Here is a 56,634-nt window from a genome sequence, read left to right on the forward strand (position 1 = left end):
GACGACCGCCCACGTCCATCAGAGGGCCGCTGCTCCAAAGCGGCCAATGGGCGTCGGCCAACAGGAGGAAATCCCGGCCCGGAGGTTTGACGGATATGCCGTCCGGTCCGGCTGCCTGCATGGTCAGCCGGGCTGCTGTCACGTGGGCGACGCGCGGAGCCGTTCCGCTGGCGTGCCTGCCCTTCCGGCCGTCTTTTGCGCGTGCAGGATGACCCTGTCGGGCGGGCTGCGCCCGGGGTCTGGCATCTGGGAGCAGGGAGGACACCCACCATGACGGTCGCTTTCGAGACGGCGGTCCAGCACGGGGGAAACACGATCATGGTCAGCGTCGTGGGTGAGCTGGACGCTGCCGCGGAACCTGCCCTTCGCGAGGCGCCGGGTGCGCTGCCGCCGGCGGCGACGGTCGCCTTGATCGACGTGCACCGGGTGACGTTCATGGACTCGGCCGGCCTGCTGCTCTTCCTCGACCTCCACCGACGCCTGGAGCGCAGCGGCCTTCGAGTCCTGGTCGTGGGCTGGCAGACCCAGCCACAGCGCCTCATGAGCCGTGTCGCCGGTCTCCCGGCAGACGACGGCGATCCGTATGCCGCCCGGCACAGTGCCCTGGTCGGCTTCCGGCGCATGATCCAGCAGCGGGCCGAAGATCAGCGGCGGGCAGCCACCGCCCAGGCGGGCGGGCAGAGGGCCCTGCCCCTCCGGTAGGCGGATCCCCGGATGCCGGCCCGTCATCCGGCGTCCGCGGGCCGGGCGGGTGAAGCCGGGGCCGGCGCGGGCGCGTGCGGCTGCCTGCGCTTGGTACGGCCCGCAGGATGGGCTGAAACAGTCGGCCTTTCCCCAGGAGTCCCCTGCAATGATCGAACGCAAGCAGCTCAAGGACCGCGCTCAGGTCACCTTCGTCCTGCCCGCCGATGTCCCGCCCGGTCCGGTCAGCGTTGTCGGTGACTTCAACGAATGGAAGCCCGGCGCACATACCCTCGAGCCCCGCAGCGACGGCACGCGCGCGGTCACCGTCGGCCTGCCGGCGAAGAGCGTGCACTCCTTCCGCTACCTGGCGGCGGGCGACTACTGGTTCGACGAGGACCACGCCGACGGCCACGACGGCGCCAACAGCATCCTGCACACCTGATCCGAGAACGATGCGGGGCGGACCACTCCGAGCGGTCCGCTCCGCCCCGACCCCGGCAGCCGGGGCGCGAAGCCGGAAGCCGAGAACCAGGGCGACCGTCTCGTACGCGCCGCTGATCCGCTGACGGGGTGCCATCGTGGACGTATGACGACAGGACTGGATGTGGCCGTGCTCGTCGGGCTCCAGGCAGCCGGGAAGTCGACCTTCTACGAGCAGGGTCTGTCCAGCCGGTACGAGCTGGTGAGCAAGGATCGGTTCCCGCGGGGCGCCCGCAACAAGCAGCAGCGGCAGATGCGGCTGGTGGAGGAGCACCTGGCCGCCGGTCGGCGGGTGGCGGTGGACAACACCAACCCGTCACCGCGGGAATGGGGCCCGCTGGTGGACCTGGCCCACGCCCGCGGTGCCACCGTGACGGCGTACTGGTTCCCGCCGGACCCGGCCGGCTCGCTGCGGCGCAACGCCGCCCGCGCAGGCCGCGAGCGGGTTCCGGACGTCGGCGTCCTGGCCACGCTGAAACAGCTGCGCAAGCCCTCGCCGGCGGACGGTTTCGACATGGTGCGCGAGGTGCGGTTCGACGGCCGCGGCGGCTTCGAGGTACGGCCGGAGCCACCGCATACCGCTGGGCCGCCGGGGTACGCGCCAGGCCACAGCGACGCCGACGAGGGCGGGCACTGAGCGCGATCCGCCAGGGCCGTACGGGTGTCGGTCATGGCACGGCTCCCTGGGTGTCGAGGCGGCGGGCCGCGCTCTCCACGGCTTCCGGGAGGGATTTGCGGTCTCGTAGTGCCCTCGGCAGGCGGCTCAGCAGCTCGCGCAGTGCGCGGCGTGCGTCGGGGTCGTGCCGGGCGTCGGCTGCGAGCGAACGGGTGTCACGCCAGGCGACGGCCAGCGGGCGGCGCAGCCACGCGGTCAGCGCGGCATTGCGGCGCTGGACGGCGCGTCGGCCAGGCCTCTCCCCGCCGGTGGGGCTGTGTACCGCGATCACGTCGGCGCAGTAGCAGACGCCCCATCCGCCTGCCGCGATGTCGTAGGCGAGGAGCGTCTCCTCGCCGCCCAGGAACAGGATGGGGTGGTAGCCGCCGGCGTCCAAGTAGGCCTCTCGCCGGGCGACCGCCCCGCACGCCAGAAAGCCCAGCGCCTGGGGACCCGGCAGGTCGTGCGCGTGCGCGAGCGGCGAGTTGGCGAGGGTGTGGCTGAGCGGGTCCCATCCGCCGTCGGCTCCGACCCGTACGCGTGCCGCCAGCAATCCGAGCCTGGGGTGTGCGTCCATCAGGTCGGCGGCGCGGGACAGTGACCGCTCCTCCCACCAGGAGTCGTCGTCACTGAAGGCGACGTAGGGCGTGGTGGCATGGCGCACGCCCAGGTTGCGACCCGGCGCGCCGAGGTTGCGTCCGGGGGTGAGCACCGTGACCTCGGAGTGGTGCGCGGCGACGGCTTCGCAGGTGCCGTCGGTGGACGCGTTGTCCACGACGATCACCGGGGGCCGCTCGGGCAGCGCGGCGAGCCGGTCCAGGGTGTGCAGCAACTGCTTGCGCCGGTTGTGGGTGATCACCACAACGGTGGTGCGCGGATCGTTCACGGTGCCAGGTCCCTCCCGGTCCTCGGGTCTCGGTGCCCGCCCTGCCGGCCATGGCGGCCGTTCACCGGCCGTCGTCGAAGACCGCCTTTCGACTCCTGCCTATCCCGGCTGCCCGGCCGGCGCGAGACGGGCCGGCCCGACGGAGTGAGCACATCAACGCCTGGAGCAAGGCCCTGAAGGCCCCCGGCACCTGACTCATCCCCCGACCGACCGGGGCAGCGGCACAGCGGCAGGCAATCCTCCGAACAGGTGAAGCGCCCTGTTCGAGCGAGTTTCAACACCGCAGCCCCAGAGCCGCCAAGCCCACCGACACGGACCGGAACATGCGTTCCCACATTGCCCCTGAAACGACCGTGACGACCTCGATCCGGCGCCGTTCTTGGAGCACCAGTACCAGCCCTGCACCCATCTGGAGCACGCCCTGCATCCCACACCCCTCTCCCGCGCAGCTCTTCCGGCATTCGAACATCACCGGCCTTCGCCCTGTCCCCATCCCTTCAGGCGGCGCCATATTGACGGGGTCTCCGGCAGCGGCCGCTCGCCCGTCCCCACCCGAAGGAGCCTGTGATGATCTCGTCTGACGAACCGAGTGGGACCGCCGCGCTGCTGGTCGACTCCCGCGGCCGGTACCTGCTGCACCTGCGCGACGCCAACAAGAACATCTGCGACCCGGGAACGTGGAGCATCCCGGGCGGCGGCCGGGAGGGTACGGAGTCCTCGCGGGAGGCGGTCGAGCGGGAACTCCGGGAGGAGACCGGCCTGGCCGTGCCGCTGGAGGAGTTCGCGGTCGTCGACTGCCTCGGCCCGGACGGGCGAACCGAGGGCCGGATCCGGGTCTACCTCGGCGCCTGGGACGGTGACGCCAACGAACTGCCCTGCCCTGAGGGCATCATGTTCCGCCACTTCGACACCGCCACCATCCCGTACTTGACGATGTGCCCGTGGACGAAGGAGGTCATCGACCTCCACCAGGCCCAGGCCCAGCCCCCCGTCCGGCCCCTCGCACCGGGGCCCGCTCGGCCGGGCGGTCGGGGACGGATGAACCTCGTCGGCGTACACCTCTACCTGGAGCAGGACGGCAAGGTACTGCTCGGTCTGCGGCACCCCGACTCCGCCTTCGCAGCCTCCACCCACCACTTTCTGGCAGGGCACTGCGAGCAGGAATCCGCCGTCGCCTGCCTCGTCCGCGAGGCAGCGGAGGAGGCAGGGCTCGCCATCGACCCTGCCGACGTGGAACTGGCCCACGTCGTACACGTGGTGGACCGCCCCGGCGGGCAGCCGCGCATGCAGCTGGTCTTCCGCGCCCGGCGGTGGACGGGCACACCGGAGGTGCGCGAGCCCGACCGGTGCGTGTCCTGGGGCTGGTGGCCGGCCGAGGGCCTCCCGGGGGCGATCGTCCCGTACACGCGGGCCGCCATCGAGGGCATCCGGGCCGGCCGCCTCTACACCGAACTCGGCTGGACCTGACCTGCCGGCGCCGACAGAGGACACCGGCCCTGACGCAGGTGTCCCTGCCGTCCGCAGGGCGATGCCCCGCCTGCGGGGACCGGCCCGTCGCCGTATACGTCCGGCACCCGGGACCTGATCCAGTACGCCGCGGGCGCCTCCGACCGTACGCGCCTCCTGCCCGGCCCCGCCCACGGGCGCGGTGGGTCTGCCGTACCGGCTGCGGGCGTTCGCCGAGCAGGCCGAAGGCCGTGTCACGGGGGCGGTGGAGGTCTCCTGGGGGCGGACCGTCACGGAAGATCGCGGTTAATCCGTCTCCCTCCTATAGCAGTCTGGAGATTTGCTAGAGGAGTGGAACTTGGGCAGGTCGTCGCGGAAAAAGAAGATCTGCCTTTGCTCTGCACCGCGGATTTCATCGGTGGCTTTCCTTGAAACAATCAGGCAGAATTTCTTGGTAAAAGAACTGCGATCCTCTGACCGGCTCAACTGAAGCGATCCCTCGTACTGGCCGGGTTGGAATGTCCAGTTGTCGGTCCAAAACACGAGTGTGGGCTGCTGAGGTTTGTCCTGGCTGACGATGAATGGGGCAGGATCGCTGGTCCAGTGATAGTTGACCTGATCCGAAGTGAAGTCGTATACATATGTTCCGGTTTCATGCCAGTAGAAGATTGGCTTCTTTGAAGACGAGATCGAGCCGACAGGAGTCAGTTGCAGGTGTGCATCACGAATCACCTCGACGTCCTGGGTCTTGAACCTGGTGGACACGGTCGGCTGGATCTGGAACGCTGTTCCGTTGCCGACCGGCCCAGTGCGCAACAGGTGAGGAAGTGTCACATCAATTCTGGGCTTTTGTTGGAGTTCAGTGAAATTGAAGATCGAGAAGGCAAGCGCAACAACAGCGGCTAGCGTGGCCGCCCACGTGTGCACACTGTCGAATCGCGATCTTCGAGGCTCCGCCGCCCTCTCATCCGTGCCGTTCACACGTCCACTCTCTGCAGAGATCGGAGTCGCCGGTCTGCTGGGTTGCTCCATTTGGCCAGCAGTCGACACCTGGACCGCCAGCGAGCCGCTCGCTCTCGCACTCGCTGCTGCCTGCAAGGATCCGACGTCCGCTCTCTGAAGGGACCCGCCCTGCGCGCCGCCAACCCTGCCTGGACGGCGGAGGAACTCACCGCGCGGGCGAGCCGGTACGTTCGCCGCCGGATCGCTCCGCGCAGTGCCGGCGCGGCCGTCGATCTCACCCTCGTCGACGCGGACGGCGCAGAGCTGGACATGGGCACGCGGATCAACGCCGGCCCGGAGGAGAGCGCGGGCGCGTGCCACACGCTCGCCGACGACACCCCACGCCGGGCCCGCCTGCACCGCGCCACCCTGAGCGCCGCCCTCACGTGCGCCAGCCTCGTGAACTACCGCTTGTGCAGCAACCTTCAGGCGGGATGGGTGTCGTCGTGGCGGAGGGCCGTGCGGACTCCGGTGATGACCACGGCGATCAGGCAGAGCGCGATGACGGTTTCGGCCCACAGGAAGGCGAACCAGTCCATCACGCAGCCGATCGGGGGTGTGCCGGGGGCGTTGTTGCGGAAGGCCGAGAGGGCGAACAGGGTGGCGGCCATCCAGCCCAGGGCGGCCCAGACCAGGCCCTCTCCGCGGGTCGTCAGGTACCAGGAACCGATGAGCACGGACGCCGCCAGCGCCCACATCACGGCCATCATGAAGACCACGAAGACGAGCAGGCTGCTTGATCGGGCCAACCCCAGCCCCAGCCCCGCGCCGACAGTCTCCTGCTCGGACGGAGCGGGTGTCGCGGAAATCGAGAAGAGTGTGTCGTTGTTGGAGAACAGCATCCGCACCGGCACCTGCTTGCCGTCCAGCTGTGCCCAGAACTCGATGTCGGTCTCGTAGGTGTCGAACGGGTAGTCGCTGATCGATCCATCCGTGATCGCGACCTGCACGTCCCTGGTCGTGAGCCGCTCGTGCGCCTTGAACTCCAGGTCGCCGAGGGTCTGCGCGGAGGTCTGGAGGCTGAGATCAGCCACCGGGGCGGTCCCCTCCTCCTCGCCGAGGGTCCCGCGCGCGATGACCCGGACCCGCAGTGCCAGCTCTCTGGCCGCCGCGTCGACGCGTTGGACGTTGGCCTCCACGTCCACCCGGTCGGCGGCTTGGGATCCGATCGTGTGGACCGTATCGAGCGCCTGTCGCTCGGTGAACTGCAGCCACGACCCCACGGCCACCGCCACGACGATCAGCACAGCGAGGGGAAGCAGGACCGGCAGGATCGAGGGCCCGGAGCGGCGTGGGTGACGTGGGTCCCAGGTTGGGGCCATGGTGACTCCGACGGGGTGGGAAGCGGCACGGACTCGCCCGGCCCGACCCGGGAGCGTCCTGGTCGCCGGTCGTGGCGACCAGGACGGTGGTCTCGAAGCGGACCACGAGCGGTTGTCAGGGAGCGATCTCGAACTCAGGCGGCTCGAGGCCCTTCAGGCATTCGGTCTTCGGCGCGGACGGCGTCTCGAAGAACGAGACGGCGATCTCCTGCGCGCACTCCGACGTGGCGAACACCACGTGCGGCTCGTAGGGGATCGTGACGACCTGGGCCTTGCTCAGCGTGCGGGCGACGTACGGCCCGTTGTCCGCGCCGGTCTGGGCGTCGAAGCTGCCCGACAGGGCAAGGGTGGGGATGTCACCGCGCGTGGCGTCCCGGATCGAGGGCGCGGCAGGGGGGACGTTCCAGACGTCGCAGTCCGGACGGAGGAAGGGGAGCAGGGGAGCCTGCGCCTGCACCGAGCGGGGGAAGTTCGGGAACTCCTTCCGTCCGCCCTGGAGCGCCGCGTCCTTGCTCTCGTACGGCGTCCACTCGCTGCAGAAGACGCCGTACACCAGGCCGTGCGACAGCCTTCCGATGGCTTGGGGGCTGTGCTTGCCGCCCGCCCACTGTTCGGCGATGCGCTGCGGCTTGCCGTGCGCCAGCTCGTCGAGGGCCGCGGGGACTTGCGTCGCCACGTGGGTGGCGGAGACCAGCCAGTTCACCAAGGTCCCGCCGTCCAGTACGACCTTCACCGGCTCGTCCTTGCCGTCGAGCTTGACGGTGGTCGTGACCGGCTTGGCTTCCAGGTCACGGACGAGTCTTCCGAAGCTGGCCGACAGGTTCGGGTAGCGCTTGTTGCACGCCGGCTGGTCCGCGCAGGCCTTGAAGAGGCCGTCGAAGCCCTGCCGGGCGCTGCTCCAGGTCGACGTCTCCCCGGACCTGGACGGCGGCAGTATGCCGTCGATGCCCACCGAGCGGAGTCCCTCGGGATGCAGGCGCATGTAAACCAGTGCCAGGTGGGTGCCGTAGGAGATGCCGTACAGGTTCCACAGCTTGATGCCCAGGGCGGTGCGCAGGTCGTCGTAGTCGGCCGCGCTCTCGGTGTCGTTGTAGGCGCTGAGGTCCGTCCCGCCGGCCGCCAGCTTGTCGCGGCATGCCTTGGTGGCCTCGACGTGCAGGCGCCCGGTGGACGGGGCGTCGTAGACGAGGCCGACCGCGCGTGCGTTGAACTCGTCGATGTTGGGGCAGAGGAGCGCCGGGTCGGCCGAGTACGTACCGCGCTGGGACATGAAGATCACGTCACGGTCGCGGTTCAGGCCGCCGTCGATCGCCATCTTCGCCTCCCCCACCGCGTCGTCTCCGGGTCCGCCCGCGAGCCACACGATGGGGTCGGGTTTCGGTGTGTCGGCCGCGGCGGGCACGATCGCGACACCGAGTTCGATCGTTTTGCTGCCGGCCTTGGCGCGGTTCTCGGGCACGGTGAGCGTTCCGCAGCGGGCCCCTTCGAGCGCCTCTACCGGGTCCGCTGTCCTCGGGCAGGGGCCCGGCTCGTAGCGGGCGTCGCCCACCGTCCGGGCGGTCGTGCCGATCGGCGCTCCGGTGCCGTCGTCGGCCTGGGGCTGGGCCTGAGCCGGCGCTGCGAGCAGGCCGGTGACGAGGAGACCGGCCGTCATGCCGGCCGACGCGGCCAGGAGCCGTCGTGCGGTGCGGCGGCGACGGGGCGCTTGATGGCGTGTCATCTGCCCTCCCGGTTACTTCGGGATGATCGTGAACGGTTGGGGCTCGAGATCGTCCACGCAGCTGGTGTCGGGCGCGGTCGGGCGAGCGAAGAAGGAGGCCAGCACGCGTTGCGCGCACGGCGACTGCGGGACCACCCAGTGGCCGATTCCGGGGACCTGTACAGCAGTCGATCCGGACAGGTTGCGGGCGACGTCCTTCGCCCAGCTCGCCCCGGTCTTCACGTCGAACGTGCCGGAGATGACGAGCGCCGGTACGGAGCTGACCGTGGGCACCCGCTGGACGGACGCGCGGTCCGGAACGTTCCAGATACCGCATGCCGGGTACTGGAAGGGAAGTTGCGGCACCTGGGCCAGGACCGTGTCCGGCCACCCGGGGTAGGTCTTGCGCCCCGCCTTCAGCACGTCGGCTTCCGAGTATCCCGGCGCCCACTCGCTGCACACGACCGAGTTCGTCAGGCCGTGGGCGAACTCGCCGACCTTTTGGACCGAGCCGGCCGCCCGTGCCTTCGCGTAGCGCTCCGGGTTCCCGTTGGCGAGTTCCTCGAGCGCCGCCGGGATGTCCTTGGGCCGGGGGTTGAAGGCGACGATCAGGTTCAGCAGCGCGCCCCCGTCGAGGACGACCTTGACCGGCTTTCCTCCGCTCGGCGGCGGGACGTTCAGCGTCAGGGGCTGTGCCTCGAGCTTGCGCACCTGCTCCGTCAGCGTGCGGGGGAGGTCCGGGTACCGGTCCTTGCAGGCGGGCTGCGCCGCGCACGCCTCGAAGATGTTGCGGATCCCCTCGGCGGTGCTGCCCCATGTCCACGGCAGAGTCACGACCTGGGGCGGGGTGATCGAGTCGATCGCGAACGCGCGGATTCCCTCGGGGTGCAGGCGCAGGTACGTGAGGGCCAGGTTGCTGCCGTAGGAGTAGCCGTAGACGTTCCACTGGGGGATGCCCAGCGCCGTGCGCAGGTCGGCGAAGTCGGCCGCGTTCTCCGTGGTGTTGTAGGCACTGAGGTCTGTGCCGCCGGCCGTCAGGCGGTCCCGGCAGTCCTTCACCGCTTTCAGGAAGAGCTGTTGTGCCTCCGGTGCGTCGTAGCCCAGGCCGACGGCCTGCCCGTTGAACCGGTCGACCTCCGGGCAGGCGAGGTTCGGCTGGTCGTAGAGGTTGCCGCGCTGGGCCATGATGATCAGCTCGCGGTCCTTGTTCAGACCGGAGTCGACGAGGAACGGAATGTCGTCGAACGTGTCGGCACCGGGGCCGCCCGCCATGAACACCACGGGGGCCTGCGCGGGCTCCGCCGGGGTGACGGCCGGAATGACGGCCACGGCCAGCTTGATGGTCCGGCCTCCGGGACGGGAACGGTTCTCGGGGACCTCGAGGAACCCGCACCGCGCCTCGCTCAGCGCTTCGATGGGCTCGGGCGGCTTCGGACAGGAGCCGGGCACGAACCGGGACGAGCCTGCCGGGGTGGGCTGTGCGGGTGCTGACGCGGCGCCGCTGGGTGTGGGGCCGAATGCCGCCAGGCAGACCAGAGCTGCCCCGGCAGTCACCGCGGGGATGCTGTGCTTTGGCATGTGTTCTCGTTCCTCTGCCGACATCGGCGGCGGCCCCTGGGCCAGGCCGCAACGGTTTGGGCGGAACGCGCCTCTTCGACGCTACCGGGTGGCGCGTACGCCCGCCACGCGGAGCAGTCGCAGCCTTCGCGGTCCGTGTTGCACCCGGCGCCGGCGCATCCCGATCGCGGACAGCAACACCCGGCCAAGCGGCCGCGAGTACCGGTGGCCGCCTCCCGTCCCTTGTGCGCGTCTTCGGGCCACCCGGTAGCGTTGAACTGCATGCGTTCCGTCCGCACCCGCCGCGGCATCGCCCGGCGGGGCAGCCGTCGATCGGCAGAGGAACGGGATCACATGGCAGAGCACAGCTCCCGTACTGGGGCGCCGGCTGCTCGCCTACCCTCCAAGGCCTGCCCGGCGGAGCCCCGCTGCACGAGCCGCTACCAGGACCTCGAGCGCACCCTGCTGTAGGCCCGGCCGCCGACGCTGAGCATTCGGCCGCCGCAGGGCCGAGACCCGGTGAAGGTCGCCCTCGACGGCGAGTAGAGAAAGAAGGTGGTGTCCGTGAATCGGATGGCGTCGTTGTGCGCCGCCGGGGGCGCCATGGTCGTGGTTGTACTGACCGGAGCCGCAGGGCCGCAGGCATACGCGGCCGGCGATGACCGCGAGAAGCGCAGCGCGGATGTTCTCCAGCAGCTGGTGCCTTCTCCCGACGGACCGGGCTGTGCGGCAGCTGTCGGCATGCGGGGAAACGTTGTCTGGGAAGCGGGGCGGGGGAAAGCCGATCTGACCACCGGGCGCGCCATCACCTCGAAGACGGTCTTCGACATGGCATCCAACTCCAAGCAATTCACCGCAGACGCCGTGCTTTTGCTGGCCGGACGGCAGCAACTCGCGCTGGACGACCCCTTGTCCGAGCACCTCGACAACCCGCCCGCCTGGACGCGGGACGTCACCCTGGGCGACCTGATGCGTCACACCAGCGGCATCACCGACTACCAGGACCTGCTGGAGGCCAAGGGCATCGAGCTGACCGATCCGGCCGGCCAGAAGGAAGCGATCGCGGCCATCCTCGCCTCACAGCCGGAAGGTCCTCCAGGCAAGCGTTTCTCCTATTCCAACTCCAACTACGTCCTCCTGGCACATGTCGTCGAGAGGGTCACCGGAAAGCCGTTCCCGACCTTCGTCCAACAGGAGTTCTTCACCCCGCTGGACCTGCGCATGACTCTGTCCCCGGCGGTGGACGTTCCCGGCAAGGCAAAGTCGTACGACGAGAAGGACGGCTCCTTCACTCCCAATTCCTCCCCCTGGAAACAGTACGGAGACGGGTCCGTCCAAACCACCCCCGGGGAATTCGTCCGCTGGGCCGACAACTACCGCACCGGACGCATCGGTGGAACGGAACTGCTCACCGGGGTGACGGAGGGAGCGGTGAGTGTGGGCGACGTCCTGCGCGCGCGTGGCATCGAAGAAGGGCGGTACGGAGCCGGAATCCTCCTTCTCCCCGACAAGAGCCTGGTCCATCGCGGCGACTGGGAGGGGTTTCACAGCACCTTCAAGGTGAGCCCGGACCGTAACGCTGCCGTCACCGTCGTGTGCAACGTGGATTCACCCGATAACTTCCGTGCGGCGAACCACCTGCTGGACATCTGGACGAAGTGACGCGTGCCAGATCATCTTCATGGACCTCGATGGCCTTTCCCACTGCACCACGGTCGTAGCGCTCATCTCGGCGGTGTGGCCTGCGCGTTGGGGCTGCGCCGAAACCGTGGCTCCCCCGCAGCGGGGGTCCGCCCGTCGCCCGCCGTCAGGGGCGTCGCGGCACCGGCGCCAGGCGGTCGAAGGCCAGCCCGGCTGGACACCTCCCCGCGCCCGGCGCCGCGGCGGGCGCTGAGCCAGACGACCACGCGCCCGTCGCGGCACCGGACGGCAGGTCCAGTCCGGCCCGCAGCAGCTCCGTCCGCGGCGTGCGGCATCGCGGCCTCTGCACCCCCACCGACCTGTTGCCCGTATCCGTGTGCACGGCAATGAAAGGGATCCAGTGCTCGGGTACGGGGTTCATCGCCTGGTACGCCACAGGCGCCCGGCCGTTCCCCGAAGTCACTGATTCCGGGAAGGAAACGGCTGGACCCCGAGCGCTCGCCGAAGGCCGGGCCGACGCCGGGGCGGCGAAAAGGTTGGTGTGCGGGGCCGACGGAACCGGGTAACGTCTTTGTCATGTTCTTCCAGAGGCCGATTTACGAGTGAGGGCGTGATGGGCCCCTGCTGACGTCCTTCGACGTCGCCGCCCGTCCCCCACCGACGAATCCGTAGATCACTTCACATCATTACCGGGAGAACCCGTGACCGTGAGCAAGAACATCAACAACCCCGTGGGCATGGGCGGCGGCCAGCGCAAGAGGCTGTCCCGCGCCGAACGGCAGAACAACGGTCCGCACCGCAACCTCGACCGCCGGGGCGCAGCCGACCAGAAGGCGGAGCTGGTGCGCAAGATGCGCGAGAAGGCCGGCGCAGCTGAGGACGCCGTGCAGGCGGGCGAGGACACCGCACAGAGCTGACGCACCGCCGCCGCAGGGCGGCACCGGACGGGCTCTAGCCGATCCCTCGGCCCCGGGCCCCGCAGCATTAGGTCTGGCCAGGCGGCGGCAGCCCGATCAGGGCGTCCAAGTGCCTCTGCACCGGCTCGAAGATCCCGTACGGGATGTACCCGGGAAGCTCTGCAAGGGCCACCCAGGCCACCTCGGCGATCTCAGTCGGGGCGGCGGCACGAGCGGAACCACCCACAACATCGCAGGCGGCGTACGACATCAGCCTTCCGGTAGCCGGATGTACCCGCTCGCCCAGCGGCCCGGCCACGGATACGTCCAGGCCCGTTTCCTCCTTCGTCTCCCGTACGGCCGCGCCCTCCCATGCTTCCCCGGGCTCGACCTTGCCCGCCGGAAACTGCCATGAGAGGTTCCCCTCCGCTGCCCGGCGTCGCACCAACAAGACCCGGCCCTCATGGACCACGACGGCGGCGGCAACCCTCAAGCGGTTCCCGTCCGACCCGCTGCGGGCCGGGGCGTCCTCAGCCACCTTGGTTCCGCATGCGCGGTGCCAACAGTCGGGTCGCTTCCTCCCAGTGGAAGCGATCAGAGCCGCCACCCGCCTTCGGACGGTGAGGCTCGTAGCTGCCGATCGATACCCCCATCTCACGAAGTTCAGCGATGCTGCGCCGGTACGCGGGGTGCCCCGCCAGGGCGGAGTTGACGTACGGCAGGACAGCGGTCGGGACGCCCAATCCGTACGCCTCGCAGAGGATGGCCAGCGCGAGGTTGTCGGCGAAGCCCGCCGCCCACTTGTTGACCGTGTTGAAGGTCGCTGGAGCAACCGCGATGGCGTCTGCCGGCGGCAGGGGGCGATCGTCACCCGGCGACCTCCAGGCGTAACGGATCTGAAAGCCGGTCTGCGTCTCGATCGCAGGGACATTGAGGAAGGGCAGGGCATGTGAAGTGGCGATGACGCCGACGTCCCAGTTCCGCTCCTGTGCCGCCGTGATCAGCTTGCCGACGTCGTCGGCGATCCCGGCGGCACAGACGACGACGTACAGGAACGGCTTGCGCTGCGGATCCGTCACGCGAGTCCCCTTGAGCGCCAGTAGTCCGCGAGCATCTCCGCTGGCCAGCTCGGTTCGCGTACTTCGCCCCGCGGTCCCATCTCCTGGAAGTACGGTGCGACGTCGTAGATCGGGGTGCCGTCGATTGCGTCGAGGTCGGCGACATAGAGGTCCAGGCCGTCGACTCTCACCAGGCGGGGAAACGACTGTTCGAGCTGGTTCGGTCGGCGGTGATTGCGGTGCACGAACGTGCCGGTCGACGGCCAGGCCGGATTGTTGCGGGGGCTCCGTGCGTGCAGGGCGACATCGTTGGGCGATGCCTTGTGGAAGTGCCAGACGACGAGGAGGTGCGAGAACTCCTCCAGGCCTTGCACGACCTCGACGGGGAAGTCCGAGTTCAGACGGATGATCGCCTGCCCTCCCCAGTGGTCGTCCGTGGACTCGACCCGTCCCCCGACCACGGTCCCGATCGGCGTGATCTCCAACGATTGCGTCATGCGCTCCCCTTCATGCCTCGCCCTAAGCGGCCCAATCTATGCATGGGCCAGAGGGCAGCGCACCAGTCGAGCACCGCAACTCCGAGATCCGGCCACGACGGCGCAGGCCACTCGACGACTCACCCGATCAGCGCGTCCAGGTGCCCTTGTATCGGCTGGACGAGCCCGAACGGAACGTACGGCGGGCAGGCTCTGCAAACGCCTCGGACCGGACCGGTACTCGCCGAACTCGGCACCACCCCGGGCCGACTCTTGAGAGCAGAGTGCGGCCCCGGGCACATCCGGAGCGTGCTGTCATACCCGCGTGCGAGGGTTACCAACGGCCTTGCCCACGAAGTCACCTGGGAGAGCAGGTTGTGGATATGCGTCAACGGGGTGGCGATCGGACGCAAGGGGCAGACATGTTGATCACGCGCATGTAGGCAACTACCACGAGCCAGGCACCCTGGGGGGAATGTGGCAGACGTGAACGTCGACAGCCTTCGCGGGAAGGATCTCGCGGAGTACATCATGACGACCTACGGCTTCTCGGTCTACCCCGTGCAACCAGACGGGACGCCGCTGCAGAACTGCGAGACGTGTCGTTCCAAAAGCGTGCGGTATAGCTCCGGTTCGTTGTCATGCACGGCCTGTGTCCAGGGGTTTGGGAAAGCTCCTGAAACGGTCAAGCACTTTGTGTCAGCCGAGACGATGTGGTGTCACGGCTCTCACTCGGCCACGGCCAGGCCGGACAGGGTCAAGGACTTCTGGCCCACCGACGCGCCCCCGGCTGTTGCTCTTGCTCCCTCCGCGCTGCGAGTTGTCAGGGTGTCGCCGCAGATGGAGGAGCGGGATCTGTCCGAGATCATCGACTACGCAGGCATGGAAAGGACTCTGGTCCTGGGACACCCTGACGGGACAAGATCCATGATCTACATGGGGTACGGTCCAGCGACGACCTCGGGACCGACCGCGTCCTACTTACAGCTGATGCACACCTGTTCGGCATTCTTATGGGATGGAAGGATCGTCGCCGACTATCCCGTCTCGCACATGCAAAAGAGCATCTACGGGTCCCTGCAAGAGTGCGACAGTCTCCTCGGTCCGTGTAGCTGTTCTGTCGACTACGACGACAGCAACCCGTACCGGTACAACTGGCAGCACTGCCCCCAGTCGCCGGACACCCATCCAGGGATCACAAACTGCCGAGGCGGCGCCCAGGTGACGGACGACGTTCCCCGATTCGAGCTAGAGGCCGACCTGGTCAACTGGCTTGTCCGACAGCTCTCCCCCTTCTTCGAGATTCAGCGTCAGGTCTCAGGTAAGTCCGTTCACGGGAAATCCGTCCGCCTGGACCTTCTCTTGACTCCGCGTGACACGACAGGCTGGAAAAAGACCGATGTGGTCTTCGGACTGGAGGTGAAGCAGCCAAGCAGTGATCCGGCGAAGCTGATAGCCCAGGCCATCGACTACTCAAACTCTACCTGGACTGGTCATGGGCGAATCCCGATCCTGATGTACCCACTCGCATCCAAGTTCCGGAACGAACCGAGCTTCATGCACTTTCTGCGGACCCTGGCCGCGGAGTTCATGGTTGGGGAGCTGTCGCGCGACAACGCGTTGGGCTGGACCATCACCATGGGAGGCGCTCCGGTCTGGCACGCCTCAAGGGGGCCGGCGGGCGTGGGCAGGACCAGCCTGTTCAGGGTGAGGGATGGGCACCGATGAGGTCACGGCCACGCCAGCCTGACCGCCGACGCGGTAGCGCTGGGCAGGCGGAACACCGGTGGCCCCTCGACCGGGCCACACCGGGCCTGAGCCGCCCCTGCTCCCCACCGCCTGGGCAGCGATGGGGAGCAGTACGTGATACCCCGGGTCAGGGGGTGAGGCGGTTCGGTCCCCGGAACAGGAACGCGGCTTCGCGGATCGAGTCGAGGCCGAGCATGACCATCAGGATCCGGCCGAGGCCGGCGCCGAGGCCGCCGTGGGGCGGGCAGCCGAAGCGGAAGATGTTCATGTAGTCCTGCATCGGCTCGGTGTCCATGCTCTTCTCCTCCGCCTGCTTGAGCAGCACCTCGGAGCGGTGCTCTCGCTGGGCCCCGGTGGTGATCTCCAGGCCCTTCCAGAGCAGGTCGAAGCTGAGCGTGAGGTCCGGCCGGTCCGCGGGACGCATGTGGTAGAAGGGGCGGATGCTGGACGGGTAGTGCGTGATGAACACGAACTCGTGGCCCGTGAGCTCCTTCATGTGGACGGCGATGGTGCGCTCCCCTTCTGGGTCCAGGTCCTCCTTGACGCCTTCGGGGTCCCAGCCGCCGGCCCGCAGGATCTCCTGTGCCTCGGCCATCGTGATCCTGGGGAACGGAGCCTCCGGCACCACGACCTCGATGCCGAAGACCTCCCGGATCGCCTCACCGTGGACCTCGGCGACCTTCGCGATGGCGTGAGCGAGCATCCGCTCCTCGAACGCCATCACGTCCTCGACGTCGTCGATCCACGACAGCTCGACGTCCACGCCGGTGAACTCGGTCGCGTGCCGGGAGGTGTACGACGGCTCGGCCCGGAAGACAGGCCCGATCTCGAAGACCCGGTCGATACCCGCGGCCACGGCCATCTGCTTGTAGAACTGCGGCGACTGCGCGAGGTAGGCCGAGCGGTCGAAGTACCCGAGCTTGAACACCTCCGCGCCGGATTCCGAGGCGGTGCCCATCAGCTTCGGCGTGTGCATCTCCGTGCAGCCATTCTGCATGGCGTACTCGCGCAGCCCCTGCTCCAGGGTCGTCTGCGCGGCAAACACCATCTGCGCGGTGGCCCGCTTGCGTACGTCGAGGAAGCGCCAGTCAAGCCGGTGCTCGGGGCCGGTGTGCTCGTCGATAGGCAGAGGCGTCTCCGCCCGGTTCAGCACCTCGATCGTCTCGGGGACGATCTCCAGGCCACCCAGGTTGACCTGGGCCGCCTCTACGACGCGTCCGGTGATCCGGACAGCGGACTCGGGAGTGAGTGATTCGATGACGGCTTCGAGCGGGCCGCCGTCGCGCTTGTGGGTCACCTGGGCCATGCCGGAGTGGTCTCGCAGGATGACGAACTGCATCTTGCGCTGCAGCCGGAGCGCGTTCACCCAGCCGGAGACGGTGACGGTCTGGTCGACGTGTGCGCGTAGGTCAGAAACCAGTACGCGGCTAGTGGTGTGGATCATCGCAGCCCTCCAGGGGCGTCGTCATGATCCCTTGGAAGCGTGGGCGAGAAGGGTACTCGCGGTGCCACCACGCCTTGCCACCGCCAGACAGCGGCGGCCTCATTCAGCCCGATGACGGGGGCAAACCGGCAGGGCATTGGGCCCGAGGGCTTTTCCTCCCCGCGCTCGGGAGGGTCTTCACCACGGGTGCGAGTCCGCCTTCACAGCTACCGGCGGCTCTCTCTGCTCGCGTGATCCGTGGCTACTCGTCTCCGTCAACGCATTGAGATGAGGATACGGACACGGTCAGATTCGACACAACGGAATGATCGAGACACGCTTCGGGAATCAGCCCACAGGGTCGAAGCCAGCATGCATGCTCTCCCTCCCCCGACCACTGTTCCGATCGGCGCAATCTCCGGCAACTGCGTCATGCGCTTCAGGCGTCGTCGTGATCAGGTCAGATCGAAGGCGGATCGGGGCCAGCGATCAAGGCCGGCGACTGCCAGCCGATCCTGCCAGCAGGATGGCCGATCGGGCTGCGACAAGGGTTCACGCACCGGCGGCAGGTTCGGCATCGCACACTCGAACGAGGGTCAGGCGTCGGTCGGCCGCCCCGGCAGCAGTCGGGGCCTTCCCGGGCCAGCCGATCGACAGAATTGCGCTGATTCGACGGCAAGTTGGGCGCCTAGACTCTGGGTTTCCCCCGGACACCGACCGATCGCGGTCGACCACAGGACAAGCACGCCCCGGTCCTCTACCGGGCCGGGCTCATGGACCAGTTCCTGCACCAAGTGGAGGTTGCTGCTATGCCCGAGAAGGTCACGAAGGAAAAGGTCCTCGTCTACGTCGTCCGTGACGGACGCCTGCTGGTGTTCCGCCACACCGACTACTCCTATGAGGAGGTTGGCATCCAGGTGCCCGCAGGCAGCATCCGCCCCAGTGAGACCCCGGAAGGCGCCGCCCTGCGCGAGGCCCGCGAGGAGACCGGCCTTTCGGACTTCAAGATCGTCCGCAAGCTCGGCGAGACCGAGTACGACATCAGCCCGTACCGGTTCGAGATCCAGCACCGGCACGTCTTCCACCTGGAGCTGACCGAGCCGACGCCGGAGCTCTGGATGAGCCAGGAGGACCACGACGGCGAGCAGGAGCCGACCTACTTCGAGTGTTTCTGGATCCCACTGGAGGCCGCGCACATTCTCCAGTCCGGCCAAGGCGCCCTACTGGGGCGTCTGTCCGACTAGCCACTGCAAGCGGGGGCGGAGGTACTGACTGAGAGTGGCTGCGCTCACTACGGCGCCCAAGGCCCTCGACCAGCATAGATTCCCGCACGGACAGCAACTCTGGACGAGCCACCGACTCATCGCAGGCGGCTTCTGCATGTTGAGATCCCTTGCCCAACGTCCGCCGTCCGGCCCGTGCCAACATCCCAACCTGAGCAGCTCACAGCAACCACCAGCGGCAGGCGCCGTCGGGGCCGATGCACTTCGGCGTTGGCCCCGACGGCAAGTCCACAAAGCCGGACAGCTACTTCGCAGCCTCTGCCCGAAGGGCGCCGGCCCCGATGGCGCCCCGGAGGACGTGAGCGATCTCCTCGGGCTTGAGGTCGATGCCGTCGAGGCCCTCGACGGTCAGCGGGATCTCCTCCAGCGCGTACTCGCCGCGGCCCTCGGCGCTGAACTCGGGACCGGTGCGGTCATCGAAGGACCAGGTGGCGATGCGGGCGAGGTAGAAGAGCTGACGCTCGTCGTCGGACTCCATCGTGTGGAGGAGTCGGACGACATCGGCCTTCCCCGCGATCTCCTCGTGGATCTCCCGGTGAAGGGCGGCCTCCCGGGACTCGTCGCTGGGTTCGACGCCGCCGCCGGGCAGAACCCAGTACACGGGGATGCCGGGCTTGGTGCGACGGATGACCAGCATCGTGTCGTCAGCGGTGACGAGGACGGCGCGGACTCGTTCGATCATTTCGGTCTGTCTCCTTGCTTGTTGACGGTCTCAGTACAGCGGCCAGCCGCCATCGACGTGGACGGATTGCCCAGCAACGGCCGACGACCGGCGAAGTTGATGTGCTCCGTGTTGACGGACGCATCGTGTCAGCGGGGCTCTTCCTGCTACGGTCATCCGTTCGCCGAGGAGGTCGTGATGAATGGATCCTTGACCGCTGCTGCCCAGGTAGATCTACGCCGTCAGCCGGTGGAAGACGTGCTGAAGCGCGTAGAAGCGGCCCTGCATGTGCAACTGGATCGGCAGGCCCTGGTACGCAAGCGCCGTTCCCTGGGCTGCCGTACCGAACGGGATACATGGGTGCGCATTGAGCGGCGGGGATTCGAGCGGATCGGCACGCAGGGCTGGAACGGGACCGAGGCCGCTGCGGTTCTTCAGGGGGTCGCGATGCCCGAGTGGTACCAGGGCCTGGCGTGGCGTGAGCCGGGCGAGCCTGTGATGTGGCGCGCGGATGAGCTGGAGCTGATTCCATCGCCGTCTATCGGCAAAGGCGCCCTGGTGCTCGAAGACCCGGGCCTGCCGGACGAGTGGTGGGCGGCGCTGAACGCTTCGCTGAACGCGCTTGCCTCACAGCAGACACCGCGGATTGCGACACCGGACACAGTGACGATCACGCAGGAGCACGTGACCCAGACCCTCGGAGCGGCCTTCCCCAGGGTGGCCGATACACGGATCGAGCGGTGGTCGCCGGCTCATGCGGATCTGACCTGGGCCAACGTGATGGGGCCGGGGTTCTCCCTCATTGATTGGGAGGACTGGGGCATGGCGCCCCGGGGCCTGGACGCCGCAACGCTGTGGGGCAACGCGCTTGCCGTCCCAGGGCTCGCGAACCGCGTCCAGCAGGAGCGGCGTGCGGATTTGGAGAGCCGGGACGGCAAGCTGATGTCGCTGTTCTTCCTGTCGAAGATCGTCGGACCCTACGCGTACGAGGAGGATCCGCTGCTGGCGCCAGCCCGGAAGGAGGCCGAGCGCCTGGTAGCCGAGCTTCAGCTCTGACGGTGTCCATGGAGGGCCCGCAGGTACTGACTGACGGCGGCAGTGTCCACCTCCGCGCCCAGGGTCTGGACCAACTGGGCCAGGTGCCCGGGGTCGTCGGTACCGACCGCCATCGCGGAGGCGCTCGGCAGGTGGAACGAGGCCCGGAACGCCGCCTGTATGCGGGACAGATCCCCGTGCCGCGGTCGCAGGAACGGCCGGATGTCGAATTCCTCCCAAACCTTCCTGTGGCCGCCACCGAAGGGACTCATGCCCCAGGTCTCGCCCGGCTGCCAGGCCGTGCGCAGGACGTTTATGGCGTCGAGGAGGTCGATGCCCACGAGGAACCCGGCCCGGACCATCAAGAGGTCCGGGGACGGCAGGTCGTCCACCTGGACCATCTCGAGCGACCGGGTATCCCAGGAGGCCACACCCCAGGCGCCGCACAGGCCGTCTCGGGCGGCGTCTGCCAGGACAGTACAGGCGTTGCCGAGAAGGGTGTGGCCATCGGGAGTGGACAGGCCCGCGAGGCTCCGCTCGGGGTTGTGGAGGAGCACGGTGTCAGGTTCCCTGCCGAGTTCCCGGGCCGTTCGCTCGACGGCCAGCCGCAGCCGGACCGGATCAAGGGAGTGCTCTGCACCTCCAGCGCTCGGGAAGAAGCCCACCTTCGTGGAGAGGGCGAACTTTGGCAGCAGATCGGCTGCCGTCTCAGCAAGCACCGCGTGCGAGCGGAAGCCGAGGTAGGGAGCCGCCGTATCCAGGGCGGTGACGCCCAGGTCGAGGGCGGCCGTCAGGATGTCGCGGTGGTGACGAGACCGGTGTAGGCCGAGGACAAGGCGGGGGTCAGCTCCGTGCACAGTTCCTCCTTCAACAGGATCTCGGCGAGCTGTTCCACGTCTACGCCGGTCTTCTCGGCGGCGTCGGCGATGACGACGGGGTGGCCGCTCAGCAGCAGGGCGAGGGCGGGGTACGCCTCGCCGGCGAACGTGAGCTTCTTGCCCGCGGCGAGCACGTCCACGGTGTCGTGCTGCTGCTCGATCACGGGCTCGAAGTCGGTGACGCACACGACGGCCGCGGGCTTGCCGAACAGGCAGGTGGCCGGGACGTGCCGGGCGGCCAGGCGTTCCCGCTCGCGGGCATCGAAGAAGTCCTGCGGGGTCAGCTTCGTAGCCATCTCGGCGACGGCGTCGGCCAGGAGCTGCTGCTGTCCCTGCCACTGGCCGGGGGAGTTCCAGCGGTCCAGGTCGTACCGGAACAGGTCCTGCGTGCGGGCCTGGTCGGCGAGCCAGGCCAGCCAGTTCACGCCGACGCGCTTCACGATGCCGAAGGTGGCGTGGAGGCTGTAGCCGTCGCCCTGGTCGTCCCGGGTTGCCTGGTGCCAGAAGCCGCGCGGGATGTGCATCACGTCGCCGGGCTCCATGACGCCCTGCCACACGATTTCCTCGCTGGGCTCGGCGTTGGGGGCGGAGTCGCGGTACATCGGAACCTTGCGCGAGGTGCCACGGACTTCCCAGCTTTTGCGGCCGGCGAGCTGGACGATCACGGTGTCGTGGTCGTCCCAGTGGAGCTTGAAGCCGCTCGCGTCCTGGGTGGTCAGGTAGGCGTTCACCTGAACCAGCTCGCGTGCCCACCACTGGAGCGCACGGCAGGTTGCCTCCATGGCCGGGTCGAAGAAGTCGACCTCGTCCAGAACCATGGTGCAGCCCTCGCGCATCAGCCCACCGACGCGGCGCATGTCGGCCATGGGGATGGCCTGTCCCCGCCGAGTGACGGAGGGGTGGATGTAGCGGCCAGGGTGCAGTTCTGCCCCTTCCTGGAAAATGCGGAACTGGGGCGTGGTGACGCTGCGACGCATCACCAGGTCAAGCAACTTACTGGGGTTAAGCAGGCGATCGAGCAGATCAAGGTCCTCGATCGTGCCTCGGGTGAAAGCAGATCCGAGTGCGCCAGGTCCGTCCCAGCCGAGAGCCTTCTCCATTGCAGTGACGAAGTGGTGATCCACGTCTTCCTCCAGTCGAGTCATGGGGTGAGGGCCGGGGGCCCGCCGTGGATGACAGGCCCCCGGGTTGGAGCTGTGGTGCGCTGGTGGCGCTACTCCTGCGGGAGGTTCAGGCCGTCGCGGTTCTCGCCGTCGTCGCCCGCGGAGGTGCCGGTGGAGTCGGACTCCGCCGCCGCGGCGGTGAAGCGGTCCTGGACCTTGATCAGGCTCTCGACTCCGATCAGCAGGTCTTCCTTCTGTGCTGCCATGCGTGTCTCCAATTCGTCGAATTCCAGAGCCGACGGGTGTCGGCCCAACCCCGATGGGGCATGCCTCACCAGCCCTGCTGCTTCGGGGCCCGTGAGGAGATGGGGGTGGCGCGAGGCCACGGCGTGTGAACGGGGATTCCTGAGGCCGGTTGACGGTCAGCGTCTGGGATCACCGGCGATGGCCAGGACGACCACCAAGACGGTGACGGCAGCGGCGTAGAGGAGTACGGCGAGCTGTTGGCGCCAGCCCCACCGTGCTCGACCGCGTACTCGGGGATCCCCATCTAACGGGGCTTTCAACGGCGGAAGGCGGCCACTACGCCGCCCCCGGCTCGATGGATGCGGGCTGAAGGGCTCGGGCCGAGGAAGCGGCGCCACCACAGCGGCGGCACTCGCACGGGGGGTACCGGGCGGGGTTGGAAAGGATGTCGAACGGGTCGCCTTCCAGGACCCGTGTGCTCGGCGACCACGTCCGGCCCAAGTCCCGCGACACCCGGATGCTCATCAGGACGCGGGGTTCTATGCCCAGGTCAGGAGTTCTACTGAAGGCCATTCGCTCTGTGTCAGGAGTACCCGCCGAATCGTTCAAGGCGGTCGTCCTCGGTCGCTTCGCCATGTGCAGAAGGATCGCGATCAGGCCGATGCAGCAGAAAGGCCCAGCGGGTTACCCAACTTGGGTAACATCACGGTCCGCTGAGACCCCGAAGCGATCCGTAGCCTTCCTCCGGAGCGTGCCCGATGCCCGAGTCACGTCACACGAGGGAACTGCCGGCAAGTCTGCTCACCGATTCCGAGATGATCGACGCGTGCCGCGTACGCGACTTCGCCAGGGTCTTTCGCCTGGTGAAGGCTCGGGCAGGTATCTACCCGTCGATGATCGCGCGCCAGTGCGAGCTGACGCCGAGTCGGGTGGGTGAGGTGATCGCGGGCCAGCGGCAGCTCCTCCACATGGACGTGATCGAGCGAATTGCCGACGGCTTGCGCATCCCAGGGCACATGCTCGGGCTTTCCCGACGCGAGTGGGAAACGCCGGCCGCGCTCGCGGTGTCCGAGCGCGAGCCATCAGAGCCTGCCCACGCTCCCGTTGGGCCCGGGCCACTTGCTGCCTTACCCGGGGTTGAGGTGGACAGCATCCTCGCCATGGCCGCCGGAACCAATCCGAGCCCCTCCACTCTCCACGCGCTCCGGTCCTCGATCGAGGACTACTGGCGACGCGACGACGAGCATGGTGGGGAGACCCTTCGACCGGCCGTCGTCGGCCAGCTCCGATACGTGGAGGGGTTACTGAAGGACCGGCGGCCGACACCGATACAGCACGGCCTGTACGGCATCGCAGCGGAGTTGGCGCGGCTGACTGGGTGGACCTACTTCGATGCTCGGCAGTACCACCAGGCACGCGCGTACTTCTCGGAAGCTCTACAACTGGCCAGGGAGATTGACGACCATCCCTTCATGGCCAACGTGCTGGCCTGCATGAGCCTGCAAGCGACCTACCAGGACAAGCCGGCGGACGCGCTTGCACTGGTGTCTGCTGCCCAAGATCAAGCCCGTGCCGCCAGCGGGACGACGCCGAGGGTGCGGTCGATGCTAGCCATGCGCGAAGCCTTCGCCCACGCGACCTTGGGGGACCGGAAGGCTACGCATACCGCGATTTCGGAGGCCCACAGCCAATTCGAGCGCATCTACGAGGGTGATCCGGACCCGGCCTGGGTGACCTACTTCGACGAGCCGAAGCTGATCGTGGATACGGGCATTGCGCACGGGCGACTCGGCGAGGCGGCGATCGCCGAACCGTTGATCGCGGATGCCCTCGCGCGGGAGGATCCTGCGAACCAGCGCGGCCGGGCGTTCCACGCCTTCTGGTTGGCCCGTACTCAGCTCCAACGGGGCAAGCTCGACCAGGCTTGCCACACGGCGATAGACGCGCTGGTGCCCGCCGCAGCGGTCTCGTCGGAGCGGGTGACCGGGCACCTTCGCGAGTTCTACGAGCAGCTTGCGCCCTATCGCGAGGTGCCGGCCGCGGTTGCCTTCGAGGCACGCCTACGAGCAATGCTTCCCCCGCCGGGTCAGCGAACCCCTTCGTCCATCAGGACGTAGAGGAGGCCGACGAGAGAGCCGCTGCTGACGATCTCGCGGCGGTCGATCATGCCTCGAATACTCGCCAGCGGAATCCACTCGACCCGGTCCGACTCGTTCTTCTCGGTCGGCGGACCGTCGTACGTCGCACCGTCCGCACGGAACAAGTGGTGCTGAGAGTCCGTGATTCCGTTCGCCGGTTCGGCGTAGATCAGCGGCTTCATCGGGCCCGTACGCCAGCCGGTCTCTTCGAGGACTTCACGGGCGGCAGCCTCGCCGGGGGTCTCGTCCGCCTCCACCAAACCCATGGGCAGCTCCCAGGCCCAGGCGTCCGTGATGAACCGGTGGCGCCACATCATCAGGACCTCTTGACGGTCGTTGATGACAGCAGCCACGGCCAGGTGCCGAAGCTTGACGACGTGGTGTTCCCAACGGTGCCCGTCCGGCGTCTCGATGTCGGTGAGCCACAAGTTCACCCACTTGTTTTCGTAGATCGGACGTTCACCGTGGATCTTCCACTGCATCGCTGCGGCCCCTCTCGATCGACCTCCAGCATCGCAGAGCCATATCGAAAAGAAGCCTGGTTCAGGCAAATTCACGTCATACTGACGAATATGGGCAGGGTCCTGTCGGCGCTCAGGTACTCCTGCTGGAGCCCGGCCATGGAGACTCCACCATCTTCGCCCCGTTGACCGCCGTCCGGGCCGAGCACATCGGCTGGCGGCAGACGTGCGCAGTCATCTCCGTGATCCTGGCGCCCTGCCCTGCACGCCCCGTGGCCTGCCGCCCCGCCCCAGCCACCCGCAGCGGACCGCATCCTCGGCGGATACCCGCCTCTCCTTGCCGTCCTGGCAGCCTCTCAGGCTCCTACGTCCTAATCGCCCAAGTCCACCGTGGAGCACCCCGGGGTCACGCCATGGGCACGTCGTCAGCGGGGCCGGCGCTTGGGAGGAACGGGGCCCGGGATGACATCGAGGTCGAGATGTTCCTTGAAGAGGTGGACCAGGTTGGCGCCGTCGAGGAGTTCGAGGCGTCCGTGGTCGTTCGCGAACGCCTCGCTCGCCCGGCCGAACCACGAGGTCGTCACCAGGATGCCTTTGGCCGCCCGCTTGTGCTCCACGACGCCGGCCAGCGCGGACACTGACTCGAAGGGCACTACCTTGGCGGTGCGTTTGGCCTGGATGATGCACAGCCCGCGCATGACCGGGTCGGTGTTCATCGCCACCGCGTCCACGCCCTCGTCCTGCGACGGCCGTGTGTTGACGCTGTCCAGGCCGATGGCTTCGAACAACTGCCGCACCAGGTGCTCGAATTCCGTGGGCGAGAGGTCCATCAGCACGGGGCGGCTGTCCAGGCCCGCCACGACGTCCATGCTGTCCATCAGCCGGTACTTGCTCAGGTCGAAGGTGACCAGCGGGCGCACCGGCTCCAGCTCGTACGGATTCGGTGAGATCAGCGACCGCAGCCGCTTCAGGCAGGCTTGCGGATCGACTTGGGTGAGCACCAGTTCACTGAACTCTTCCCTCCCCGCCTGGAGAGTGATCAGGCAGGGGTGCACCTCGCGGCCCGTGGCACGGTCGATGGTCGCCACGTGCCCGTTCAGCGCCACAGACCTCACCACCCCGTCCGTGTCCGCCGCGAACAGCTCGTGGACGGTCCGAAGCGCCATCTGCGCCAGTACGGACGCGTATAACTCGTGGCGGTCCTTCTCGGGCCTCGGGACCGGCGTGATCTCGTCGCGCGTCTTCACGTACCGATAGGCACGGGCCACCGGGACCACATCTTCCAGCGGCAGGTCGATCTCGACCAGCAGGTCTCCCGTATCCGCCTGGAAGGAGACCTGGTGAGCCTTCGGGAAGCCGTGGGGATACGTGGAGGCGGCCAAGACCTGGTCGATGAACCACTCCACCGCCTCGACGTCGCGCTCCTGGTAGGCGGCGCGGCGTGCCTTGATCCCGGCATTCCACTCCTCGACGCGGGCCGCCTCCTCCTGGTTCCGCTCGTCATGGCGGGCCTGCGCCACATCCAGCTTCCCGACGCGCTTTTGCTCCTCACGAGCATGGTCCCGCAGCGCCTCGTCGAACCGTTTGCGCGCGGCCTCCACCTCCGCGTCGTACGACCGGCGCCCGAAGCCGAGCGCTCCCAGCCATCCGCGCGGCGGCTCGGGCTCGTACTCTCCCCAGCGCGGAAGGGGAACGGGCTTCGTGCGGCTCTTGGACGGCGCGAAGGCCGCAGGGACGAATTGCTGCCTGAGACTGTCGAAGCTCAAGGGCCGGCCATCCAGCACCGCCCCACGCAACAGTCCCGCCAACTGCTCGACGTCGTGTTCGGCCACGCTCGTCTTATCGACGGCCTCCTGCGCACGCGCGGCCTCGTAGGCGACCTTCTCCTCACGCGCCTTACGCTTGGCCTCCGTCTCACCAGCCTTCCGACGCCGCTCACGCTCCTTGGCCTGCCGCGCCCGCTCGCGCGCGTACTCGTCAGCCCCACCAGCCACCGCCACCCCCAGGTCCCTACACGCCGGTCCGATCAGAACTTCCCCCACCCAGGGTCGTGCAATCCGCCCGCTAACGCGTTACATGCCAGCGATCCTGTTCCTGCGGGCAACAGGGCAGCCGCGAAGGTGCGCAATATGGATGGGAACCATGTCGGAGGCGACCTCGTGCTGCCATGCACCGGCACGAAGCTCCCAGCACGTCCGCTGAGTGCTTCGGCTGCGAAAGAAGTCCGCATGGACGGCTCCGGCCCGGCGGACAGGCCCTCGAGGATCCTCCGAAAGGTAAGCACGAGAACTCTGCACACTGAGCCCTACATACGGCAGGATCACTCGTGAACGCAGAGCGGTGGAGCGGCGAACGTAGGAGGCTTCCTGTGCCACTTGGTGTCGAGGAAGAGGCAGCAGATGCGGGGCTCATCAAGCTGACGCTGGCAGCGCTCGGCAGTCGCCGACAGCAGTTGCCACTTGCCGTGCCACTGCAGAACCCAGCGCAACTTCCGCTCCACCATCTACAGCCTGAGGTCTTTGAGCGGCTGGTCGCAGAAATGGTGAGCCGACAAGACAACCGTGGTGTCCAGTTCTACGGGCGCAGCGGACAGAAGCAATACGGGCTGGACGTCGTTGAGCGAGAACCAGGAGGGCTTCGTTCGCTGTACCAGGTGAAGCGCTACGCCTCTCTCACACGCCCTCTTATCCGCTCCGCGGTAGAGGACTACGCCGGGCCTCCCCGCTCATCTGGCCAGAGTGAGCAGCCGCGGCTCTTCAATCCGCATCGGTTCGTCGTCGTAACGTCGGCATCCCTAGATTCTGATACCGCCTGGGTTGACGAGGTCGCCGATCTCCAGGATGAGTACCTGGGTGACCTTGAGATCGAGTTCTGGGGAGCGGAGGCCGTCAGTCGGAAGTTGCGGGATGCTCCCAATCTGGTGGCGTCCGTGTTCGGTGCTGCATGGAGTGAAGCCTGGTGTGGAGTTGCACTTCCCCCACTTGATCCAGCGGCCCCGGCATCCTTGGGTCTAGTGAGCGGGCCTGTCGCCGTTCTGAATCTGGAGTCCATCGAGACGGATGCCAAAGAGGCTGAGGTGTCGGATCCTGCTCAGGCGGAGCGTTTGTACGGGCTTCTGGCCCAGGCCCTCTTGGACGGCAATTTTCCAGGCCATGCAGCCCAGTTCCGTGCGCGTCAGGCTGCGATGGCACGGCGTGCGGGTGATCCAGCTAGTGCCTTTGACATCCTCTTCCGCCTAGAGTTGGAGAGAATTAGCAGCGGCGGAACGGACGGCCACGTCGGCGTATTGGAGGCGGTCGCATCCGAAGCCGGCGAGCTAGCGACAGCGAAGTGGTCCGTTCTCAGTGCAGTGGCCAACTGGTACGAACAGGGCAGTCAGCTTCTCGTGGCAGTTCCCGCGCTGCGCGTGATCGCGGCCGCAGGCGACCCGCATACAGGGTTGTTGTGCTGCCTTGTACTGGAACAAGCACTGGTTGACGGGCTCTACGACGCCGAGCCACACCGCTCGCTTGTTGTTGAGCCGGAGCACGCGCCATCCACCTATCTGGCGGAGATGCGCGAACTGGCCCTTGACGCAGACAGCCGGGATCCAGTGATTCGTGCCCGCTTGAAGGCTGCGCTTGCTGATACGGCGTTGCGCCTCACCTCCTCGCCTCAGGAAGTGGAGGCCGTCTACGGGCGGCTTCTGTCCGAGGCGGGTGCGGGACGGTACCGACATGCGAGGGGTCTGATTACATCGCGTGCGGCGCATGCGTTCGCCACACACGGTGACGCAACCCGCGCGGACGCGCTCTGGAAGCAATCAGTCCTGGCAACCAGTGAAGACGGACTGTTCGGCGATGCCCGTCTGGCACTGCGATCGGTACGTCTACTCGCGAGTGACCGTGGCGTTTTTACATTCGGGCTGGAATCAATCACCCGCGCGCTTCCGAATCGTAGACAGCTATTGGCGAGTGTCTTCGATCCCTCACTCTCTGCCTACGCTGCGGCACACCGGGGTAAGTTGCCCGATGCATTTGCCGATACCCGGCGTTACCTCTGGGAGTCACGCCTACAAGGTGCCTTCCAGGAAGAGATCCTTGCAATGGAGCTCTTCGGTGATGTTCTCGCAGCGGGAAACTATCCCACTGAGGCTGTCCACGCATACGTCCACGCGGGCGCCGCCAAAAAGGCCTCGCTTCTTGCTGCAAGCATGAGTGAAACCGTAGACATCAGACCTTGGCTCAGGTCACCGGTCAGGCGCCGTGTAGCAACGGCCGTTCAGGTTATTGGTGCCCAGGAGGCCATGTTCACCGACACCGATGCCGCAGAGATCATCACCCTCCTGCTCCAAGTAGCTGAAGGGCTGTGGGAAGCTCCGGCCGCTTTTCCGAACCCGGCATCCGACGCACTCAAGGCGCTCAAGGGCTTTACGACCCGACTCGATTCTGAGGACATCACACTATTCCTTGGCCTGGTCTCGCGGGCACTGAGAGAACCGACCCGTTACAACGGAGAGATCGCCGAGATCCTCATCAACACGATGAGATTCTCCGCGCGCGGAGAACTCGCTGATGCAATTGCGGACATGATGATGCTGCCGAACCAGGACATTCTCTGGGATCTAGTGGCGCAGCTGCCTGACGGCGAGAACACCGCCTTGTTGCCGGCTGTCGAAGCGCTCGCCGTAGAAGGAATGGCCGAGGCTGTCAGCGTTCTCGATTCCTGGCGGCCTGAGACCGAGCAGGCTCAGCTCCGGGCACGCGCAACGTCTGCGGCACTCTTGCGCCAGCCGGTGGGAGTACCTAGGCATCAGTTCTCCGTTGGGACACTTCAATCCACCACCGTCAGCCAGATCTTGGGCCTGCTGTCGTGCACAGACCTTGCGCCCGTTGCAGTGGAAAATCTGGCAGCCGAGGCGGAAGGCTTCGTGGAGTCGCTTCTGATAGTTCAAGCTACAGTCGCTTCCCCCGCTATCGTGAGCGGCGCCGAAGGCAGCGATGAGGTGAGTCCATCGGCTTCAGATCCCTGTAAGGCCGACGCGCCTGACCTTGACAGAGCGGCCATCATCGCCGCCGGTCCACCCTCAGAGTTGGCTACCGCTGTGGCCCAGCAACTCGCGGCCATGGCTGAGGATCCCCACGACTGGGCAGCAGCTCGAAACAGCTCAGTTCTGGCGCTCTCACGCCTGGTGCCCGCGCTGACGCCCCAGGCATCGGAAGGAGTCGCACATCGGCTCCTTGCAATCCACTCTGCGCCACAGCTATCCGAGTCCGATGAATGGGAGATCGACTCGAACGTTCCACTGAGTCGCATGCGCCTGAACAACGGGGCGGCCCATCTAACGGACAATGCTCTTCGGGTCGCCACTATGGCCTGGGCCACCTCCCGGGAATCCGGCGCGCCACTGACTCCCGCCGATGACGCATTCACCGCTCGGGCCATTTCAAGCGCTGCCGCATTGCTCCGCAGTGACGACCCAGGCAAGCGTGCACGCGGCGCCCGCTGTGTCGCTGCCCTTGCCGATGGTTCAATGCACTTCAAGCTCCAGGCCGGCGGACTTGCACTGCACAGCTGCCAACATGTGCGAGCTATCGGCGTCGCACATCTCTTGTCCAGCGATCCACTGCTGATCGCGCTGTCCGAAGATCCTGCACCTCGCGTACGGGCCGCAGTCGCCCGACGCGCCGATGAGCTTCCCCAACAGGTACTCAACTCCCTCATGCTCGACCCCCACCTGGGGGTACGCCGGACTCTCGCCATGGCCCGTTCTCAGACAGGCAAGTAGACGCGGGAAGCGACACACCAGCTCAGGGTCGAAGCGGGCACTCAGGGAGACTCGAAGGCGCTCTGCGCGGTCGCGTGCCGTAGCCTCGACGGTCTCCGAAACCTCTGCCGGGCTCGTCGCCTCCGCGCGCTCCAAGGCCCGCATCCACATGAGCGACCCATGGCAGCAGCCCCCGACCGAACACAATGAACCTCGGCGTCGACTACCCCCGTAGCCGCTCGAACGTCGCACGCGCGCTCTGCGTCCAGACCATCCGGCGAAACCTGTGACAACTACGCTCCGTACAACTTGCTGTGCCGCGTCCGAGGACCCCGTCCACGGTTCCTTCGAGACCATGGGAAGGCATCCGGCAGCCTGACGAACCGTCACCAAAGTCAGCATTGGGTCAGCATTGGTCCTGGCAAAGCTGACCCCAGCTGGTCACACATGGGAAACGTCGACCGCTCGAAGCGAGCCTTCGGGAGCTCCCACCCCTCCCTCCGCGGGAGCGATCTCCGCGGGAGTGGCGGCCTCTCCCCGGTTGGGCTCGGCTGATCCACCCCCTTCAGAAAAGCGCAGGTCAGCGCACCCGTCCGCGTGCCTTCAGCGGCCCCGGCGGGAGCTGCGGCGCAGGGATCGGGGGGCCGTCGTAGCCCTTCACTTCGCCGTAGCGGGTGCCTTCCATCCAGTCCTTGCGGGCTTGTACGATCTCCTCGTTGCTCCGTCCGATCCAGTTCCAGAACATGACGATCTCCTCCTCGAACGGCTCGCCGCCCAGAAGCATCAGGCCTGCGTCCGAGGTTGCCCGCAGGGGGAGTTCGGTGCGGCCGCAGCCCAGGTAGAGCATCGAGCCCGGGAGGACCGGGACGTCGTCCACATGGGCCTCGCCCGACATCGACAGGACCGCGTACTCGAAGTCCGGGTCGAGCGGGAGCCGGGTCTCGGTGCCCGCCGCGAGGGAGAGGTCCGCGCCGACGATCGGGCTGTACGCCGTGCCCGGCGAGGTCGCGGTGTCCAGGGTGCCCAGGATGACCGTCGCGGTCAGGCCCGGGGCGGTCACCCTCGGGAGCTCCGCGTGGTGCTGGAAGTGCGGCTCCACATCGCGGTGGGCGTCCGGCAGGGCCACCCACAGCTGGGCGCCGTGCAGGAAGCGGGCGTGAGGGCGCGGGCTCTCCTCCGAGTGGCTGATGCCCCGGCCGGAGGTCATCAGGCCCAGCTCGCGCGGGCGTACGGTCGCCAGGCTGCCCACGCTGTCGCGGTGCAGCACCTCGCCCTCGTGGAGCCAGCTCACCGTCTGGAGCCCGGAGTGCGGATGCGGCGCGACCTGCATGCCGGGCTCGTCCGCGATGTCGTCCGGGCCGTAGTGGTCCACGAAGCACCAGGCGCCGACCATGCGGCGGCCCAGGTTCGGCAGGAGCCGTCGGACGTCGGTGGACTCCCCGAGCTTGACCGTGCGCGGGCTGAGGAGCTCGCGTACCGGTTCGGCCACGACGAAGCCGCGGCCGCCGCAGACGGAGAGTGCGGGCTGGCGATCGAGATTGCTCATGCGGACAACCTAACGGCGGGAAGGCGGCCGCGGTCAGTGGAATGTTCCCCCGGCCCTGCGTGTTGGAGGCACCGGACACGAACCGGGAAGCGGGAAGGCGGAAGGGACGCGATGAGCGCGATGAACACGTCGTACTTCGAGCACGGGACGGCAGCCGAGCGCTGGGAGCGGGCCCGGCTCTTCTTCGACGCGAAGGAGTACGCGACGGCCGCCCGCATCCTGGACACACTGGCGGCCGAGGCTCCGGAGCAGCTGGCGCCCCGCCTCCTGCTGGCCCGCGCCTACTACCACTCCGCCCAGCTCTCCCGGGCCGAGCGCGAGCTCCGCGCCATCCTGGAGCGCTGGCCCGTGGAGGACTACGCACAGCTGATGCTCGGTCGCACGCTGCAGCGGACAGGCCGGGCCGCCGAGGCCCGCCCGCACCTGCGGATGGCCGCCGCGATGGCGGGCGAGTTCCCGGAGTAGCGGGCCTCTCGGCCCGGCGCATGCGGGGCCCGGGCTCCGCCTCGGTTAGCCTGGGTCCCATATGAACCGTCTGACCACGCCTTTCGGCTCCTACGAGCTCACCCGCTTCCCCGAGGACCCGCGCGACCGGCTCCGCGCCTGGGACGCCGCCGACGAGTACCTGCTGCGCCACCTCGACGCCGGTACCGGCGAGCGCGGCCCGGTGGATCTGGCCGGCGCCGGGCAGATCACCGTCCTCGGGGACCGCTGGGGGGCGCTGACGACGGCGCTCGCCGCGTACCGGCCGACGCAGATCACCGACTCCTCCCTCACCCGCTCCGCCACCGCGGCGAACCTGGACCGGAACGGGATCGGGACCTCCAAGGCGACGGTCACGCTGCTGACCACGCAGGACCCGCCGCCAGAGAAGATCGACGTCCTGCTGGTGCGCGTACCCAAGAGCCTGGCGCTGCTGGAGGACCAGCTGCACCGGCTGGCCCCGCACGTGCACGCGGGCACCGTGGTCGTGGGCGCGGGCATGGTGAAGGAGATCCACACCTCCACGCTGCGGCTCTTCGAGCGGATCCTGGGCCCGACGAAGACCTCGCTCGCCGAGAAGAAGGCGCGGCTGATCTTCTGTACGCCGAGCACCCCCGGCGCCGCGCGGCCCACGACGCCCGGGCCGTGGCCGGTGACGTACACGGTGGACCAGGACGCCGGGTCCGCTTCCGGGCTGACCGTCGTCAACCACGCCGGGATCTTCTGCGCCGACCGGCTCGACGTCGGCACCCGCTTCTTCCTGCAGAACCTGCCGACCAACACCGACGGGGCCCGGGTCGTGGACCTGGGCTGCGGCAACGGCGTCGTCGGCACGGCCGTGCAAGTGCACGACCCGGACGCCGAGGTCGTCTTCACGGACGAGTCCTACCAGGCGGTCGCCTCGGCGCGGGCCACGTACCTGGCGAACGTCCGCGAGGGCCGGCGGACGGCCGAGTTCCACGTCGGCGACGGGGTCGCGATGCTGGCTCCCGGCTCCGTGGACCTGGTGCTGAGCAACCCTCCGTTCCACTCCCACCAGGCCACCACCGACGCGACGGCGCTGCGGATGTTCGCGCAGTCGCGCAAGGTGCTGCGGCCCGGCGGCGAGCTGTGGATCGTCGCCAACCGGCACATGGGCTACCACACCCACCTGCGGCGGCTCTTCGGCAACAGTGAAGTCGTCGCGAGCGAACCGAAGTTCGTGATTCTGCGGGCGGTCAAGGAAGACCGGCCGCGCCCTATGTGACCTGCCAGTACGGCCTACACTCTGCCGCGTGAGCAGCCAGGTGGAGGACGGTACGGGCGGCGGGCGCTACCGCCGGGAGGACGTGGCCCGCGCGGCCGGTGTCAAGGTGCGCAACCTGCGCTACTACCAGGAGCGCGGGCTGCTGCCGCCGCCGCGCCGCGAGGGCCGGATCGCCTGGTACTCGGAGGAGCACCTGACCCGGCTGCGGCTGATCAGCGACCTGCTGGGGCGCGGGTACACGGTCAACGGCATCGCCGAACTCCTGCAGGCGTGGGAGGGCGGCGGCGGCCTGTCCGGACTGCTGGGCCTGGAACGGGAGATGACCCGGGACTGGGTGCGGGAGGAGCCGGTGACGATGACCCGGGCCGAGCTGCGGAAGCTGTTCGGCCCCACGTCCACCGCCGAGGACACCCGGCGGGCGGCCGAGCTGGGGTACGTCACGGTCGACGGGGACCTGGTCACCCACCCGAGCCCGCGCCTGCTGGACGCGACGCTCGCGCTGGTGCGCCAGGGTGTGCCGCTCGCGGAGATCCTGGACGCCGGGGAGTTCGTACAGGCGCAGGCGGCGGCCCTCGCGGACCGGTTCGTCGGACTGTTCCGGCAGCATGTGATCGGCCCGGAGGGGCTGGAGCGTCTTTCGGCCACCCAACTCCAGCACATCACGGAGGCGGTGACGGCCTTGCGTCCGGTGGCCGGCGAGGTGGTGGCCACGGAGTTCGCGCGGGCGATGGCGCGCCGGGTGGACGCGGAGGTCGCCGAACTGCTGCGTACGGAGCAGTAGGAGTCGGCCGAAAGGGTGCGCTCGCACAACCTTGCCAACCCCCATTGGCACTCTTACATTCAACTCGTCGGTAACAACGGTGCACAGCCGAAAACAGGGACGATCTCATGACGGATTCCCCGCACTTATCCGGCTCATCCGGCTCACCCGGCTCATCCGAAGAAGACTTCCACGAGGACAGCGGCTCCGGCCGTGTCCGCTGGCGGCGGTTCGCCGTCCTGACCGTACCCGCGGTGGCCGTGACCGCCGGCCTCGGCATCGCCCTCGCGCAGGGCGCGATCGCCGCCTCCTTCGCGGTGTCGGGGCAGCAGTTCAAGGTGTCGGCGAAGAGCCTCGAGGGCGAGGGCTTCGTCCAGTACGGCAGCGTCGACGTCAACGCCCGCGAAGAACTGATCCCGGTGGCCGTCACCGCCATCCGGGAGGCGAAGCTGAACAGCCTGTGCCAGTCGGTGGTCACCACGCTCCCGGTGATCGGCGACATCTCGCTCAACCTGACGGCCGGCCAGAAGAAGCCCGTCGAGGCGACCAACCTGTTCGTGGACGCGACCCAGCTCTCCGGTGACGCGGTCTTCAGCAACATCGAGATCGGGCGCGACGCCTCCACCCTCGACAAGGGCCCGGCCGACGCCCAGGGGATGCAGGACCTGTTCGCGCAGCAGGCCGACACGGTCAGCATCACCGATCTGCAGCAGACGGCGTGGGCGACCAACGCCGGCACGTTCAAGCTCTCCGGGCTGAAGATGGACGTCAGCAAGGGCAAGAAGGAATGCTTCTGAGCCGTCGGCGGTGGCGGCTGTGGCGGCGCGGCAGACCGTTCTGGGGCGGACTGTTCACGATCCTGGCCGGAGCATGGATCTGCGTCCTGCCCCTCGCACCACTGAAGATCATGCTCCAGCAGGGCGTGGCGGGGATCCCGTCCGTCCTGATGGGCGCCGTGATGGTCGTTCTCGGCCTCACCGCCTGGTTCTCCCCCGCTCAGCGCGTCCTCGCGGGCGTCCTCACCACCCTGATCGCCACCGCCGCCCTGGTCCTGTCGAACCTCGGCGGGTTTCTGATCGGCACCTTGCTCGGCATTCTCGGCGGCGGCCTCATGTTCGCCTGGCAGCCGTACGCCGCCACCCGCTCCACCGCTCCTCCGCCTGCACCCGCGGCTTCCCCCACCGCGTCCCCCGCTCCGTCCCCCACCGCGTCCCCCGCTCGGTCCCCCACGACACCTCCGCACCACGATCCCCAAGGAGCACAGCCATGAGCCGTACGCGCACCGCGCTCGCCCTCGGGATGGCCGCCGCCGGAGCCCTCTCGCTGGCCTCGGTCACCGCCTCCGCCGCGCCGTTACCCGCCGCCGGGTCGACCACCGTCACCCCGGCCGGGCACGGATTCCAGGCCACCCTCAGCGGTAAGGCCACCCTCAAGGCCGGTTCGGTGACGGTGACCTGCAACGTCTCCGTGGCCACCGGTACGGTGCCGGCCGCCCCCGGCAATCAGAACCCCGCCGGGCCGGTCTCGTCCCCGATCTCGGCGCCGACGTACAGCTCCTGCACCTCCAGCGCCTGGGGCGTGACCCCTACGGTCACCACCAGCGGTGCCTGGACGGTGTCGATGCAGCACGGCTCCCCGATCACCGCGACCATGACCGTGCCGGCCGGCGGCCTCGTGGTCAAGACGACCGGCCTCGCCTCCTGCACCGTCACCACGGCTCCCACCGCCGCGGCCGACGTCGCCGGCGCCTGGGCCAACGGCGCCCCGCCGAGCCTGACCTTCACCAACGCGACCGTACCGGTCAAGGTCACCGGCGGGTTCGGCTGCCCGACGAGCGCGACCACGTCCACCTTCAACGCGGTCTACCTCGTCACCGACACGACCGACCCGGCGCAGCAGATCACCGTCGGCCCCTGAACCGCGCGCGCGAGGCCCGCCGCCCCGGAGATCGTCCGGAACGGCGGGCCTCCGTCGTGCCCCGTGCCCCCACTGCCTCAGCGGTGCGCCGGGAACTCCACCACCTGCTGGTACGTGGGCCGGTTCTGCCAGTTCACCTGCGGGTGGGACAGTCCGCCGACCGGGCGCTGGACGATCGAGTCCGCACACCACTGGCTGCCCGCCGCGCAGGTCCCGTCGGCCGGGTACACCGCCGCCGGGGTGGCCGCGGCCGCCTGCTTGAGGGTGGCGGTCATGGCCTCGCGGCACGCGGCGAGGGAGCCGCCGCCGCAGTGGACCCGGGACGGCGGATCGGCCGTCGGCCGCCCGAGGACCATCCGCAGGTCCTCGTCCGCGTAGCTCCACCAGCCGTACTGGAAGGCCGATCCGGCATGCGAACCGGTGGGCCCGTGCCCTGCATTGGGTGCCTCGTCGACGGTCAGCGAGGCGCGCAGGGCGTCGTACAGCGGCGCGCCGAGGCTCGGCTTGAACTCGGCCTCGATCAGCAGCGGCCACCAGGCGTCCAGGATCCGGATCGCGTCCGCGTGCGCGTACGCCCGCGAACCCTGCGCGGTCTCCTTGCGCTTGCTGCCGCTCGCCTGCCAGGCGGCCAGCTTGTCGACGGCCGCGGCGACCGCCGGGTCGGTGACCGGTCCGCTGCGCAGCACGGCGAGGAGTTCGGGCAGCAGGTTCTCGGCGCGCAGGTCGGTGACGGCGGCCTCCGCCATCGCCTGCGTGAGCGTGGCACGGGTGACTCCGCCGGCCGTGACGAGCTGCTTGACCCGGCGGTCGAGGAGGTCTCCGCGGTGGACGGCGCCCATGCCGAAGCCGGCCGCGCTGTAGTCCTTCGCCTGCTTGTTGTTCCAACTGATGTAGTAGTCCTGGCCGATGGACTGCGGGTGCTCGGCGGGCGGGGTGTAGGCGGCGGTGTTCGCGGCCGGGTCGAAGCCCTGCCACTCGTACTGCTGACGGGCGTGCACGGGCAGGGCCGCGTCCACGCCCGCCGGGCGCACCGGGTTCAACCCGCTGTTGTAGTAGGCGGCTTCGCGCGAGTCGGCGTAGAACCAGTTGAACGCGTAGCCGATGTGCTGGGCCGCCTGCTGGAAGGTACGGGCGTCCTTGACGTACGAGGGGTCGTTGAGCATCTGGAAGCCGATGATCGAGTCTGCCTCGTGCCGGTAGGTGGAGCGCAGCGCGGTGTAGGCGACGGGCTTGGCGGCCACCGTGGCGCGGTGGGTGACGATGCCGTAGTGGGTGCGCCACACCTGCATCCGGTAGGAGCCGTCGGGGGTCGGATCGGCGACGGATTTCTTCCACGCGTTGGTGTGTTCCAGCTTCTCCATCGGGGTGCAGGTCCCCCGGTAGAGGTACGAGGCGCTCGCCTTGGTCGGTGCCGCGCCGCCGGGCTCGCACAGCTCGACGGCGAAGGTGTCGGTGATGTCCTGGCCGGCGGAGGTGGCGCTCCAGGCGTAGTCCTGGCCGCGGCCCAGCTGCACGTACATGCTGACGCCCGCGAAGGAGGCGCCGCGGGCGCTGATGCCGGGCCCCTGGAGCTCCTGGAGCATGAGGAGCTGGGGCGCGAGGTAGCCGGTCTGCGGACCGAAGACGGCGACGGGGTGGCCGCTCGCGGTGTGGGCGCCGGAGACGAGCAGGGCGTTGGACATGCTCTGCCTGAGGGGCTTCGGCGGGCTCGCGGCCTCCTTGGCGGCCGCCGCGCCCGTACGGTCGTACACGAGCTGTTCGGCGACCACGGATCCGGCGTCGGGGAGGGCCGCGCCCTGCGGGTTCGCGGGCTTCTGGGCGTACGGGAAGCTCGTGCCGTCGTGGACGGTGAGCACGGCCTCGGGGTCGTTGCGCTGGCGGAAGGACTCCCAGACCCTGGTCCCCTCCTCCAGGCCGTACTTCTGCTGCGCGGCGAGCAGGGACAGCGCGGCCTGCACCTCGCCGCCGCCTCCGCCGCCGAACAGGCCGCCGACGACGGAGGCGAGGGCGATCAGGTCGGTGATCTTGAAGGGCTGGATCTCGCCGGCGTTGGTGATCGAGTCGATGTGGCCGGTGAGGACGTACTCGCCGGGGAAGTAGCGGCCGTTCTTGGACTGGGTGCGGTAGAGGTTGATGCCGTCGACGTAGGCCTGCGCGTCCTCCATCGCGAGCCGGCCGCGCTCGCCCTCGGTGGTGCGGATGCGGTCCACCTGGGCCTGGAGGTCCGCTTCGGTGTAGGGGGCCTGCGGCCAGAACTGCTGCTCCAGGCCCTGGTTGGCGAGGGCGCCGCCCGCGAAGGGGGTCAGGTCGCCGCGTCCCACGTGCCGGAAGAGGTCCATCTGCCAGAGCCGGTCCTGGGCGGCGGCGTAGCCCGCGCCGAAGGAAGTCCCGGAGCGGGTGGTGCCCTTGATGTGGGGGACGCCGGTCTGCTTGTCGCGGGTGATGGTGACGTCGGGGCGCGGGCTGGTGGTGGACTCGACCTGGTCGGCGGGCACGCCGAAGGAGGCGGTGTTGAAGAAGTCGTTGACCTTGGCGTCCGTGAGACCCGGATAGCCGGCCACCAGCGAGTCGTAGCGGGCCAGTTGGTCGGAGGTGTGGGCGGGCAACGTGCCGAACGCCTTGTGCAGGAGGATCTGCGCGAGCGTGGCGTTGCCGTTCTGGCCGGGCGGCAGGATGTCCGAGCACCGGCCGCCGCAGTAGTCGGCGATCGGGAGCGGCGCCGGGTCGGCTGCGCCGGCGGCGCCCGCGGCCGTGGCGGCCGGTGCCAGCAGGGTCGCGCCGAGGGCGATCAGGGCGGTGGCGACGGCAGTTCTCAGGCGGGCGGTAGGACGCCGCATGCGTGCTCCTCCGTGGGGGGCAGGAACCGGTCACGGGGGAGGGTACCGGCGGATCTACCGCTCAGTAAGATGAATGACAGTCACTTTTCGCGCAGGCCGGGGCACTTGGAAATTGCGTTGCCCGACGGCGGGTGCCTTGGGAGGCTCCTGGGCATGTCACAGAGCACTGAGCATCAAGAGCCCACCGCCCGCACGCCCCGGGACGTCTCCGACCTCTTCTCCGGCGGCCGCCTCCTGACGATCCCGCGCAAGGCGGCCCGGCGCGAGCAGCTGCTCGTACACCTCGCGCAGACCCTCTTCGCGGCGGACCGGGAGTACACGGAGCCCGAGGTGAACGACGCCCTGCGCACGGTGCACGAGGACTGCTCGGCGCTGCGGCGCTACCTGATCACCTCGGGCCACCTCACCCGGACCCGGGACGGCAGAAGCTACCGGCGGTCGACGACGACCCGGTAGTGGGTCGTCAGCCGGCCGTCGTCGCCCAGTACGTGGAAGGCGACGGCGGGCGGCTCGTCGAGGTGGACGTGCTCGGAAGACCCCGTCCGCGCCTCCCACGGCAGCCGGATCGTGGAGACCACGCCCGGCGCCACCAGCAGCGGTCGGCCCGCGAAGGTGGTGGCCGCCGCGGTGTGGGCGTGCCCGCACAGGAAGGCCGTCAGGTGCGGGTGCCGCTCGACGAGTTCGGCGAGCCGCTCCTCGCCGAACTGGCGGATCCCGTCCACGTACGGGACGTGCAGCGGGACCGGCGGGTGGTGGAAGGCGACCAGCACCGGGGTCTCGCGCGGGGTGTCGGCGAGGACCCCGTCCAGCCAGGCCAGTGTGGCCTCCTCCAGGAGGCCGTGGTCCTCACCGGGAACGGACGAGTCGCACGCCGCGAGCACGAACCCGTCTCCCCGCAGCACTTGGTCGACCGGTTCCGCCGGTGCTCCGGCGCCCTCCCCCAACAGCCCCTGGCGGAAGGCGGCCCGCTCGTCGTGGTTGCCGGGGCAGACGATGACGGGGTGGCGCGAGCGCAGCAGCTTGGCGGCCTGCTCGTACTCGTCGGCGGTGGCGTGGTCGGCTATGTCCCCGCTGACCAGCACGGCGTCCAGGTCGTACGGCAGCGCGTCGAGGTACTCCATGACGGCGCGGGTCCGGTCGGCCGCCCGCGGGCCGCAGTCGAGATGGACGTCGCTGAGATGGGCGATCACGATCACGTGTGATGCCTCCTTGGTCTCCGGGTCGTGTGGTCGGACCGCCATTCAACAGGCCCGCACCACCTCGAACGCCTCGAACGCCACGTCCGCTTCGGGCACACCGGGACCGCGGGCCGGACACGGGTCAGGGAAGAGACGGCCTAGCCCCGGTACGTCTCCAGCAGTCTGAGCCAGATCTCGCTGATCGTCGGGAAGGCCGGGACCGCGTGCCACAGGCGTTCGACGGGGACCTCGCCCGCCACGGCGACGGTGGCCGCGTGCAGCAGCTCGGCGGCGCCCGGGCCGACGAAGGTCGCACCGAGGAGGATCCCGCGGTCCAGGTCGACGACCATCCGGGCCCGGCCGCGGTAGCCGTCGGCGTAGAGTCCGGCGCCCGAGACCTTGGACAGGTCGTAGTCCACGGCGCGCACCCGGTGGCCGGCCCGTTCGGCCTCGGCCAGGCTGAGGCCCACCGCGGCCGCCTCCGGGTCGGTGAAGACCACCTGCGGGACGGCCCGCGTGTCGGCGGTCGCCGCGTGCGCGCCCCAGGGGCGGGTATCGAGCGGGGCGCCGCCTTCCGCGCGGGCGGCGATGGCGGCTCCCGCGATACGGGCCTGGTACTTGCCCTGGTGGGTCAGGAGCGCGCGGTGGTTGACGTCGCCGACGGCGTACAGCCAGTCGTGGCCGGGCACCCGGCAGCTGTCGTCGACCTCGATCCACTGCCCCGCGGGCAGGCCGACGGTGTCCAGCCCGATGTCCTCGGTCCGCGGTGCGCGCCCGGTCGCCACCAGCAGCTCGTCGCCCTCGACGAGCTCGCCGCCCTCCAGCACCACCGTGACGGGGCCGGTGGAGCCGTCCCGTACGACGGCCTCGACGGTCACGCCCGTACGGACCACCGCGCCCGCCTCGCGCAGCGCCTCGGCGACCAGCTCGCCCGCGAAGGGTTCCATCCGCGGCAACAGTCCCGAGCCGCGTACGAGTACGGTGACCTGCGATCCGAGGCCCTGCCATGCCGTGGCCATCTCCGCGGCCACCACCGAGCCGCCCACGATCAGCAGCCGGCCCGGCGCCGCCTGGGCCGAGGTCGCCTCGCGGCTGGTCCAGGGACCGGCCCCGGCCATCCCGGGCACGTCGGGGACCACGGCCCGGGTCCCGGTGGCGACCACCACCGCGTGTCGGGCGGACAGCACGTGGTGCTCGCCCTCGGGGCTGGTGACGGCGACCTTGCGGATTCCGTACAGCCGGCCGTGGCCCCGGTAGACATGGGCTCCGACCGAGTCGAGCCAGTCGATCTGGCCCCCGTCCTTCCAGTTCCCGGTCCAGTAGTCGCGGTGCGCGAACACCGCCGCCGTGTCGAGCGGTCCCCCGGCGGCGCCCGCCAGGCCCGGCACCCGGCGGGCATCGGCCCGGGCCAGCACCGGGCGCAGCAGCGCCTTGCTCGGGATGCACGCCCAGTACGAGCACTCCCCGCCCACGAGCTCGCTCTCGACCAGGGCGGTACTCAGCCCGGCGGCGCGGGTCCGGTCGGCGACGTTCTCGCCTGCCGGTCCCCCGCCGAGCACCACTACGTCGTACTCCACGGCATCGGTCATACGGGTCAGTGTCACCGCCCGCCGGGGGCGGCGTCACGCAATCAGGCCTCCGGCGTGCCGTTCTCCTGCCCGCCCTGCTGCTCCGCGGCGATCTTCGCGCGGACCTCGTCCATGTCGAGGGCGCGCGCCTGCGCGATGAGGTCCGTCAGGGCCGCCTCCGGCAGGGCGCCGGGCTGGGCGAAGATCGCCACCTGATCCCGGACGATCATCAGGGTCGGGATCGAGGTGATCTGGAAGGCTCCGGCCAGCTCCTGCTGCGCCTCGGTGTCCACCTTGGCGAAGACCAGGTCGGGGTGGGCCTGGGAGGCCTTCTCGAAGACCGGGGCGAACTGCAGGCACGGCCGGCACCAGCCCGCCCAGAAGTCGATCAGCACGAACGGGTTCTCGCTGACCGTCTGGTCGAAGTTTTCCTTGGTGAGCTCGACTGTAGCCACGGTGTCCTGCCTCCTGATTGAGCGTTCTGCTCCTTGAACCAACGACGTGTCCCCATCATTCCGCCCGCGACCGGACGGCCCCTAGAACGGATGCCCTGCGGGGGTGGAGCGGGTGGTGGTCCAGCGCAGATCGGTGAAGGCGTCCAGGTTCGCCTCGCCGCCGAACCGGGCACCGGTGCCGGACACCCCGACTCCGCCGAACGGCGCGACGGCCTCGTCGTTGACGGTCTGGTCGTTGACGTGCGCGATCCCGGTCGGGATCCGCTCGGCCAGGTCCAGCCCGCGCGCCGCGTCGCGGGTGACGATCCCGAGGGAGAGCCCGTACGGGCCGGCCGAGGCCAGCTCCACCGCCTCCTCCTCCGTCGCGAAGGACCGTACGGGCGCGACGGGCCCGAATACCTCCTCGGCGTAGGCGGGGGTGTCGTCGCCGACCCCGGCGAGCACGGTCGGCCGGTAGAAGAGGTCCCGGTGGGTGCCGCCCGCGACGAGCTTGGCGCCCTGTTGGGTGCTGGCCTCCACCAGGGCGTGTACGCGCTCCACCTGGGCGCGGTCGATCAGCGGGCCCAGGTGGACCTGCTCGCGGTACGGGTCCCCCACCGCCAGGGCCTCGGCGCGTACGGCGAGCCTCTCCACGTACTCGTCGTAGAGCGAGGCGTGCACGAGGTGGCGGCCGGCGGTCATGCAGATCTGGCCCTGGTGGAAGAAGGAACCCCAGGAGGCCTGGGCCACGGCTGCCTCGACGTCCGCGTCGCGGAGCACGACGAGGGCCGAGTTGCCGCCCAACTCCAGGTGCACCCTGGTGAGGTGACGGCCCGCCAGCTCGCCGACGGACCGGCCCGCGGCGGTGGATCCGGTGAACGACACCACCCGGACGCGCGGGTCGGCGACGACCGCGGCGCCCGTCTCGGCTCCGCCCGGCAGGACGTGCAGCAGGCCATCCGGCAGACCCGCTGCGGCGAAGACGGCGGCGAGCGCGAGGCCGCCGCAGACGGCGGTGCGCCGGTCCGGCTTGAGCAGCACCGCGTTGCCGAGGGCCAGCGCGGGCGCCACCGAGCGGACCGACAGGATCAGCGGGGCGTTGAACGGGGCCACGACCCCGACCACCCCGGCCGGCACCCGCCGGGTGAACGAGAGCCGGGGCGCCTCGCTCGGCAGCACCTGCCCGGTCGGGCGGGAGGCCAGCGCGGCGGCCTCGTAGCACTCCTGCGCGGCGACGTGCAGCTCGAAGTCGGCCTTGCCGGGTATCGAGCCGGACTCCCGCACCAGCCATTCGCGCAGCTCCTCGGCGTGCGCGGCGAACAGGTCCCCGGCGCGGCGCAGCACGGCCGCCCGCTCCGGGTGGGTGGCGCGCGCCCAGTCGCGCTGCGCGGCCTGCGCCCGTACGGCCGCCTCCGCGACATCGGCGGGCGCGGCCAGGCCGATGGTGGCGAGGGTGCGGCCTGTGGCGGGTTCGACGACCGGGGCGGCGCCGCCGGTGAGGGTGGGTCCGTCCTGCCAGAGCGTCGGATCGAGGAGCGGCATGGCGCGGGGCCTCCGGTGGGGATGGGCGAGTGCCGGGGGGCGGCAGCACGCGCCATCGTGCCAGACCGAAGGCTCCACTTCTGTTCAGTTATTGGGCAGTTGAGAAGTCACGGTGACCGGAAACGATCGACGCCCCTCAGCGTGGAAGGCCCTCGGGGGTTCAGCGCTCCAGGACGAGCGCGATGCCCTGGCCGACGCCGATGCACAGCGCCGCCATGCCGGTACCGGAGCCCGCCGCCGCCAGCTGGTGCGCGACCGAGCCCGCCAGCCGGGCCCCCGACGCACCGAGGGGGTGGCCGATCGCGATGGCGCCGCCGCGCGGGTTGACCACGGCCGGGTCGAGCTCCGGCCAGGCCGCCAGGCAGCCCAACGCCTGCGCCGCGAAAGCCTCGTTGAGTTCGAAGGCGGTGAGGTCGCCGAACCCGCGGCCGGCCTTGCCGAGGGCCTGCTGCACGGCGTCCACCGGGCCCAGCCCGAAGAGCTGGGGCTCGATGCCGGTGACGGCGGAGGCGCTGATCCGGGCGAGCGGCTCCCGGCCGGTGGCGGCCAGACCCGCCTCGTCGGTCAACAGCAGTGCCGCGGCACCGTCGTTGAGCGGGGAGGCGTTGCCGGCCGTGACCGTACCCCGGCCGTCCGTACGGAAGGCGGGCTTCAGCCGGGCCAGGGCCTCGGGCGTGGAACCCTCCCGGATGCACTCGTCCCGTACCAGGTCCACGCCCTCGTACGGCACGACTTCCCCGTCGTACACACCGGCGGCCCAGGCGGCCGCCGCCTTGCGGTGGCTCTCCAGGGCGAAGGCGTCCTGCGCCTCGCGCGTGAGGGCGTACTTGTCGGCGACGAGTTCGGCGCCCTCGCCGAGGGAGACGGTCCACTCCGAGGGCATCCGCGGGTTGGTCATCCGCCAGCCCAGGGTGGTGGACCACATCTGCTGGTGGCCGGCCGGGAAGGTGCGTTCGGGCTTCTGCACCACCCAGGGGGCGCGGGTCATCGACTCGACTCCGCCCGCGATGGCGACGGAGGCGTCGCCGAGCGCGATGGCGCGGGCGGCCTGGATCACGGCTTCGAGGCCGGATCCGCACAGCCGGTTGACGGTGACGCCGGGGACGCTCACCGGGAGGCCGGCCAGCAGGACCGCCATCCGGGCGACGTCGCGGTTGTCCTCGCCCGCGCCGTTGGCGTCGCCGAAGACGACGTCGTCGATGCGGGCCGGGTCGAGGTCGGGCGTACGGTCCACCAGCGCGCGGACCACGTGCGCGGCGAGGTCGTCCGGCCGGACTGCGGCGAAGGCCCCGCCGAACTTGCCGATCGGGGTGCGGACGGCGTCGACGACGTAGACGTCGCGGACGGTGCGGATGCTCATGGGGTCGCTCCTGGGCGGATCCGTACGGGCGGTGGCGCTTCGGTGCGTGTGTGGGCACCGCGGGACGCCGCCGGGCGCGCCCGGTGGGACGCGCCCGCAGTCTCCGTCCGCAGGTCACCGCCTGTCAACGGCCCCCCGGTCCGGTCCTGGAACTGAGCGCTGCCCCTGGGGTGGGAGCGGCCGCGACGGCCGGTCGTCAGGTCGACTCGCGCCGGACGGCCGTCGCCGCCATCAGATCGTGCCGCTCCGTGGCCTCCGACGGCTCCCGCACCGCGCGGTCCACCAGCGAGGCGAGGTGGTCCCCGGTCGGCAGCTCGATCCGCACCGTGCTCAGCCGGGGCCGCAGCAGACGTCCGATGAGCAGGTCGTCGGCGCCGATGACCGCGACGTCCTCGGGGATGCGCAGCCCCTCGTCCTGCAGGGCCCGCATGAGCAGCATGGCGTACTCGTCGTTGTACGCGAAGGCCGCGTCCAGGCCGAGTCCGCGCCAGCGGGCCGCGAGCGCCGCGGCGGACTCCTCGGCATAGGCCATCGGCAGGACCTCGATCTCCGCACCGGCCCCGGCCGCCTCCCGCACCGCCTGGCGGGCACCCGCCAGGCGTGGCGCGGAGAACAGCTCCATGCCGTCCTCCTCGGGGACGACCACGCCGATCCGGCGCCGGCCGCGGTCGACCAGGTGGGCGGCGGCCCGGGCGCCGACCTCCTCCTGGTTCATGACCAGCGCGTGCGCGCCCGGCACGCTGACCGGGCCCATGGTGATCACGGCGCGGGCTCCGGCCCGCTTGAGGGTGGCCACGTTGCGCGCCGAGAGCGTGATCTCGCCCAACGAGATCACCGCCACCGGACGCAGCTCCGCCCAGGCGCGGGCGGCCTCGTCACCGCCGAGACCGAGGCTCCCGTACTGGACCACGGTGTAGTCGAGCCGGCGCAGTGCCCACTGGAGCTCGTTGAGGAAGGTGCTGTAGAGCGGTCCGACCGGCACGTGCGAGGTGGGCAGCAGCACGATCCGGGTGTGCCCGGCGCGCAGGCTGCGGGCCGCCGCGTGCGGCACGTACCCGAGCTCCTCGGCTGCCTCGCGCACCTTGCGGCGGGTCGGCTCGCTGATGCGCACGGCTTCCGCGTTGTTCAGGACGTACGAGACCGTCGCGCGCGACACGCCCGCGAGCCGGGCCACGTCGGCGCTGGTCGGCACGGTGTGCGGCGAGGCGTGCGGCGAGGACTGCGGAGTGGAGGAGCCGGAGGGCCCGGCAGCGGGTGCCGGTGCCGGCGGCTTCGGCGACTTCGATGACTGGGACATTGCCGTGGCATCTTTCCAGACCGGTTGCGCCCGGGGGCTGGCGGATGGCCGGAATCGAATGCTACACAGTGGTTACACGATTCATTGACACGTGTAAGCCGGTGGCGTATCCCTCTGCCGAGCAGGTCGCCCCGCGTGTCGCCCGACGTGCCGTCGCCCTGTCGCGCTCCGACGCACCCCCGCCGTCGCGACAGGGCGGCGCGCACCCCCCGCCCCACCACTCCTCATCCCCTCGCACCTGCCCAGGAGGGCACCGTGGGCCTTTCCTCCCCCGGCAACGGCAACGGCACCGGCACCGGCACCGCCCCGGCCACCTCGGCCACCACCGACGCGGTCGACGCGTCCGGCCCGTACCGCCCCGGACGCGGCCTGCTCCCGCTGCTGCTCGTCGGCAACAGCGCCATGTACGCGCTGTACGTAGGCGTCGCCGGCGTCCTGCTCGCGCTCCAGGTGGAAGACATCGATCCGGCGAACAAAGTCGCGAACTTCGGCCTGATCGCAGGTGTCTCGGCGGTCTTCGCCACCGCGTTCAACCCCGTCGCCGGAGCCCTGTCCGACCGCAGCGGACGGCGCAACCCCTGGATCCTCGGCGGCGGACTCGCCGCCGTACCGGCGATGTTCCTGCTCGGCTTCGCCGACACGATCCTGCTGATCACGATCGCCTGGTGCCTCGGACAGGCCGTCATGAACGTCTACCAGGCCGCCATCACCTCCGTGGTGCCCGACCGGGTGCCGATGAGCGCACGCGGCAAGGCCTCCGCGGCCGTCGGCCTCGGCCTGCCCTTCGGTTCCACGCTCGGCGCGCTGGTCGGCGCGGCCCTCTCCGACGACTACCGCACCGGGTACCTCGTCTTCGGCGCGCTCGTGGCGGGCTCCGCGGTCCTCTTCACCGCCTGCACCCGCGAGCAGCGGCTCCCGGCGCGCGCGCCGCTGCCCGCCAAGGCCCAGCTCGCCGCCTTCGCGAGCGCGCTGCGCGACCACGACTTCCGGTGGGCCTTCATCGGGCGGGCGCTGCTCGTCCTCGGATACTTCGCGGTGAGCGGCTACCAGCTCTACGTCCTCCAGGACCACACGGTGCTGCCCGACGGCATGGAGCCGGAAGCCGCGGTGGCGGTGCTGATGCCGCTGACCAGCGTGGCGATGGTCGTCTCCACGGTCCTCGGCGGCTACCTCTCCGACCGGTTCGACCGCCGCAAGCTCTTCGTGGGCGCCTCCGCCCTGCTGTCGGCGGTGGCGCTGGTGCTCCCGGCCGTGTCGACCAGCTGGACCGCGATGCTGGCCTTCTCGGTCGTCAACGGGCTCGCGTTCGGCTGCTACATGGCCGTGGACACCGCGCTCGTGACGCTGGTGCTCCCCAAGGCCGAGGACGCGGCCCGCGACATGGGCGTGCTCAACATCGCCAACGCCGGCCCGCAGATCGTCGCGCCGTTCATCGCCTCGGTCGTCGTCTCGCTCAGCGGCGGGTACACCGCCCTGTTCGTCGTCGCGGCCGTGTTGGCGGTGGCGGGCGCCCTGGCCGTGAAGCCGATCCGCAGCGTGCGCTGACCCGTTCCCTCCTCCCCCTCTTCTCTTCGCCTCCTGTTCCACTCATCGATGAAGGGCATCACCGTGCTGCTGCACACCCAGACCTGGGGCGAGGGCGACCGCATCGCCCTCCTGATCCACGGGATCATGGCCGACCACCGGACCTGGCGCCGGGTCGGACCCGCCCTCGCCGACCACGGATACCACGTGATCGCCGTGGACCTGCGCGGCCACGGGGCCAGCGGCCGGGGCGAGTACAGCCCGGCGCTCTACGCGGACGACCTGGTCGAGACCCTTCCGGCGGGCGCCGAACTGGCCCTGGGCCACTCGCTGGGCGGCCTGACCCTCTCGCTCGCGGTGGACCGGCTGAGGCCGCGGCGCGCGGTGTTCTCCGACCCGGCGTGGCACCTCGCCGCTTCCCCGGAGGGCTTCGGACCCGAGATGCTCGCGGAGTTCAAGACGGCCCCCAGGGAACGGATCCAGGCGATGAACCCGCGGTGGGAGGAGGCCGATGTGGACATCGAGCGGGCGACCCTGGCGGTGTGGGACGAGGCCACCGCACTGAGCCTCGGCCCGCTGGCGGGAGCCGACCTGATGCCGTCGGCGCCGGTGGTCCCCTCGCTCGTACAGCTCGCCGATCCGAGCATGCTGGTCTCGGAGGAGCGGGCGGTGGTCCTCAAGAGCCGTGGTTTCGAGGTGCGTTGGGTCACCGGGGCCGGACACACCATCCACCGTGACGACTTCGAGGGGTTCATGGCCTCGCTGGAGGGTTGGATCTAGTCACCCCCGGCCGCTCCCCACTACGGTCTCCTTACCGATCGGTAATGGGGAGTGGTCGCGGTGTCTGATTCTTCAGCGTCAACAGTCTCGGCGGCCGGACCGGCCGCCCCCGGCTCCGGCGGGCCCTCGGGCCTGGTGGAGATGACAGCAGCGCTCGCTGAAGGCAGCTGCTCCGCACGGGAGTTGACCGAGCGCGCCCTGCACCGGATCGCAGCCGCCCAGCCCCGGCTCAACGCCTTCCGGACGGTACGCGCCGAGGCCGCCCTCGCGGAGGCGGACGCGGCGGACCGGAGGCTGGCGGCGGGCGAGCGGCTGCCGCTGCTGGGGGTCCCGCTCGCCGTCAAGGACGACATGGACGTGGCCGGCGAGCCCACCTCCTTCGGCTGCGCCGGGAACTTCCCCGCGAAGGCCGCCGACAGCGAGGCGGTACGCAGGCTGCGCGCGGCCGGCGCCGTGATCGTCGGCAAGACCCAGACCCCGGAGCTGGGGCAGTGGCCCTTCACCGAGGGCGAGGCCTTCGGCGTGACCCGCAATCCGTGGAACCCCGCCTACACGCCCGGCGGTTCCTCGGGCGGCTCGGCGGCCGCGGTGGCGGCGGGTCTCGTCCCGGCGGCGCTCGGGTCCGACGGCGCGGGCTCGGTCCGGATCCCCGCGGCCTGGACGCACCTGATCGGCGTGAAACCGCAGCGCGGGCGGATCTCCACCTGGCCGGAGCCGGAGTCCTTCCACGGGCTGACCGTCAACGGCGTCCTGGCCCGTACGGTCGCCGACGCGGCCCTCCTGCTGGACGCGGCGAGCGGCCCGCACCCCGAGGACCTGCACCGCCCGGCCCGCATCTCGGCCGTGGAGGCGGCCCGCCGCACGCCGCGCCGGCTGCGCATCGCCCTCTCGTTCGCGATGCCGTTCACGGCGACGCCCAAATCCCTGGATCCGGAGGTCCGTTCGGCGGTGGAGCGGCTGGCCGCCCGGCTGGAGTCGCTGGGCCACGAGGTGGTGCCCGAGGACCCCCGGTACGGCCCGATCGGCCTGACCTTCGTCCCCCGGGCGACGAGCGGCGTACGGGACTGGGCGTCGCGGGTGCCGGATCCCGGGCTGCTGGACCCCCGTACGCACGAGGCGGTACGGACGGGCCGGATCCTGGGCGGCCTGCCCCTGCGGGCGGCCCGCCGGGCGGAGGCGGTGCTGCGCCGCCGGGTCGGGGAGATCTTCGGCCGCTTCGACGTGGTCCTGACCCCGACGACGGCCACCCCGCCCCTGCGGATCGGAGCACTGGCGGGCCTGGGCGCGATGGCGACGGACCGGGCGATGATCGCCGCCTGCCCGTACGCCTGGACGTGGAACGTGCTGGGCTGGCCGGGCATCAACCTCCCGGCGGGCTTCACGGAAGACGGTCTGCCGATGGGGGCCCAGCTCCTGGGCCCGGCGAACTCGGAACCGACGCTGCTGGGCCTCGCGGCGCAGGTGGAGGCGGCGGAGGGATGGGCCGCGAGGTGGACCGGGGACTCCGGGGGCCGGTAGGACCACGGCGGCGGCCCGGACAGCGTACGCGTCAGCTCGGCTCCTGACCCGTCACGGCGTCGATCTCCATTTCGACGAGCCAATCCGGTTCGATGAAGCGGGAAACCTCCACGAACGTGGTCACGGGCCGGATGGCGGCGAACCGCTCCCCGTGCGCCCGCGCGGCCTCCTTCCACCGCGTCACGTCGGTCAGCATGACGCGGGTCCGCACCACGTCCTCGAGCGATGCCCCCGCCTCCCGCAACGCCTTCTCTGCGATGTCCAGACACCGCACCGTCTGCGCGTAGACGTCGCCGGGGCCGACGGTGGTCCCGTCCTCCCCGATCGGCGCCGTTCCCGCGACGGCGACGAAATTCCCGGCCCGCACCGCACGGGAAAACCCGATCTGCGGCTCCAACGGCGAGCCCGAACCGACGATCTCACGCACATGCCCCATCTCGTCATGGTGCCAGATTCGCTACAACAGACTGTTGAAGAAGGCGGATCCGGTGTAAGTTCCCTTTGGGAACTAAGCAGTGAACGAGGGGATGGCAATGGCTCAGCAGACCTGGACGGCCGTCGACGCCTATTTCGACGGGCTGTTGGTCGAGGAGGACGAGGCCTTGACGGCCGCCACGGCCGACTCCGAAGCGGCAGGTCTGCCGGCCCATCAAGTCGCCCCCAACCAGGGGAAGCTGCTCCATCTCCTCGCCCGGATCCGCGGCGCCCGCAGGATCCTGGAGATCGGCACGCTGGGCGGTTACAGCACCATCTGGCTCGCGCGGGCCCTTCCCGAAGGCGGGCAGGTGGTCACCCTGGAAGTCGACGCACGGTGCGCCGAGGTCGCCGCCGCGAACATCGCCCGCGCGGGGCTGCAGGACGTCGTCGACATCCGTCAGGGCAAGGCCGTCGACCTGCTCCCGCAGCTCACGGGCACCGAGCCGTTCGACCTGGTCTTCATCGACGCCGACAAGCCGTCCAATCCCCAGTACCTCGAGTGGGCCCTCAAGCTCACGCGGCCGGGCAGCGTCATCATCGGCGACAACGTGGTCCGCGACGGCGCCGTGGTCGACGCCACCAGCTCCGACCCCCGCGTACAAGGCGTCCGCCGCTTCACCGAGCTGATCGCCGAGCAACCCCGGCTGACGGCCACCGCGCTGCAAACCGTCGGCAGCAAGGGCTACGACGGCCTCGTCATGGCCCTCGTCACGCCGTAGCCGCGCCACCCGGGCCCTGGTGCCCGGCAACCGCGAGCCCGACCCGCTAGCCTCACCCGGATGACGGCTATCTCCCCCCACGGCAACCACCGCACCGACCAGCCCGGCCGCGACGGCCACACCGCCCAGGCCGATCCGCACGCCATCGGGCCGGTGCGGACCTCGTACGCGCCCGACCACGACGGGGATCCCGATCCCGGCGAGATCGTCTGGACCTGGGTGCCCTTCGAGGAGAACGACGGCCGCGGCAAGGACCGCCCGGTACTGGTCGTGGCACGGGAGCCGGGCGTGCGGACGCTGCTCGCCGTGCAGCTGTCCAGCAAGCGGCACGACCGCGACCGGGAGTGGGTGCCGATCGGCACCGGCCCGTGGGACAGCGCGGGGCGGGAGTCCTGGGTGGACGTCGACCGGGTGCTGCGGGTCCACGAGGCGGGGATGCGGCGCGAGGCCTGCGCGTTGGACCGGGGCCGCTTCCAACTGGTGGTCGACCGGCTGCGCGAGCGCTACGGCTGGCAGTAGCCGCCCGCAGGGCACCCCGCCCGCCCGGCTCCGCCCGCCGGCCACCCACCGGCCTCGGGCCGGAAGCGAGCAGGCCGAGCAAGGGGAGCACGCGGCAGTGCGGATCGAGCGACGCCGGGTGGACGAGGCCGTACTGTCGGCGGCGGTCGACGGGGAGCGGCTCACGTACCCGGCAGACGGAGGCGGGAAGGCGGGCCCCGGGCCGTGGCGCGAGGGGGTGCCCCTCGCGCTGGTCACCGGCCGTCGCGAGGATCTCGCCCCGTTCGTCCGCACCGGTCCCGCGTTCCGCCAGGAGGACCGCTCCGCCTCCGCGTCCTACCGCCGGGCCCTGCACCACTTCCTTCGCGGCGAGGACCCCCGGCCCGCTACCGACCGGGCGCTGGCCGACGCCCCGCAGGTCAGGGGCCGGGGTGTCGCCGAGCCGCCGGCCGTGCTCCTGTCGCAGCCGGTCGAGGGGGACGAGAAGAGCTTCAACCTGGCCCTGCTGGACGCCCTCGAAGCCCATGGCGACCACTGCGGCGTCTCGGACCGCGCCGAGCGCCCCGACGCGGCCGTCGACCTCGACGTCCCGGCGCTGGCCTGCCATGCCCGCCGCCGGGGCTGGGACATCAAGGTCTCGTCGCCCTACCTGCCGCCGCGCCTGCTCGAGACCGCCGAGACGGCCTAGCCGCAGCCCAGGCCGAAGACCTGTTCGAAAGCCTCCCGGGTCTCCGGCTTGCGGTCCAGGATCCCGAACACCGTCCGCTCGAACACCCCCGCGAAGCGGCCGGCCAGAAGCCCCCGGAAGGCCTCCGCAACCACCGCCGGGTCGTTTCGGAACACGCCACACCCCCACGCCCCGAGCACCAGCCCCCGGTAGCCGTGCAGGGCGGCCACCTCCAGGACGAGCCCGGCCCGCCGGACCAGCGCCTCCGGGATCTCGGCGGCCCGCTCCGGCTCCTGGCGGCGGATCGTGCCCGCGTTCGGAGCCGGGGAGGTCAGGAAGCCGACGCGGAACGGGGTCTCCAGCAGATCGCCGCGGTCGTCGCGGAAAACGGGGACCCGGGGCGAGTGAATCACCCGGTCGGTGTAGAACGTGCTGCGCTCCGCGCGGTGGACCTCGTAGTACTCCGGAGCCTGGAGCAGGGTCTCGTACAGGGCCGAGGCGCGGCACAGCGCCTCCTCCTGGGCCTTGGCGCCGCGGACGTAACCGCCCCCGGGATTCCGGGCCGAAGCGAAGTTCAGCACCGCCACCGAGGAGCCCTGCGCGGCGAGCCTGCGGGCTGCGACCGTGCTGCTCTCCCCGGTGACCTCGACGGCCGTCGCGCCCCCGCGACCGACGATCTCCTCGCGTGGAATCGCCCGGTTTGGTCCATATATCCTGGTTCCTGCCTTGGCTTCCGCCACGGCGGCGGCCAATTCGACCCGCCGTCCCGAAGGCGCCCGGTAACCGCCGGCCGCCACGATCTCCGCGTTCTCCCGCGCGATCTCCCGCAATCTGCTGCTCACTCCACCATCCTGCGCACCACAAGACCCAGAGGTAAAAGGATTTTGCACCCGACAGACGGGTAGGCACGGGTGATGTCACGACCGATGTCACGACCGACGACAGGAGAAGAGGCCCCGGTCATGCCCAAGGCCCCACCCGCCCCCTCACCCACGCCCATATCCGAGAGCCAGGCCGAGGACCTGGTCCACGGCATCTGTTTCAAGACCGGCCCGCCCCGCCTCCTCGGTGCCGAGCTCGAATGGCTCGTCCTGGACGCCGAGCGGCCCGGTCGCCCCCCGTCCCCCGAGCGGCTGCGCGCCGCACACAGCGCCGCACGCGCCCTGCCCCTGCACTCAAGGGTGACCGTCGAACCCGGCGGCCAGCTGGAACTCAGCTCGGCTCCCGCCACCTCCCTCAGCGGCTGCGTGGACGGCCTCCAGGCCGATCTGACCGCCGTACGGGCCGCCCTGCTCACCCAGGGGCTGCTCCTGGAGGGCCGCGGCCAGGATCCCCGGGTCCCCCACCGCCGTCTGCTGGCCAGCCCGCGCTACGACGCGATGGAGGCGTACTTCGACCGCACCGGCCCGGCCGGGCGCGCCATGATGCGCGCCTCCGCCTCCGTGCAGGTCTGCATCGACGCCGGGTACGAGGAACCCGGCGTGCTCGGCCACGGCCGGCGCTGGCGGCTCGCGCACCTGCTGGGCGCAGTCCTGGTGGCCGCCTTCGCCAACTCCCCCGCGTACGAGGGCCCGTACGCCGGCTGGCGCTGCGCCCGCCAGGGGAACTGGACCGACATCGACAGCCGGCGCTCCCTCGCCCCGCCTCTGGACGTCCTTCCGCGGGGCGGCTGGACCCGGCAGGCGCTGGACACCGAGGTGATGTGCGTACGGTCGTACGACGGCGAGCCGTGGACGATCCCGCAGGGCCTGACCTTCCGCGACTGGCTGCGCGCCGACGGCCATCCGGCGTACCCGGGGCTGCGGCCGCCCACCGCGGAAGACCTGGACTACCATCTGACCACGCTGTTCCCGCCGGTGCGGCCGCGCGGCCACCTGGAGCTGCGGATGATCGACGCCCAGCCGGGCGACGACGGCTGGCTGGTCCCGGTGGCGGTCGTGCACGCGCTGTTCGACGATCCGGAGGCCGCCGAGACCGCGTACCGGGTGACCAAGGCACTGGCCGACACCTACGGCTCCGCACCCGCGCCCCGCAATCCGCTGTGGCGGTCCGCCGCCCGGCGCGGTCTGACCGATCCGGAGCTGCGGGCGGCCGCCAAGGCCTGCTTCCGGGCCGCCTGCGAGGCGCTGCCCCGGCTCGGCGCCAGCGCCCATGTACGGGACACGGTCGGCGCCTTCACCGAGCGCTTCGTGCTCCGCGGACGCTGCCCGGCCGACGACCCGCCGCAGCCCGTGTCCGCCACCGCCGGGAAGGAGGCCCGCCGATGACCACCGAATCCCACCCCGGCCTGCGGGAGCGGGCGGCCGCCGCGCTTGCGGCCGCGCGGGCCCGGACGGCCGCGCTCACCGACGCCGTGACCGACCAGGACCTCACCGCGCAGCACTCCCCGCTGATGTCCCCGCTGGTCTGGGACCTGGCGCACATCGGCAACCAGGAGGAGCTCTGGCTGCTCGGCCGGGTCGCCGGACGCGAGTCGATGCACCCCGAGATCAACCCCCTCTACGACGCGTTCGAGCACCCCCGCTCCGAGCGGCCGAAGCTGCCGCTGCTCGGGCCCGCCGAGGCCCGCCGGTACGCGGCCGAGGTGCGCGGCCGGGTCTTCGACCTGCTGGAGCGCACCCCGCTGGAGGGCAGCGCGCTCCTCGACGACGGCTTCGCCTTCGGGATGATCGCCCAGCACGAGCAGCAGCACGACGAGACGATGCTGATCACCCATCAGCTCCGGCGGGGCGAGCCCGTACTGACCGCCCCGGAGCCCGATGCCCCGTACGAGGCGCCGTTGGTGGCCGAAGTCCTGGTTCCGGGCGGTCCGTTCACCATGGGCACCTCCGCCGAGCCGTGGTCGCTGGACAACGAGCGGCCCGCGCACACCCGGGACACGGCGCCGTTCTGGATCGACACCGTGCCGGTGACCAATGCCGCGTACCAGGCGTTCATCGCGGACGGCGGCTACCGCGAACCCCGCTGGTGGGCCGCGCCCGGATGGGCGCAGATCCGCGAACACGGCATCGGGGCGCCGTTGTTCTGGCGTCGCGAGGGCGGGCAGTGGCTGCGCCGCCGGTTCGGGGTGACCGAGCCGGTCCCGGATGACGAACCGGTGCTGCACGTCAGCTGGTACGAGGCGGACGCCTACGCCCGCTGGGCGGGGCGCCGGCTGCCCACGGAGGCCGAGTGGGAGAAGGCCGCCCGCCACGACCCGGCCACCGGCCGCTCCCGCCGCTATCCGTGGGGCGACGCGGACCCGGACCCGGTCCACGCCAACCTGGGCCAGCGCCACCTGCGTCCGGCCCGCGCCGGCAGCTACCCGGCCGGGGCCTCCCCGCTGGGGGTGCGCCAGCTGATCGGCGACGTGTGGGAGTGGACGGCCTCCGATTTCCTGCCGTACCCGGGGTTCCGGGCCTTCCCGTACCGCGAGTACTCGGAGGTGTTCTTCGGCCCCGAGCACAAGGTGCTGCGCGGCGGCTCCTTCGCGGTGGACCCGGTGGCCTGCCGGGGCACCTTCCGCAATTGGGACCTTCCCGTGCGGCGGCAGATCTTCTCGGGCTTCCGCACCGCGAGGGACGTCTGATGTGCCGTCATCTCGCCTATCTGGGCCCGGAGGTGGCCCTCGGCCACCTGCTGAGCGACCCGGAGCACTCGCTGGTGCACCAGTCCTGGGAGCCGCGCCGCCAGCGCAGCGGCACGGTCAACGCCGACGGCTTCGGCGTCGGCTGGTACGCGGAAGCCGACCCGGTGCCCGCGCGCTACCGCCGGGCCGG

At 70.0% G+C, this 56,634-nt stretch carries 52 protein-coding genes (1 of these 52 only partly in view); 27 read left to right on the plus strand and 25 right to left on the minus strand.

Features of this window, described 5'->3' with window-relative positions; all coding sequences use genetic code 11:
• The first annotated feature begins 270 nt into the window (after positions 1–270).
• The 3 genes from ACIPUC_RS04475 to ACIPUC_RS04485 all read left to right on the plus strand — a co-directional run bounded on the left by ACIPUC_RS04475 (position 271) and on the right by ACIPUC_RS04485 (position 1,801).
• Positions 271–702, plus strand: a complete 432-nt coding sequence (locus ACIPUC_RS04475; protein ID WP_446586685.1) for an STAS domain-containing protein — start codon at positions 271–273, stop codon at positions 700–702.
• Positions 703–850: 148 nt separating this feature from the next.
• Entirely contained in the window at positions 851–1,126 is a 276-nt protein-coding gene (locus tag ACIPUC_RS04480; protein WP_446586686.1) for an isoamylase early set domain-containing protein, read from the plus strand.
• A gap of 144 nt (positions 1,127–1,270) precedes the next feature.
• Positions 1,271–1,801, plus strand: coding sequence for an AAA family ATPase (locus ACIPUC_RS04485; protein ID WP_446586687.1), 531 nt, complete (start codon positions 1,271–1,273; stop codon positions 1,799–1,801).
• A 31-nt stretch (positions 1,802–1,832) separates the two neighbouring features.
• Here the strand turns inward: ACIPUC_RS04485 and ACIPUC_RS04490 are convergent, their stop codons facing one another.
• On the minus strand, positions 1,833–2,705 hold the full coding sequence (locus tag ACIPUC_RS04490; RefSeq protein WP_446586688.1) for a glycosyltransferase family 2 protein: 873 nt from the start codon (positions 2,703–2,705) through the stop codon (positions 1,833–1,835).
• A 567-nt stretch (positions 2,706–3,272) separates the two neighbouring features.
• Between ACIPUC_RS04490 and ACIPUC_RS04495 the strand changes: the two genes are divergently transcribed.
• A complete protein-coding gene (locus ACIPUC_RS04495; protein WP_446586689.1) occupies positions 3,273–4,172 on the plus strand; it encodes an NUDIX hydrolase in 900 nt (299 codons plus the stop codon).
• Positions 4,173–4,457: 285 nt separating this feature from the next.
• On the opposite strand, the gene ACIPUC_RS04500 is transcribed toward ACIPUC_RS04495, so the two are convergent.
• From ACIPUC_RS04500 to ACIPUC_RS04515, 4 genes are all read right to left on the minus strand, one after another.
• Positions 4,458–5,132: a hypothetical protein gene (locus tag ACIPUC_RS04500; protein WP_446586690.1), complete on the minus strand. Its 675-nt coding sequence runs from the start codon at positions 5,130–5,132 to the stop codon at positions 4,458–4,460.
• Positions 5,133–5,578: 446 nt separating this feature from the next.
• A complete protein-coding gene (locus ACIPUC_RS04505) occupies positions 5,579–6,475 on the minus strand; it encodes a DUF4436 family protein (protein ID WP_446586691.1) in 897 nt (298 codons plus the stop codon).
• A gap of 115 nt (positions 6,476–6,590) precedes the next feature.
• The gene (locus ACIPUC_RS04510; RefSeq protein WP_446586692.1) at positions 6,591–8,195 is read right to left on the minus strand and encodes an alpha/beta fold hydrolase; all 1,605 of its coding nucleotides are present in this window, start codon (positions 8,193–8,195) and stop codon (positions 6,591–6,593) included.
• Positions 8,196–8,207: 12 nt separating this feature from the next.
• A complete protein-coding gene (locus ACIPUC_RS04515) occupies positions 8,208–9,752 on the minus strand; it encodes an alpha/beta fold hydrolase (protein WP_446586693.1) in 1,545 nt (514 codons plus the stop codon).
• Between the two features lie 552 nt (positions 9,753–10,304).
• Here ACIPUC_RS04515 and ACIPUC_RS04520 point away from each other — a divergent pair.
• Together ACIPUC_RS04520 and ACIPUC_RS04525 are read left to right on the plus strand one after the other, a co-directional pair.
• Positions 10,305–11,393 carry a serine hydrolase domain-containing protein gene (locus ACIPUC_RS04520; protein ID WP_446586785.1) on the plus strand — a complete coding sequence of 363 codons (1,089 nt, stop codon included), beginning with the start codon at positions 10,305–10,307 and terminating at the stop codon, positions 11,391–11,393.
• Positions 11,394–12,073: 680 nt separating this feature from the next.
• Complete coding sequence (locus ACIPUC_RS04525; RefSeq protein WP_446586694.1) at positions 12,074–12,289, plus strand: DUF6243 family protein; 216 nt, start codon at positions 12,074–12,076, stop codon at positions 12,287–12,289.
• A gap of 67 nt (positions 12,290–12,356) precedes the next feature.
• Here ACIPUC_RS04525 and ACIPUC_RS04530 read toward each other — a convergent pair whose 3' ends face one another.
• From ACIPUC_RS04530 to ACIPUC_RS04540, 3 genes are read right to left on the minus strand one after another with little or no spacing between them, the layout of a single operon-like run.
• Positions 12,357–12,806: an NUDIX hydrolase gene (locus ACIPUC_RS04530; RefSeq protein ID WP_446586695.1), complete on the minus strand. Its 450-nt coding sequence runs from the start codon at positions 12,804–12,806 to the stop codon at positions 12,357–12,359.
• Positions 12,799–13,347, minus strand: coding sequence for a flavoprotein (locus ACIPUC_RS04535; protein WP_446586696.1), 549 nt, complete (start codon positions 13,345–13,347; stop codon positions 12,799–12,801). The genes ACIPUC_RS04530 and ACIPUC_RS04535 overlap by 8 nt, the downstream gene beginning before the upstream one ends.
• Complete coding sequence (locus tag ACIPUC_RS04540; protein ID WP_446586697.1) at positions 13,344–13,823, minus strand: SAM-dependent methyltransferase; 480 nt, start codon at positions 13,821–13,823, stop codon at positions 13,344–13,346. The genes ACIPUC_RS04535 and ACIPUC_RS04540 overlap by 4 nt, the downstream gene beginning before the upstream one ends.
• 465 nt (positions 13,824–14,288) lie before the next feature.
• Here ACIPUC_RS04540 and ACIPUC_RS04545 point away from each other — a divergent pair, with 465 nt between their 5' ends.
• The gene (locus ACIPUC_RS04545) at positions 14,289–15,530 is read left to right on the plus strand and encodes a hypothetical protein (RefSeq protein ID WP_446586698.1); all 1,242 of its coding nucleotides are present in this window, start codon (positions 14,289–14,291) and stop codon (positions 15,528–15,530) included.
• Positions 15,531–15,678: 148 nt separating this feature from the next.
• Here ACIPUC_RS04545 and aspS read toward each other — a convergent pair whose 3' ends face one another.
• Positions 15,679–16,995, minus strand: a complete 1,317-nt coding sequence (gene aspS, locus ACIPUC_RS04550; RefSeq protein ID WP_446586699.1) for an aspartate--tRNA(Asn) ligase — start codon at positions 16,993–16,995, stop codon at positions 15,679–15,681.
• Between the two features lie 788 nt (positions 16,996–17,783).
• On the opposite strand from aspS, the gene ACIPUC_RS04555 reads away from it, so the two are divergent.
• Complete coding sequence (locus ACIPUC_RS04555) at positions 17,784–18,218, plus strand: NUDIX hydrolase (protein WP_446586700.1); 435 nt, start codon at positions 17,784–17,786, stop codon at positions 18,216–18,218.
• A gap of 283 nt (positions 18,219–18,501) precedes the next feature.
• On the opposite strand, the gene ACIPUC_RS04560 is transcribed toward ACIPUC_RS04555, so the two are convergent.
• Positions 18,502–18,939 (minus strand): NUDIX hydrolase, encoded by a 438-nt coding sequence (locus tag ACIPUC_RS04560; protein WP_446586701.1) that lies wholly within the window; start codon positions 18,937–18,939, stop codon positions 18,502–18,504.
• 177 nt (positions 18,940–19,116) lie between these two features.
• Between ACIPUC_RS04560 and ACIPUC_RS04565 the strand changes: the two genes are divergently transcribed.
• Positions 19,117–19,974 carry a hypothetical protein gene (locus tag ACIPUC_RS04565; protein WP_446586702.1) on the plus strand — a complete coding sequence of 286 codons (858 nt, stop codon included), beginning with the start codon at positions 19,117–19,119 and terminating at the stop codon, positions 19,972–19,974.
• Here the strand turns inward: ACIPUC_RS04565 and ACIPUC_RS04570 are convergent.
• The 3 genes from ACIPUC_RS04570 to ACIPUC_RS04580 all read right to left on the minus strand — a co-directional run bounded on the left by ACIPUC_RS04570 (position 19,965) and on the right by ACIPUC_RS04580 (position 22,200).
• Positions 19,965–20,810, minus strand: coding sequence for an aldo/keto reductase (locus ACIPUC_RS04570; protein WP_446586703.1), 846 nt, complete (start codon positions 20,808–20,810; stop codon positions 19,965–19,967). The two genes, ACIPUC_RS04565 and ACIPUC_RS04570, sit on opposite strands and share 10 nt — an antisense overlap.
• Entirely contained in the window at positions 20,744–21,955 is a 1,212-nt protein-coding gene (locus ACIPUC_RS04575; protein WP_446586704.1) for a JmjC domain-containing protein, read from the minus strand. Before ACIPUC_RS04575 ends, ACIPUC_RS04570 begins: the two co-directional genes overlap by 67 nt.
• A gap of 89 nt (positions 21,956–22,044) precedes the next feature.
• On the minus strand, positions 22,045–22,200 hold the full coding sequence (locus ACIPUC_RS04580; protein WP_157853303.1) for a hypothetical protein: 156 nt from the start codon (positions 22,198–22,200) through the stop codon (positions 22,045–22,047).
• 738 nt (positions 22,201–22,938) lie between these two features.
• Between ACIPUC_RS04580 and ACIPUC_RS04585 the strand changes: the two genes are divergently transcribed.
• Positions 22,939–24,297 (plus strand): hypothetical protein, encoded by a 1,359-nt coding sequence (locus ACIPUC_RS04585; protein ID WP_446586705.1) that lies wholly within the window; start codon positions 22,939–22,941, stop codon positions 24,295–24,297.
• Here the strand turns inward: ACIPUC_RS04585 and ACIPUC_RS04590 are convergent.
• Both ACIPUC_RS04590 and ACIPUC_RS04595 read right to left on the minus strand, forming a co-directional pair.
• Entirely contained in the window at positions 24,267–24,800 is a 534-nt protein-coding gene (locus ACIPUC_RS04590) for an NUDIX hydrolase (protein WP_384615582.1), read from the minus strand. The two genes, ACIPUC_RS04585 and ACIPUC_RS04590, sit on opposite strands and share 31 nt — an antisense overlap.
• 404 nt (positions 24,801–25,204) lie before the next feature.
• Positions 25,205–26,779 carry a restriction endonuclease gene (locus tag ACIPUC_RS04595; RefSeq protein WP_446586706.1) on the minus strand — a complete coding sequence of 525 codons (1,575 nt, stop codon included), beginning with the start codon at positions 26,777–26,779 and terminating at the stop codon, positions 25,205–25,207.
• A gap of 368 nt (positions 26,780–27,147) precedes the next feature.
• Here ACIPUC_RS04595 and ACIPUC_RS04600 point away from each other — a divergent pair, with 368 nt between their 5' ends.
• Positions 27,148–30,546, plus strand: coding sequence for a hypothetical protein (locus ACIPUC_RS04600; protein WP_446586707.1), 3,399 nt, complete (start codon positions 27,148–27,150; stop codon positions 30,544–30,546).
• Between the two features lie 559 nt (positions 30,547–31,105).
• Here ACIPUC_RS04600 and ACIPUC_RS04605 read toward each other — a convergent pair.
• Positions 31,106–32,071, minus strand: a complete 966-nt coding sequence (locus tag ACIPUC_RS04605) for a pirin family protein (RefSeq protein WP_446586708.1) — start codon at positions 32,069–32,071, stop codon at positions 31,106–31,108.
• A 120-nt stretch (positions 32,072–32,191) separates the two neighbouring features.
• On the opposite strand from ACIPUC_RS04605, the gene ACIPUC_RS04610 reads away from it, so the two are divergent.
• From ACIPUC_RS04610 to ACIPUC_RS04635, 6 genes are all read left to right on the plus strand, one after another.
• Positions 32,192–32,536, plus strand: a complete 345-nt coding sequence (locus tag ACIPUC_RS04610) for a tetratricopeptide repeat protein (protein WP_446586786.1) — start codon at positions 32,192–32,194, stop codon at positions 32,534–32,536.
• A gap of 70 nt (positions 32,537–32,606) precedes the next feature.
• Positions 32,607–33,800, plus strand: a complete 1,194-nt coding sequence (locus ACIPUC_RS04615; protein ID WP_446586787.1) for a methyltransferase — start codon at positions 32,607–32,609, stop codon at positions 33,798–33,800.
• Between the two features lie 28 nt (positions 33,801–33,828).
• Entirely contained in the window at positions 33,829–34,581 is a 753-nt protein-coding gene (locus ACIPUC_RS04620) for a MerR family transcriptional regulator (protein ID WP_446586709.1), read from the plus strand.
• A 218-nt stretch (positions 34,582–34,799) separates the two neighbouring features.
• Positions 34,800–35,357, plus strand: a complete 558-nt coding sequence (locus ACIPUC_RS04625) for a DUF6230 family protein (RefSeq protein ID WP_446586788.1) — start codon at positions 34,800–34,802, stop codon at positions 35,355–35,357.
• Entirely contained in the window at positions 35,348–35,830 is a 483-nt protein-coding gene (locus ACIPUC_RS04630; protein ID WP_446586710.1) for a DUF6114 domain-containing protein, read from the plus strand. Before ACIPUC_RS04625 ends, ACIPUC_RS04630 begins: the two co-directional genes overlap by 10 nt.
• Positions 35,827–36,477 (plus strand): hypothetical protein, encoded by a 651-nt coding sequence (locus ACIPUC_RS04635; RefSeq protein ID WP_446586711.1) that lies wholly within the window; start codon positions 35,827–35,829, stop codon positions 36,475–36,477. The genes ACIPUC_RS04630 and ACIPUC_RS04635 overlap by 4 nt, the downstream gene beginning before the upstream one ends.
• 77 nt (positions 36,478–36,554) lie before the next feature.
• Here ACIPUC_RS04635 and ACIPUC_RS04640 read toward each other — a convergent pair whose 3' ends face one another.
• Positions 36,555–39,314, minus strand: a complete 2,760-nt coding sequence (locus tag ACIPUC_RS04640; RefSeq protein ID WP_446586712.1) for a penicillin acylase family protein — start codon at positions 39,312–39,314, stop codon at positions 36,555–36,557.
• A 153-nt stretch (positions 39,315–39,467) separates the two neighbouring features.
• Here ACIPUC_RS04640 and ACIPUC_RS04645 point away from each other — a divergent pair, with 153 nt between their 5' ends.
• The gene (locus tag ACIPUC_RS04645; RefSeq protein ID WP_446586713.1) at positions 39,468–39,770 is read left to right on the plus strand and encodes a DUF2087 domain-containing protein; all 303 of its coding nucleotides are present in this window, start codon (positions 39,468–39,470) and stop codon (positions 39,768–39,770) included.
• Here ACIPUC_RS04645 and ACIPUC_RS04650 read toward each other — a convergent pair.
• The 6 genes from ACIPUC_RS04650 to ACIPUC_RS04675 form a co-directional block, all read right to left on the minus strand.
• Positions 39,743–40,510, minus strand: a complete 768-nt coding sequence (locus tag ACIPUC_RS04650; protein ID WP_446586714.1) for a metallophosphoesterase — start codon at positions 40,508–40,510, stop codon at positions 39,743–39,745. The genes ACIPUC_RS04645 and ACIPUC_RS04650 overlap by 28 nt on opposite strands.
• A 140-nt stretch (positions 40,511–40,650) precedes the next feature.
• Positions 40,651–42,081: a dihydrolipoyl dehydrogenase family protein gene (locus tag ACIPUC_RS04655; RefSeq protein WP_446586715.1), complete on the minus strand. Its 1,431-nt coding sequence runs from the start codon at positions 42,079–42,081 to the stop codon at positions 40,651–40,653.
• 41 nt (positions 42,082–42,122) lie between these two features.
• On the minus strand, positions 42,123–42,515 hold the full coding sequence (locus ACIPUC_RS04660; protein ID WP_446586716.1) for a thioredoxin family protein: 393 nt from the start codon (positions 42,513–42,515) through the stop codon (positions 42,123–42,125).
• Positions 42,516–42,596: 81 nt separating this feature from the next.
• Positions 42,597–44,036, minus strand: a complete 1,440-nt coding sequence (locus tag ACIPUC_RS04665) for an aldehyde dehydrogenase family protein (protein ID WP_446586717.1) — start codon at positions 44,034–44,036, stop codon at positions 42,597–42,599.
• 160 nt (positions 44,037–44,196) lie between these two features.
• The gene (locus ACIPUC_RS04670) at positions 44,197–45,396 is read right to left on the minus strand and encodes a thiolase family protein (protein WP_446586718.1); all 1,200 of its coding nucleotides are present in this window, start codon (positions 45,394–45,396) and stop codon (positions 44,197–44,199) included.
• Positions 45,397–45,592: 196 nt separating this feature from the next.
• Positions 45,593–46,693: a LacI family DNA-binding transcriptional regulator gene (locus ACIPUC_RS04675; RefSeq protein WP_446586719.1), complete on the minus strand. Its 1,101-nt coding sequence runs from the start codon at positions 46,691–46,693 to the stop codon at positions 45,593–45,595.
• A 255-nt stretch (positions 46,694–46,948) separates the two neighbouring features.
• On the opposite strand from ACIPUC_RS04675, the gene ACIPUC_RS04680 reads away from it, so the two are divergent.
• The 3 genes from ACIPUC_RS04680 to ACIPUC_RS04690 all read left to right on the plus strand — a co-directional run bounded on the left by ACIPUC_RS04680 (position 46,949) and on the right by ACIPUC_RS04690 (position 50,515).
• Complete coding sequence (locus ACIPUC_RS04680) at positions 46,949–48,238, plus strand: MFS transporter (RefSeq protein WP_446586720.1); 1,290 nt, start codon at positions 46,949–46,951, stop codon at positions 48,236–48,238.
• Positions 48,239–48,301: 63 nt separating this feature from the next.
• Positions 48,302–48,997, plus strand: coding sequence for an alpha/beta fold hydrolase (locus ACIPUC_RS04685; RefSeq protein ID WP_446586789.1), 696 nt, complete (start codon positions 48,302–48,304; stop codon positions 48,995–48,997).
• Positions 48,998–49,129: 132 nt separating this feature from the next.
• Positions 49,130–50,515, plus strand: a complete 1,386-nt coding sequence (locus ACIPUC_RS04690; RefSeq protein WP_446586790.1) for an amidase — start codon at positions 49,130–49,132, stop codon at positions 50,513–50,515.
• Positions 50,516–50,546: 31 nt separating this feature from the next.
• Here ACIPUC_RS04690 and ACIPUC_RS04695 read toward each other — a convergent pair whose 3' ends face one another.
• The gene (locus tag ACIPUC_RS04695) at positions 50,547–50,942 is read right to left on the minus strand and encodes a RidA family protein (RefSeq protein ID WP_446586721.1); all 396 of its coding nucleotides are present in this window, start codon (positions 50,940–50,942) and stop codon (positions 50,547–50,549) included.
• Between the two features lie 106 nt (positions 50,943–51,048).
• Here ACIPUC_RS04695 and ACIPUC_RS04700 point away from each other — a divergent pair, with 106 nt between their 5' ends.
• The 3 genes from ACIPUC_RS04700 (at position 51,049) to ACIPUC_RS04710 (ending at position 52,897) form a co-directional block, all read left to right on the plus strand.
• On the plus strand, positions 51,049–51,711 hold the full coding sequence (locus ACIPUC_RS04700) for an O-methyltransferase (RefSeq protein WP_446586722.1): 663 nt from the start codon (positions 51,049–51,051) through the stop codon (positions 51,709–51,711).
• Positions 51,712–51,771: 60 nt separating this feature from the next.
• Positions 51,772–52,230 carry a type II toxin-antitoxin system PemK/MazF family toxin gene (locus tag ACIPUC_RS04705; RefSeq protein ID WP_446586723.1) on the plus strand — a complete coding sequence of 153 codons (459 nt, stop codon included), beginning with the start codon at positions 51,772–51,774 and terminating at the stop codon, positions 52,228–52,230.
• 97 nt (positions 52,231–52,327) lie between these two features.
• Positions 52,328–52,897: an immunity 49 family protein gene (locus ACIPUC_RS04710; RefSeq protein WP_446586724.1), complete on the plus strand. Its 570-nt coding sequence runs from the start codon at positions 52,328–52,330 to the stop codon at positions 52,895–52,897.
• Here the strand turns inward: ACIPUC_RS04710 and ACIPUC_RS04715 are convergent.
• Positions 52,894–53,718 carry a TIGR02452 family protein gene (locus ACIPUC_RS04715; RefSeq protein WP_446586725.1) on the minus strand — a complete coding sequence of 275 codons (825 nt, stop codon included), beginning with the start codon at positions 53,716–53,718 and terminating at the stop codon, positions 52,894–52,896. The genes ACIPUC_RS04710 and ACIPUC_RS04715 overlap by 4 nt on opposite strands.
• A gap of 120 nt (positions 53,719–53,838) precedes the next feature.
• Here ACIPUC_RS04715 and egtA point away from each other — a divergent pair, with 120 nt between their 5' ends.
• The 3 genes in view from egtA to egtC are tightly spaced (each overlapping or abutting the next) and all read left to right on the plus strand, a layout consistent with a single transcriptional unit that may run on beyond the window.
• Positions 53,839–55,143 carry an ergothioneine biosynthesis glutamate--cysteine ligase EgtA gene (gene egtA, locus ACIPUC_RS04720; protein WP_446586726.1) on the plus strand — a complete coding sequence of 435 codons (1,305 nt, stop codon included), beginning with the start codon at positions 53,839–53,841 and terminating at the stop codon, positions 55,141–55,143.
• The gene (gene egtB / locus ACIPUC_RS04725; protein ID WP_446586727.1) at positions 55,140–56,444 is read left to right on the plus strand and encodes an ergothioneine biosynthesis protein EgtB; all 1,305 of its coding nucleotides are present in this window, start codon (positions 55,140–55,142) and stop codon (positions 56,442–56,444) included. The genes egtA and egtB overlap by 4 nt, the downstream gene beginning before the upstream one ends.
• Positions 56,444–56,634: the start of an ergothioneine biosynthesis protein EgtC gene (gene egtC, locus ACIPUC_RS04730; RefSeq protein WP_446586728.1), read on the plus strand. 586 nt of this gene lie beyond the right edge of the window; 191 of the gene's 777 nt are visible here — the first part of the coding sequence; the start codon lies at positions 56,444–56,446; its stop codon lies beyond the right edge, outside the window. Before egtB ends, egtC begins: the two co-directional genes overlap by 1 nt.

The organism is Streptomyces sp. LARHCF249 (assembly GCF_052871255.1).

Bases quoted from the DNA above. Each gene is read 5' to 3' on its own strand.
- ACIPUC_RS04475 (WP_446586685.1), top strand. From the start codon at position 271: ATGACGGTCGCTTTCGAGACGGCGGTCCAGCACGGGGGAAACACGATC.
- ACIPUC_RS04480 (WP_446586686.1), top strand. From the start codon at position 851: ATGATCGAACGCAAGCAGCTCAAGGACCGCGCTCAGGTCACCTTCGTC.
- ACIPUC_RS04485 (WP_446586687.1), top strand. From the start codon at position 1,271: ATGACGACAGGACTGGATGTGGCCGTGCTCGTCGGGCTCCAGGCAGCC.
- ACIPUC_RS04495 (WP_446586689.1), top strand. From the start codon at position 3,273: ATGATCTCGTCTGACGAACCGAGTGGGACCGCCGCGCTGCTGGTCGAC.
- ACIPUC_RS04505 (WP_446586691.1), bottom strand. From the start codon at position 6,475: ATGGCCCCAACCTGGGACCCACGTCACCCACGCCGCTCCGGGCCCTCG.
- ACIPUC_RS04510 (WP_446586692.1), bottom strand. From the start codon at position 8,195: ATGACACGCCATCAAGCGCCCCGTCGCCGCCGCACCGCACGACGGCTC.
- ACIPUC_RS04515 (WP_446586693.1), bottom strand. From the start codon at position 9,752: ATGCCAAAGCACAGCATCCCCGCGGTGACTGCCGGGGCAGCTCTGGTC.
- ACIPUC_RS04520 (WP_446586785.1), top strand. From the start codon at position 10,305: ATGGCGTCGTTGTGCGCCGCCGGGGGCGCCATGGTCGTGGTTGTACTG.
- ACIPUC_RS04540 (WP_446586697.1), bottom strand. From the start codon at position 13,823: ATGACGCAATCGTTGGAGATCACGCCGATCGGGACCGTGGTCGGGGGA.
- aspS (WP_446586699.1), bottom strand. From the start codon at position 16,995: ATGATCCACACCACTAGCCGCGTACTGGTTTCTGACCTACGCGCACAC.
- ACIPUC_RS04555 (WP_446586700.1), top strand. From the start codon at position 17,784: ATGCCCGAGAAGGTCACGAAGGAAAAGGTCCTCGTCTACGTCGTCCGT.
- ACIPUC_RS04560 (WP_446586701.1), bottom strand. From the start codon at position 18,939: ATGATCGAACGAGTCCGCGCCGTCCTCGTCACCGCTGACGACACGATG.
- ACIPUC_RS04565 (WP_446586702.1), top strand. From the start codon at position 19,117: ATGAATGGATCCTTGACCGCTGCTGCCCAGGTAGATCTACGCCGTCAG.
- ACIPUC_RS04580 (WP_157853303.1), bottom strand. From the start codon at position 22,200: ATGGCAGCACAGAAGGAAGACCTGCTGATCGGAGTCGAGAGCCTGATC.
- ACIPUC_RS04585 (WP_446586705.1), top strand. From the start codon at position 22,939: ATGCCCGAGTCACGTCACACGAGGGAACTGCCGGCAAGTCTGCTCACC.
- ACIPUC_RS04590 (WP_384615582.1), bottom strand. From the start codon at position 24,800: ATGCAGTGGAAGATCCACGGTGAACGTCCGATCTACGAAAACAAGTGG.
- ACIPUC_RS04605 (WP_446586708.1), bottom strand. From the start codon at position 32,071: ATGAGCAATCTCGATCGCCAGCCCGCACTCTCCGTCTGCGGCGGCCGC.
- ACIPUC_RS04610 (WP_446586786.1), top strand. From the start codon at position 32,192: ATGAACACGTCGTACTTCGAGCACGGGACGGCAGCCGAGCGCTGGGAG.
- ACIPUC_RS04630 (WP_446586710.1), top strand. From the start codon at position 35,348: ATGCTTCTGAGCCGTCGGCGGTGGCGGCTGTGGCGGCGCGGCAGACCG.
- ACIPUC_RS04635 (WP_446586711.1), top strand. From the start codon at position 35,827: ATGAGCCGTACGCGCACCGCGCTCGCCCTCGGGATGGCCGCCGCCGGA.
- ACIPUC_RS04640 (WP_446586712.1), bottom strand. From the start codon at position 39,314: ATGCGGCGTCCTACCGCCCGCCTGAGAACTGCCGTCGCCACCGCCCTG.
- ACIPUC_RS04645 (WP_446586713.1), top strand. From the start codon at position 39,468: ATGTCACAGAGCACTGAGCATCAAGAGCCCACCGCCCGCACGCCCCGG.
- ACIPUC_RS04655 (WP_446586715.1), bottom strand. From the start codon at position 42,081: ATGACCGATGCCGTGGAGTACGACGTAGTGGTGCTCGGCGGGGGACCG.
- ACIPUC_RS04665 (WP_446586717.1), bottom strand. From the start codon at position 44,036: ATGCCGCTCCTCGATCCGACGCTCTGGCAGGACGGACCCACCCTCACC.
- ACIPUC_RS04670 (WP_446586718.1), bottom strand. From the start codon at position 45,396: ATGAGCATCCGCACCGTCCGCGACGTCTACGTCGTCGACGCCGTCCGC.
- ACIPUC_RS04675 (WP_446586719.1), bottom strand. From the start codon at position 46,693: ATGTCCCAGTCATCGAAGTCGCCGAAGCCGCCGGCACCGGCACCCGCT.
- ACIPUC_RS04700 (WP_446586722.1), top strand. From the start codon at position 51,049: ATGGCTCAGCAGACCTGGACGGCCGTCGACGCCTATTTCGACGGGCTG.
- ACIPUC_RS04705 (WP_446586723.1), top strand. From the start codon at position 51,772: ATGACGGCTATCTCCCCCCACGGCAACCACCGCACCGACCAGCCCGGC.
- egtA (WP_446586726.1), top strand. From the start codon at position 53,839: ATGCCCAAGGCCCCACCCGCCCCCTCACCCACGCCCATATCCGAGAGC.
- egtB (WP_446586727.1), top strand. From the start codon at position 55,140: ATGACCACCGAATCCCACCCCGGCCTGCGGGAGCGGGCGGCCGCCGCG.